At 54.7% G+C, this 57,671-nt stretch carries 48 protein-coding genes and 1 riboswitch (2 of these 49 cut by a window edge); of the genes, 39 read left to right on the forward strand and 9 right to left on the reverse strand.

Features of this window, described 5'->3' with window-relative positions; genetic code table 11:
* The 6 genes from whiA to BSR28_RS04030 form a co-directional block, all read left to right on the forward strand.
* Positions 1-865, forward strand: the 3' portion of a protein-coding gene (gene whiA / locus BSR28_RS04005) for a DNA-binding protein WhiA (protein ID WP_073713413.1). Its footprint begins 113 nt before the window's first position; only the last 865 of its 978 coding nucleotides appear in the window; its start codon lies off the left edge, out of view; its stop codon occupies positions 863-865.
* A 197-nt stretch (positions 866-1,062) separates the two neighbouring features.
* Positions 1,063-2,067 carry a type I glyceraldehyde-3-phosphate dehydrogenase gene (gene gap, locus BSR28_RS04010; protein WP_073709076.1) on the forward strand — a complete coding sequence of 335 codons (1,005 nt, stop codon included), beginning with the start codon at positions 1,063-1,065 and terminating at the stop codon, positions 2,065-2,067.
* A gap of 100 nt (positions 2,068-2,167) precedes the next feature.
* Positions 2,168-3,358: a phosphoglycerate kinase gene (locus BSR28_RS04015; RefSeq protein ID WP_073709077.1), complete on the forward strand. Its 1,191-nt coding sequence runs from the start codon at positions 2,168-2,170 to the stop codon at positions 3,356-3,358.
* 2 nt (positions 3,359-3,360) lie between these two features.
* A complete protein-coding gene (gene tpiA / locus BSR28_RS04020) occupies positions 3,361-4,137 on the forward strand; it encodes a triose-phosphate isomerase (RefSeq protein WP_073713414.1) in 777 nt (258 codons plus the stop codon).
* 124 nt (positions 4,138-4,261) lie between these two features.
* A complete protein-coding gene (gene secG / locus BSR28_RS04025) occupies positions 4,262-4,510 on the forward strand; it encodes a preprotein translocase subunit SecG (RefSeq protein WP_073709079.1) in 249 nt (82 codons plus the stop codon).
* A 1-nt stretch (position 4,511) separates the two neighbouring features.
* The gene (locus BSR28_RS04030; protein WP_073709080.1) at positions 4,512-4,871 is read left to right on the forward strand and encodes an RNA polymerase-binding protein RbpA; all 360 of its coding nucleotides are present in this window, start codon (positions 4,512-4,514) and stop codon (positions 4,869-4,871) included.
* Positions 4,872-5,014: 143 nt separating this feature from the next.
* Here BSR28_RS04030 and tkt read toward each other — a convergent pair whose 3' ends face one another.
* A complete protein-coding gene (gene tkt / locus BSR28_RS04035; protein WP_073713415.1) occupies positions 5,015-7,072 on the reverse strand; it encodes a transketolase in 2,058 nt (685 codons plus the stop codon).
* A 100-nt stretch (positions 7,073-7,172) separates the two neighbouring features.
* Between tkt and xerD the strand changes: the two genes are divergently transcribed.
* Positions 7,173-8,099: a site-specific tyrosine recombinase XerD gene (gene xerD, locus BSR28_RS04040; protein WP_073713416.1), complete on the forward strand. Its 927-nt coding sequence runs from the start codon at positions 7,173-7,175 to the stop codon at positions 8,097-8,099.
* Positions 8,100-8,274: 175 nt separating this feature from the next.
* Here xerD and BSR28_RS04045 read toward each other — a convergent pair whose 3' ends face one another.
* On the reverse strand, positions 8,275-10,077 hold the full coding sequence (locus BSR28_RS04045; RefSeq protein ID WP_331203659.1) for a DEAD/DEAH box helicase: 1,803 nt from the start codon (positions 10,075-10,077) through the stop codon (positions 8,275-8,277).
* A 312-nt stretch (positions 10,078-10,389) separates the two neighbouring features.
* Positions 10,390-11,748: an MFS transporter gene (locus tag BSR28_RS04050; RefSeq protein WP_073709083.1), complete on the reverse strand. Its 1,359-nt coding sequence runs from the start codon at positions 11,746-11,748 to the stop codon at positions 10,390-10,392.
* A gap of 181 nt (positions 11,749-11,929) precedes the next feature.
* Between BSR28_RS04050 and aspS the strand changes: the two genes are divergently transcribed.
* Positions 11,930-13,714 (forward strand): aspartate--tRNA ligase, encoded by a 1,785-nt coding sequence (aspS, locus tag BSR28_RS04055; protein WP_073709084.1) that lies wholly within the window; start codon positions 11,930-11,932, stop codon positions 13,712-13,714.
* A gap of 123 nt (positions 13,715-13,837) precedes the next feature.
* Here the strand turns inward: aspS and BSR28_RS04060 are convergent, their stop codons facing one another.
* On the reverse strand, positions 13,838-16,225 hold the full coding sequence (locus BSR28_RS04060; RefSeq protein WP_073713417.1) for an RND transporter family protein: 2,388 nt from the start codon (positions 16,223-16,225) through the stop codon (positions 13,838-13,840).
* Between the two features lie 199 nt (positions 16,226-16,424).
* Between BSR28_RS04060 and BSR28_RS04065 the strand changes: the two genes are divergently transcribed.
* From BSR28_RS04065 to lnt, 30 genes are all read left to right on the forward strand, one after another.
* Positions 16,425-17,738: a replication-associated recombination protein A gene (locus tag BSR28_RS04065; protein WP_073713418.1), complete on the forward strand. Its 1,314-nt coding sequence runs from the start codon at positions 16,425-16,427 to the stop codon at positions 17,736-17,738.
* A gap of 102 nt (positions 17,739-17,840) precedes the next feature.
* Positions 17,841-18,464 (forward strand): 30S ribosomal protein S4, encoded by a 624-nt coding sequence (gene rpsD, locus BSR28_RS04070; protein ID WP_073709087.1) that lies wholly within the window; start codon positions 17,841-17,843, stop codon positions 18,462-18,464.
* 115 nt (positions 18,465-18,579) lie between these two features.
* Entirely contained in the window at positions 18,580-21,252 is a 2,673-nt protein-coding gene (gene alaS / locus BSR28_RS04075) for an alanine--tRNA ligase (protein ID WP_073713419.1), read from the forward strand.
* Positions 21,253-21,254: 2 nt separating this feature from the next.
* Positions 21,255-21,734 (forward strand): Holliday junction resolvase RuvX, encoded by a 480-nt coding sequence (gene ruvX / locus BSR28_RS04080; protein ID WP_073709089.1) that lies wholly within the window; start codon positions 21,255-21,257, stop codon positions 21,732-21,734.
* A gap of 2 nt (positions 21,735-21,736) precedes the next feature.
* The gene (mltG, locus tag BSR28_RS04085; RefSeq protein ID WP_073713420.1) at positions 21,737-23,218 is read left to right on the forward strand and encodes an endolytic transglycosylase MltG; all 1,482 of its coding nucleotides are present in this window, start codon (positions 21,737-21,739) and stop codon (positions 23,216-23,218) included.
* A 25-nt stretch (positions 23,219-23,243) separates the two neighbouring features.
* Complete coding sequence (locus BSR28_RS04090) at positions 23,244-24,068, forward strand: shikimate dehydrogenase family protein (protein WP_073713421.1); 825 nt, start codon at positions 23,244-23,246, stop codon at positions 24,066-24,068.
* Between the two features lie 26 nt (positions 24,069-24,094).
* Complete coding sequence (locus BSR28_RS04095) at positions 24,095-24,709, forward strand: prepilin peptidase (protein ID WP_073713422.1); 615 nt, start codon at positions 24,095-24,097, stop codon at positions 24,707-24,709.
* A 24-nt stretch (positions 24,710-24,733) separates the two neighbouring features.
* Positions 24,734-25,939: a chorismate synthase gene (gene aroC, locus BSR28_RS04100; RefSeq protein WP_073709093.1), complete on the forward strand. Its 1,206-nt coding sequence runs from the start codon at positions 24,734-24,736 to the stop codon at positions 25,937-25,939.
* Positions 25,932-27,530: a 3-dehydroquinate synthase gene (aroB, locus tag BSR28_RS04105; RefSeq protein ID WP_158020320.1), complete on the forward strand. Its 1,599-nt coding sequence runs from the start codon at positions 25,932-25,934 to the stop codon at positions 27,528-27,530. The genes aroC and aroB overlap by 8 nt, the downstream gene beginning before the upstream one ends.
* 20 nt (positions 27,531-27,550) lie before the next feature.
* Positions 27,551-28,078: a hypothetical protein gene (locus BSR28_RS04110; protein ID WP_073713423.1), complete on the forward strand. Its 528-nt coding sequence runs from the start codon at positions 27,551-27,553 to the stop codon at positions 28,076-28,078.
* A 38-nt stretch (positions 28,079-28,116) separates the two neighbouring features.
* Entirely contained in the window at positions 28,117-28,680 is a 564-nt protein-coding gene (efp, locus tag BSR28_RS04115; protein ID WP_073709095.1) for an elongation factor P, read from the forward strand.
* Complete coding sequence (gene nusB / locus BSR28_RS04120) at positions 28,680-29,207, forward strand: transcription antitermination factor NusB (protein ID WP_073709096.1); 528 nt, start codon at positions 28,680-28,682, stop codon at positions 29,205-29,207. Before efp ends, nusB begins: the two co-directional genes overlap by 1 nt.
* 168 nt (positions 29,208-29,375) lie before the next feature.
* The gene (pyrR, locus tag BSR28_RS04125; RefSeq protein ID WP_073709097.1) at positions 29,376-29,921 is read left to right on the forward strand and encodes a bifunctional pyr operon transcriptional regulator/uracil phosphoribosyltransferase PyrR; all 546 of its coding nucleotides are present in this window, start codon (positions 29,376-29,378) and stop codon (positions 29,919-29,921) included.
* Positions 29,918-30,859 carry an aspartate carbamoyltransferase catalytic subunit gene (locus BSR28_RS04130; RefSeq protein WP_073713424.1) on the forward strand — a complete coding sequence of 314 codons (942 nt, stop codon included), beginning with the start codon at positions 29,918-29,920 and terminating at the stop codon, positions 30,857-30,859. Before pyrR ends, BSR28_RS04130 begins: the two co-directional genes overlap by 4 nt.
* 1 nt (position 30,860) lies before the next feature.
* Positions 30,861-32,171 carry a dihydroorotase gene (locus BSR28_RS04135; RefSeq protein ID WP_073713425.1) on the forward strand — a complete coding sequence of 437 codons (1,311 nt, stop codon included), beginning with the start codon at positions 30,861-30,863 and terminating at the stop codon, positions 32,169-32,171.
* Complete coding sequence (carA, locus tag BSR28_RS04140) at positions 32,171-33,367, forward strand: glutamine-hydrolyzing carbamoyl-phosphate synthase small subunit (protein WP_198928929.1); 1,197 nt, start codon at positions 32,171-32,173, stop codon at positions 33,365-33,367. Before BSR28_RS04135 ends, carA begins: the two co-directional genes overlap by 1 nt.
* Complete coding sequence (gene carB / locus BSR28_RS04145) at positions 33,360-36,665, forward strand: carbamoyl-phosphate synthase large subunit (protein WP_073713427.1); 3,306 nt, start codon at positions 33,360-33,362, stop codon at positions 36,663-36,665. The genes carA and carB overlap by 8 nt, the downstream gene beginning before the upstream one ends.
* Positions 36,662-37,519, forward strand: coding sequence for an orotidine-5'-phosphate decarboxylase (pyrF, locus tag BSR28_RS04150; RefSeq protein ID WP_073713428.1), 858 nt, complete (start codon positions 36,662-36,664; stop codon positions 37,517-37,519). The genes carB and pyrF overlap by 4 nt, the downstream gene beginning before the upstream one ends.
* Positions 37,520-37,529: 10 nt before the next feature.
* Complete coding sequence (gene gmk, locus BSR28_RS04155; RefSeq protein WP_073713429.1) at positions 37,530-38,087, forward strand: guanylate kinase; 558 nt, start codon at positions 37,530-37,532, stop codon at positions 38,085-38,087.
* A 49-nt stretch (positions 38,088-38,136) separates the two neighbouring features.
* On the forward strand, positions 38,137-38,412 hold the full coding sequence (rpoZ, locus tag BSR28_RS04160) for a DNA-directed RNA polymerase subunit omega (RefSeq protein ID WP_073709103.1): 276 nt from the start codon (positions 38,137-38,139) through the stop codon (positions 38,410-38,412).
* Between the two features lie 2 nt (positions 38,413-38,414).
* A complete protein-coding gene (gene coaBC / locus BSR28_RS04165; RefSeq protein ID WP_073713430.1) occupies positions 38,415-39,689 on the forward strand; it encodes a bifunctional phosphopantothenoylcysteine decarboxylase/phosphopantothenate--cysteine ligase CoaBC in 1,275 nt (424 codons plus the stop codon).
* 9 nt (positions 39,690-39,698) lie between these two features.
* A complete protein-coding gene (gene metK, locus BSR28_RS04170; protein WP_073709105.1) occupies positions 39,699-40,877 on the forward strand; it encodes a methionine adenosyltransferase in 1,179 nt (392 codons plus the stop codon).
* Entirely contained in the window at positions 40,864-42,978 is a 2,115-nt protein-coding gene (locus tag BSR28_RS04175) for a primosomal protein N' family DNA-binding protein (protein WP_073713431.1), read from the forward strand. The genes metK and BSR28_RS04175 overlap by 14 nt, the downstream gene beginning before the upstream one ends.
* 70 nt (positions 42,979-43,048) lie before the next feature.
* Positions 43,049-44,014: a methionyl-tRNA formyltransferase gene (gene fmt / locus BSR28_RS04180; protein ID WP_073713432.1), complete on the forward strand. Its 966-nt coding sequence runs from the start codon at positions 43,049-43,051 to the stop codon at positions 44,012-44,014.
* Positions 44,007-45,416 (forward strand): RsmB/NOP family class I SAM-dependent RNA methyltransferase, encoded by a 1,410-nt coding sequence (locus BSR28_RS04185; protein ID WP_073713433.1) that lies wholly within the window; start codon positions 44,007-44,009, stop codon positions 45,414-45,416. The genes fmt and BSR28_RS04185 overlap by 8 nt, the downstream gene beginning before the upstream one ends.
* Before the next feature lies 1 nt (position 45,417).
* A complete protein-coding gene (gene rpe / locus BSR28_RS04190) occupies positions 45,418-46,083 on the forward strand; it encodes a ribulose-phosphate 3-epimerase (protein WP_073713434.1) in 666 nt (221 codons plus the stop codon).
* A 53-nt stretch (positions 46,084-46,136) separates the two neighbouring features.
* Positions 46,137-46,260, forward strand: a riboswitch (FMN riboswitch).
* Between the two features lie 72 nt (positions 46,261-46,332).
* Positions 46,333-47,106: an ABC transporter permease gene (locus tag BSR28_RS04195; protein ID WP_073709110.1), complete on the forward strand. Its 774-nt coding sequence runs from the start codon at positions 46,333-46,335 to the stop codon at positions 47,104-47,106.
* A 4-nt stretch (positions 47,107-47,110) separates the two neighbouring features.
* The gene (locus tag BSR28_RS04200) at positions 47,111-48,163 is read left to right on the forward strand and encodes an ABC transporter substrate-binding protein (protein ID WP_073713435.1); all 1,053 of its coding nucleotides are present in this window, start codon (positions 47,111-47,113) and stop codon (positions 48,161-48,163) included.
* Positions 48,164-48,258: 95 nt separating this feature from the next.
* Positions 48,259-51,069 (forward strand): DEAD/DEAH box helicase, encoded by a 2,811-nt coding sequence (locus BSR28_RS04205; RefSeq protein ID WP_083563023.1) that lies wholly within the window; start codon positions 48,259-48,261, stop codon positions 51,067-51,069.
* Positions 51,070-51,161: 92 nt separating this feature from the next.
* Positions 51,162-52,655 carry an apolipoprotein N-acyltransferase gene (gene lnt / locus BSR28_RS04210; protein WP_143237571.1) on the forward strand — a complete coding sequence of 498 codons (1,494 nt, stop codon included), beginning with the start codon at positions 51,162-51,164 and terminating at the stop codon, positions 52,653-52,655.
* 24 nt (positions 52,656-52,679) lie between these two features.
* On the opposite strand, the gene BSR28_RS04215 is transcribed toward lnt, so the two are convergent.
* On the reverse strand, positions 52,680-53,048 hold the full coding sequence (locus BSR28_RS04215) for an RNA polymerase-binding protein RbpA (RefSeq protein WP_073713437.1): 369 nt from the start codon (positions 53,046-53,048) through the stop codon (positions 52,680-52,682).
* Between the two features lie 328 nt (positions 53,049-53,376).
* Here BSR28_RS04215 and BSR28_RS04220 point away from each other — a divergent pair, with 328 nt between their 5' ends.
* On the forward strand, positions 53,377-55,272 hold the full coding sequence (locus tag BSR28_RS04220; protein WP_073709114.1) for a solute carrier family 23 protein: 1,896 nt from the start codon (positions 53,377-53,379) through the stop codon (positions 55,270-55,272).
* 9 nt (positions 55,273-55,281) lie between these two features.
* Here BSR28_RS04220 and BSR28_RS04225 read toward each other — a convergent pair whose 3' ends face one another.
* The 4 genes from BSR28_RS04225 to BSR28_RS04240 all read right to left on the reverse strand — a co-directional run.
* Positions 55,282-55,833: a MerR family transcriptional regulator gene (locus BSR28_RS04225; RefSeq protein ID WP_073709115.1), complete on the reverse strand. Its 552-nt coding sequence runs from the start codon at positions 55,831-55,833 to the stop codon at positions 55,282-55,284.
* Positions 55,834-55,956: 123 nt separating this feature from the next.
* A complete protein-coding gene (ftsR, locus tag BSR28_RS04230; RefSeq protein WP_073713438.1) occupies positions 55,957-56,718 on the reverse strand; it encodes a transcriptional regulator FtsR in 762 nt (253 codons plus the stop codon).
* Positions 56,715-57,164 (reverse strand): FHA domain-containing protein, encoded by a 450-nt coding sequence (locus BSR28_RS04235; RefSeq protein WP_073709117.1) that lies wholly within the window; start codon positions 57,162-57,164, stop codon positions 56,715-56,717. Before BSR28_RS04235 ends, ftsR begins: the two co-directional genes overlap by 4 nt.
* Before the next feature lie 102 nt (positions 57,165-57,266).
* A protein-coding gene (locus BSR28_RS04240; RefSeq protein WP_073713439.1) for a DUF881 domain-containing protein crosses the window boundary here: on the reverse strand, positions 57,267-57,671 show its 3' portion. Its footprint extends 390 nt past the window's final position; only the last 405 of its 795 coding nucleotides appear in the window; the start codon falls outside the window, past its right edge; it ends in the stop codon at positions 57,267-57,269.

The following is a 57,671-nucleotide window of genomic DNA, read 5'->3' on the forward strand; positions in this document are numbered from 1 at the left end:
AGTTGCTAACCACCTAATCATCGAGGCTGAACTAGACTCCCTAGCAGGCGCCAACCGACTACAAAAAGAGCTACTTGACCTATACCGGGCAAAGTCAGAGCTGGTCGTAGTTAACTCTTCCTCGCGAAAAAACGAACGCTACGTAGTCAGAGTGGTACACCAAACTGAACAACTAGCTAGGATTACTGGTCTCATCGACCCCAAGGGACGGCCGATTCGTGGCCTACCACCTCAGATCGTTAGCGGTCGCCAAAGTGCCGCGGTAGCTGCCTGGCGCGGTGCCTTTATGGCCCGCGGTTCGCTAATGGAACCCGGACGATCAGCAGCCATGGAAATCAGTTGTCCCGGGGCTGAAACTGCCCTAGCCCTAGTGGGAACGGCAAGGCGCTTGGGGGCCTTGGCGAAATCTCGCGAAGTCCGGGGAGTGGATCGCGTATTGGTACGCGATGGTGACCATATCTCCCTGCTGCTCGAAGTGATGGAGTGCCCGAAAACTAAAGCCCTCTGGGAAGAACGCCGTAAGGAACGTGAAATGCGGGGGAGCGTAAACCGCCTTGCCAACTTTGACGATGCTAATATCCGTCGTTCTGCTCGCGCTGCCGTGGCAGCTGGCGCTAGGGTTGCCCGGGCTTTTGAAATCTTGGGGTCGGATATTCCGGAACACCTGAAGAGCGCTGGCGAACTCCGCTTGGCTTATAAAGAGGCTTCGCTGGAAGAACTGGGGCAGAAGTCGACGCCGCAGTTAACCAAGGACGCGGTGGCCGGTCGAATTCGTCGTTTGCTAGCGATGGCAGACAAACAGGCCCAAGAACAGGGGATTCCGGATACCTCCTCCGTCTTGACTCCGGACATGCTCGACGAGTAGATTTGTGGGTCTTTTAGCCCCAGACAGAAGAATTATTCGTCAAGCGAAAACTATGTGCTGGCTCTCTAGGTAGTAACCCGCTTCATGCTAGATTAGGGGGTGCATTACCGCGGGAAATCCGCGGGCCTGGAGTCAATCTGGCTCCAGCCACTTATTAGACGAATAACGTGCAGAAACCTGCACTTTAGGAGGACACAGTGACCATCCGCGTCGGCATTAATGGCTTCGGTCGTATCGGCCGTAACTTCTTCCGCGCCATCCTATCTCAGGGCGCAGACATCGAGGTCGTAGCCGTAAACGACCTAACCGACAACAAGACCCTCTCCCACCTGCTCAAGTACGACTCCATCTTGGGTCGTCTAGACGCTGAGGTGACCTACGATGATGAATCCATCACCGTTGACGGACACCGCATCGTTGCCCTAGCAGAACGCGATCCCGCAAACCTACCTTGGGGCGAGCTCGGCGCCGACATCGTCATCGAATCCACCGGTTTCTTCACCGACGCTGAAAAGGCCCGCGCACACGTTGAAGGTGGCGCCAAGAAGGTCATCATCTCCGCTCCTGCCAAGAACGAAGACGGCACCTTCGTCGTCGGTGTAAACCACACCGATTACGATCCGGAGAACGACACCATCATCTCCAACGCTTCCTGCACCACCAACTGCCTAGCCCCGATGGCCAAGGTCCTAGACGAAAAGTTCGGCATCGAACGCGGTCTAATGACCACCATCCACGCTTACACTGGTGACCAGCGCCTACACGACGCTCCCCACAAGGATCTACGTCGCGCCCGTGCAGCTGCTCTAAACATCGTTCCCACCTCCACCGGTGCTGCTAAGGCCGTTTCCCTAGTTCTACCCCAGCTAAAGGGCAAGCTAGACGGCTACGCACTACGCGTTCCGGTTCCCACCGGCTCCGTAACCGACCTAACCTTCACCGCGAAGCAGCCGGTCACCGTGGAATCCGTCAACGCAGCCATCAAGGAAGCTGCTGAAGGCGAACTAAAGGGCATCCTCGCTTACTCCGAAGAAGCTCTAGTCTCCACCGACATCGTTACCGATCCTCACTCCTCGATCTTCGATGCACCTCTAACCAAGGTTATCGATGACCAGGTCAAGGTTGTTTCTTGGTACGACAACGAATGGGGCTACTCCAACCGTCTAGTCGACCTCACCGTCTACGTCGGCGAGCGTCTCTGATCAGACCGTTAGAGTCTAGACTCTTAAAGTGATGACGCCCGCGCATGAATCTTAGTGCGCGGGCGTCGTCCCAATTTCAAGTATTACAACAGGAGTATCTGTGAAAACTATCGAATCTTTGGGCGACCTACGCGGCAAGCGCGTCCTCGTCCGTTCTGACTTCAACGTGCCGCTAGACGGCGACCGCATCACCGACGATGGTCGTATCCGCGCCGCACTACCCACCCTCAAGCACCTAGTGGATGCCGGCGCCAAGGTCATCGTTATGGCCCACCTCGGTCGTCCCAAGGGCGAAGTAAAGCCCGAATTCTCTCTAGCTCCCGTTGCGAAGCGCCTAGGCGAACTACTTGACGCTCCCGTCAAGCTAGCCAAGGACGTCGTCGGCGAATCCGCTAAGGAAACCGTTGCTTCCCTACAGGACGGCGAAGTAGCCCTACTAGAAAACATCCGTTTCGATCCTCGCGAAACCTCCAAGGATGACGCCGAGCGCGAAGCCCTAGCCAAGGAACTAGCCGAACTAGCCGACGCATACGTCTCCGACGGCTTCGGCGTCGTACACCGTAAGCAGGCTTCCGTCTACGACATCGCCAAGCTACTACCCAGCGCAGCTGGCTACCTAGTCTTCAAGGAAATCGACTCCCTCTCGAAGGTCACCGGCGATCCCGAGCGTCCCTACGCAGTGGTCCTGGGCGGATCCAAGGTTTCGGACAAGCTAGGCGTTATTGCCAACCTACTGACCAAGGCTGACATGCTGCTAATCGGTGGCGGCATGGCCTACACCTTCCTAGCTGCTAAGGGCTACGGAGTAGGCAAGTCCCTACTAGAAGAAGATCAGATCCCGACCGTTAAGGGCTACCTCGAAGAAGCCGAAAAGAACGGCGTCGAAATTGTTCTTCCCGTTGACGTAATCGCGGCTGACCGTTTCGCTGCCGACGCCACCGCAATCGTGGTTGACGCTGACGCGATCCCCGAAGACCAGATGGGTCTAGACATTGGCCCCAAGAGCCAGGAACTATTCTCGCAGAAGATTCTCTCTGCCAAGACCGTAGCTTGGAACGGCCCCATGGGCGTATTCGAATTCGATGCCTTCGCCGGTGGCACCCGCGCCGTTGCACGCGCGCTATCCGAAGGCAACGCCTTCTCTGTCGTCGGTGGCGGTGACTCCGCAGCTGCGGTTCGCCAGCTTGGCTTCGACGAAGAAACTTTCTCACACATTTCCACCGGTGGTGGCGCCTCTCTAGAACTACTAGAAGGCAAGACCCTACCCGGCATTGCAGTTTTGGAGGACTGAAAATGGCACGTAAACCCCTACTAGCAGGCAACTGGAAGATGAACCTCAACCACCTTGAGGCCATCACCCTAGTTGAAGGCCTAGCCGCAGAACTACGCGACGCAAACTTCGACTACGACACCGCTGATGTCGTTGTGATCCCCCCGTTCACCGACATTCGTTCCGTTCAGACCGTCGTGGAATCAGAAGACCTACGCATCGCCTACGGCGCTCAGGACATTTCCGTACACGAATCCGGTGCCTACACCGGTGAAGTCTCTGCCGAAATGCTCTCTAAGCTAGGCGTAACCTACGTCGTCGTCGGACACTCAGAACGCCGCGAATACCACCAGGAAAGCGACGCCCTAGTTGGCGAAAAGGCACGCGTAGCCCTCAAGGCTGGCATGACCCCGATTATCTGCTGTGGTGAAGGCCTAGACGTTCGTAAAGCTGGAGAACATGTCTCCCATGTACTCAAGCAGATCGAAGGTGCTCTAGAAGGCATCCCGGCCTCTGACGTAGTTAAGTCCGTCATCGCCTACGAACCCATCTGGGCCATTGGCACCGGCGAAGTAGCTACCCCGGAAGACGCTCAGGAAGTTTGCGAAGCTATTCGCAAGCGCGTTGCTGAACTATACGATCAAGCAACCGCAGACGCCCTACGCGTTCTATACGGTGGCTCCGTGAAGTCTTCTAACGCTGCTCAGATCATGAGCAAGCCCGATGTTGATGGTGCTCTAGTTGGTGGCGCCTCACTAAAGGCTGACGAGTTCGCCAAGATCGTCAACTTCGAAGGCTGAACAAAACCTTAAAAACTAAACCGGACCTAGCACTCTTTCGCTAGGTCCGGTTTAGTTTGTGACAAAACGCTCTAGGCACTATGCTTATAGGAGCAGAAATTCGCACTATCGATAGGAAACGCCATTGCACGCGCTCACTCTTACCCTACAGGTACTAGTAGTCATCACCTCTCTACTACTTATGCTGCTAGTCCTCTTACACAAAGGTAAAGGCGGGGGAGTCTCCGACATGTTCGGCGGCGGCATGTCAGCATCCGCAGCCTCCTCTGGCGTCGCAGCCCGTAACCTACACCGAATTACCGTAGCCACTTCGATCACCTGGGTCACCTTGATCATTGTCCTAGGTGTCTTTATCAGATTGGGAATTAGCTAAAATGTCTGCCAACTCTCCAGGTCCTATACGAGGAAGCAAGATTGGCGCCAGTGCGCCCCGTCCTGACTCTCAAGTTTCGGATGCTCCCCGTTTTTCAGTTAACTACTACTGCGAGAACGGGCATGTCACTAAGGCAGTTTTCTCTGCCAATATCAAGGGTGACTATCCCGAAGAATGGTCCTGTGAGAAATGCGGTCAACCCGCTGGACTAGACGCGGAAAATCCGCCCGTAGAACCAAAGACGGTTCCCTTTAAAACTCACCTTGACTACGTTAAAGAACGACGCAGTGATGAAGATGGTGAACGAATTCTTGATGAAGCACTTGATAAGCTCAGGAACCGATTCGGTCGAGCACGCTAAGCTTGCTTAAACTTTTCAATGAGCCCGGATGTTTTAGCATCCGGGCTCAAACTATTCATGCACAATAAAAAACGCAAATAGAATCGGCGGGTAGGAATCCAAAGTGGAGAGCCGACCCGCCGATCTTAGCTAGCTAGTAAATCTCAGAGTAGTTCCTGAGCCTTGGCCACGACGTTATCAACGGTGAAACCAAACTTCTCAAAGAGAACATTCGCGGCACCAGGAGCGCCGAAGGAAGACATGGTGACCGTAGTGCCGTTGCCTTCTAGGTACTTGTACCAAGACTGATCAACACCGGCCTCAATCGCTACCTTCGGAAGATCCTTAGGCAGGACGGATAGGCGGTAGTCTTCGGACTGCTCATCGAACCATTCGAGACAGGGAGCAGAAACCACGCGGGAACCGATGCCGGCTTCCTGCAGCTTCTCCTGTGCACCAAGTGCGAGCTGAACTTCCGAACCAGTCGCCATTAGGACCACCTGGGGTTCACCAAGGTCACGCAAAACGTAGGCGCCCTTGGCCAACTCGCTGGCCGGAGCCAAGCCCTCGGCCTTACGGTCGGGGCAAGGCAGGTTCTGGCGAGTCAATGCTAGAACCGCCGGCTTACGGCGCTCTAGGGCAGAAGCCCAAGCTTCAGCAGTCTCATTAGCATCTGCTGGGCGAACTACGCTCAGACCAGGGATCGCACGTAGCGCGGAAAGGTGCTCTACCGGTTGGTGGGTCGGGCCATCTTCGCCCACCCCAATGGAATCGTGGGTGAAGACATAAGTGACTGGTAGCTCCATTAGGGCCGCCAGACGGACCGCTCCACGCATGTAATCAGAGAAGACTAGGAAGGTACCACCATAGGGCAGGAACAGGTTAGAAAGGGCGATACCGTTAAGAATCATGCCCATGCCGTGTTCACGGATGCCTAGGTGCAGGTTACGACCCTTAATCGAACCTTGGAAATCCTTCGTTGAACGAGACTCCGGGAAGAAGGAAGCTTCACCCTTCATAATGGTGTTATTGGATCCAGCTAGGTCAGCGGAACCACCCCAGAGTTCGGGCACTACCGGAGCCAATGCATTGATTACCGCACCAGAAGCAGCGCGGGTAGCCAAGGCCTTGGTATCAAAGGTGGGAAGTGCTTCGCGGAAACCTTCCGGAAGCTGCTTAGCCAAGAGACGCTCAAGAAGCTTAGCTTCCTCCGGGTTCTCTGCCTGCCAAGTTGCAAAACGCTCATCCCAAGCGGCGCGAAGTTCGCGACCACGAGCAGCGGAATCTTCACGAACTGACGCTAGCACTTCCTCGTCAACAAAGAAGTGCTCTTCCGGATTAAGGCCAAGGGCTTCCTTAAGGCCAGCAAGTTCTTCCGCACCCAGCTTAGAACCGTGAATCCCACCAGTATTCTGCTTATTGGGGGAGGGATGTCCAATAATGGTACGAACGCGGATTAGCGAAGGACGATCCTGCACTTCCTCAGCGGCGGCAATCGCACGATGAAGGGCTTCTACGTCCTCGAAATAGCCATCCGGGCTGGCGGTGAAGTCAACAAACTGTGTGTGCCAACCATAAGCCTCGAAGCGAGCCTGAACGTCCTCGGTGAAGGCAATCGAAGTACCACCCTCGATGGAGATCTGATTGTCGTCATAAATGGCAATTAGATTACCCAGCTGCTGGGTGCCGGCTAGTGCACAAGCCTCGTGGGTAACGCCTTCCTGCATATCGCCGTCGCCCATCATCACGTACACGCGATGGTTAAACAAGGATTCATCATTTGGGGTGTTTGGATCCAGCAGTGCCGATGAACGGCGGGCCGCCATCGCCATACCCACTGCAGAAGCAATACCAGAGCCCAGCGGACCGGTGCTAATCTCAACAAAGTCAGTGTGTCCAACTTCCGGGTGACCCGGAGTTAGTGAACCAGCTTGACGGAAATGCTTTAGGTCATCAATCTCTAGACCCAGACCGTGCAGGAACAACTGCGAGTACTGAATCAAAGAAGCGTGACCAATGGACAGAACGAAACGGTCGCGTCCTAGCCAGTGCGGGTCCTTAGGGTCGTAGCGCAAATGGTCACGGTAAACGACATAGGCTACGGCAGCCAAGGAAATCGCAGTACCGGGGTGGCCATTGCCGACTTCTTCGACGGCATCAGCAGCTAGAGCTTTCAACATTGTGACGGCGCGGTCATCGCGCTCATTCCACGCAAAGGGCATGGATTCCTCCTTTAATACGAAGCGTGACAATATTCTAACGTATGAAAGCCCGAATGAATCAAACTAGAGAGCGAAAAACAAAAAGGCTTACACTGTGGTTATGGACCTTGAACGCGTAACCGCACTATATCTAGGACATTTGGCTGCCGAAAAAGGTGTTTCTGCCAATACTCTGGCGGCTTATAGACGTGACCTAAATCGGTACTTAGAATACCTAAAAACTGAGAAAATCAAGTCCATTGGGAAAGTCAAAGAGCAAACCGTCCAGCAGTATCTGCAATCTTTAGCGCAGGGAGATAAGCCCCTGGCGGCTTCCTCTAGAGCCCGACACCTAGCAGCCATCCGAGGCCTGCATCGCTTCGCCCTGCACGAAGGCATAATTGCTAAAGACGTAACCGAAACAATCGGGGCCCCAAAGTTACCTAACCGCCTACCAAAAGCCCTTAGCCGTGAGCAGATCGCGCGACTCCTAGCCGGAGCCGGGCCAGAGAAAAGCGATAATCCCGTGGTTTTACGCGACCGGGCCTTCCTAGAACTCGCTTATGCCTCCGGTGCGCGCGTCTCTGAACTGGTTTCCCTAAGCGTTGATGACCTAGAGTTCGGGGCCGAACTGACCTTCCTGACAGTTACCGGTAAAGGTAATAAACAGCGTTTGATTCCGATTGGCTCCTACGCGCAAGCAGCCTTAGAAGCATATTTAGTCCGAGGTCGTCCCAACCTAGCTGCAAAGGGGAGCGGTTTCCCGCAGCTATTTTTGAACCTGCGTGGACGCCCGTTATCACGTCAAAGCGCCTGGGAACTAATCCAGAATGCGGCCAAACAGGCCGAACTCGAGGCGCATATTTCACCCCACACCCTGCGTCATTCCTTTGCCACTCACCTGATTGAAGGTGGCGCCGACGTTCGGGTAGTGGGAGAACTACTGGGGCATGCTTCGGTGAACACTACTCAGATCTACACTAAGTTGTCTTCAAATGTGTTGAAAGAGATCTATCAAGAGACCCACCCGCGGGCCCTACACGAATAGTGGGCAGTCGTAGCGGTTTGTGCCTGTAGAAGCCTTAAAACAGGCGGCTTAGAATCGTGTAAATAAGTAATCGTGAAAATAAGTTATGGGCGGCGGGATAGAAAATCTCTATCCCGCCGCCCATCTATGAGATTGGGTAATCCGGTTACTTAAAAGTTGGATTTACCGGTTTAGCTCAGAACTTTTTCTTGAACTTTCCGCCCTTGGAACCACCGAACTTGCCGCCCCCAAAAGGACGCTTGCCGCGACGCATACCGCCGTCGGAAGGGGCTCCGTGATCTTCGCTGATACGCAGTTTACGGCCAGAAACAGTAGCATGCGCGATGCGTGAGTGAGCCTCGGGATTAAGCTCACCAGAGATCTCAACTAGGGAGAAGCTGGGGAAGATATCAATCTTGCCTAGATCGCGACCGTCAACACCGCCCTCGTTGGTAATTGCCCCAACAATGGCACCGGGACGGACCCCATCACGGTGGCCGACCTCAACGCGGTAACGACGCATAGCCCCAGTCGGAGCACCATTCGAGAAGCGACCTTCACGTCCTTCACGACGGCCCGCACGGGCAGCCTTACGAGGCTCATCGCGACCCGGTTCAAAGGTAGCAGCGACGAAGTTTCCTTCTTCATCAACTAGTTCTTCACGACGCACTCGGCCCTTGCCACGAACGTCAGGCTCCTGCACGGGGCCCTCATCGCCAACCGACTTAGCTAGTAGCGCGGCAGCCACATCGTAGATATCAAGATCCGGTGATGAAGTAAGTTCATGTAGCAGATCGAAGTACATTTCTAGGCGACCTGCATCGATACGCTCACCAAGGGTTTCGATCATGTGACGGGCACGGAACTCAGAGACCTCACGAGGAGTCGGAATCGCAACCTCTTCGAGCTTAGTGCCGGTGAGTTTTTCAATCTTCTTTTTACGAGCAGATTCACGAGGCGTGAAGAAGGTCAGTGCCGTACCTTCACGGCCGGCGCGACCGGTACGACCAATACGGTGCACGTAGGCTTCATCTTCACGCGGCACGTCGAAGTTCACCACTAGGCCGATACGTTCTACGTCTAGGCCACGCGCAGCCACGTCAGTGGCGACGAGGACGTCGAGCGAACCATCACGCAGGCGACCCACGATGCGTTCGCGATCGCGCTGCGGCACGTCACCGGAAATACCGGCGGTACGGAAGCCACGAGCGGTTAGGTCAATGCTGATATCTTCAGCGTCCTGACGAGTACGTACGAAGACGATGGCCGCATCTGCGGTGCGGGTTGCGAGGACGCGCGAAAGTGCGCCCATCTTGTGCTTGAAAGGTACGACAGCGTAGGTCTGACGGACGGTAGCGGTAGTAGAAGCCTGTCGGGAAACGGTGACGTTTACCGGATCGGTGAGGTGCTCTTTGGCGACCTTCGCGATGGCCGGAGGCATAGTGGCCGAGAAAAGCGCGGTAACGCGTTCACGGGGAACTGAGGAAGCAATGGTTTCTACATCCTCGGCGAAACCCATACGAAGCATTTCATCAGCTTCGTCAAGGACCAGCATACGGACGTGTGAAAGGTCAAGGGCTTCGCGCTTGATCAAGTCGATAATACGACCGGGGGTGCCAACTACCACCTGGACACCACGACGCAGAGCGCCGAGCTGCGGACCGTAGGGGGAGCCACCATAAACCGAAAGGACCTCGACACCATTGGTGCGCTTGGCGAACTGGTCGATCGCATCAGCAGTCTGCATGGCCAATTCGCGGGTGGGGGCTAGGACTAGTGCCTGTACCGGGCCACCAGCCTCAGTCATGGCAATAAGCGGAAGACCAAAGGCAGCGGTCTTGCCGGTACCGGTCTGGGCGACGCCCACAATATCGCGTCCCTCTAGAAGATAGGGGATAGCTTGCGCTTGAATGGGGGTGGGATTCACAAAGCCCATATCAGAGATAGCTTCCAAAATGTCAGAGGGAAGCGAAAGTTCAGAGAATAATACTTCAGTCAAGAAAATACCGATCTTGTTATAAATCAAATGCCCACTTCTTGGGCCTAGACCAGGGGCAAGTCGCCCGATAGCCTACTGGGTCGGAAAACTACTACCGACCTGATCGCCCGGGGCAGTAGCTGAAGTGCTCTGAATTGCCGATAGGCGCTAGTTACACACTACAGGGCTGGGGAACTTAAATATAGTGCGGCGCAGGTGGTATCCCTCACCGGAGGTTTTGGGAATAAAACCGAAAACCCTCACCCTTGAGTGAAAACAGCAGCCCAAAGGATGACTGCGCAGCCTCGATGGTGCGCTTTCTATGGGTGGGGACTATTTAACTCCGATGGTACCGATTCGGCGGCCAGCAATCGCTGCGAGGACGCTCAAGCCCAAGGCTAGGAGCAGTGCCGGAAGCATGGGACCAGGAGCTGGAAGATTGGCAAGGTAAGTGAAGGCCGTCGTAATAATCGTCAGTGCCGCCGCACCGCCCAGTGAGTCAGCTAACTGTAGGGAAGAAGAAATGTAACCGTGCTTTTCTTCAGGTGCGGACTCCAAGGCCAAAACTGAAAGCGCCGGGTAGGAAAGACCCACGCCAAAGGCGGAAATGCACCAGCCGACGGTCGCGAAGTGACCAGTCACGGAGGGGAAAGCCGCAACTGCGGTTGCGATGCCGCCTAGGGCCGCCAAGATTCCGCCCGCCACAGGTAGATGACGGCGCAGCTTCTCGCCCGCAATCTTCGACTGGATACCAGCCGCAGCTGCCCAGGTGATAGCCCCGGCAGAGATTACCTTCGCACTATCGTTTAGGCTCCAGTGGTGGATAGTAACCAGGAGTTGAGGGATAAAGGTTTCAGTGGCCACATAGGCGGCATTAATGAAGCCGCGGGAAGCGACCATGGCAGGAATGCCACGCTTTAGGCGAATCGTTCCCGGTGGGAAGATCGCGCTCAAGGAAAGCACCAAGAAGACTAGGGCGATAATCGCGGCCAGCTTAGCGCCAGGGAAGGTGAGGGTAAACCCGAACTGGGCGACCATCAGTGCGACGAAAGCAACGGTGGCACCGCGAACGGTCTTCCTCGCCCTCGGATGAAGCGGATTACGATGTTTCGGTACGTGCCGAAGTAGCGGGAAGATAACTGCAGCTGCCGCTAAAATCGCGGGAACCAACACGTGGAAGATTGCGCGCCAGCCAAAAAACTCCGCTAGACGGGAGGCAATGTACGGGCCGGCAAGTGCCGGGACCACCCACGCGCCGGCGAAAACGCCAAAGAAGAAAGGACGTCGCACCGGGGAAACCAAGGCCCCCACCAAGACGTACATTGAGACCATCAGTAGGCCTCCGCCTAGACCTTGGAACATACGTCCAATCACGAAGATCAACATGGTCGGCGCTAGACCGCAGGTAACTAGACCAGCGATGAAGAAGAAGAGACCGGAGAGGAGTGGCTTTAGCGCACCCCTTGAATCACACCAGGCACCGGCCACGGCTGTCGCCAGAAGCTGTCCTGCTAGCGCGGTACCGTTAGCCAGCGGGTACATCGCCTCACCATCGAGCTGGTGGGCAATTTCTGGCAGGACCGTGGTCACGCCCAGGGTTGCAAATCCAGCAAAGCAGATGGAAATGCTGGCGCCAATTAGTAGCAACCAGCCCAGGCGGGGCGAATAATAAGTCTCAGTTTCTTCAGACATCACGCCTATTCTTCCCTGTTAAGTGGATTCTTTGCACTTCCAACACACTATCTTGTCTAGGTGGTACCTGCCACAGTTACCGCCATAGAAGAAACTCAACCGGTCACCGACCTACGAATGAAAGTAGTATTGGACATGCACCCGCTCGTTTCGCGGGCCGCTACCTAGAAAGGAATAACAAGTGCTTCGTACACACCAGGTTGGCGAACTATCGCCGGCACTAGAAGGACAAAAAGTCACCCTCACCGGTTGGGTTGACCGTCGTCGTGACCACGGAGGCATTGCCTTCATCGACCTACGTGATGCCTCGGGTATCGCCCAGGTAGTTATCCGAGATGAAGAGGTTGCCCACGATCTTCGTGCCGAGTACGTCCTCAAAATCACCGGTGAAGTTACCCTTCGTCCCGAAGGTAATGAAAACACCAATCTTTCCACCGGCGCCATTGAAGTTATCGCCGATGAAGTTGAGGTCCTAAATACCGCCGCACCGCTACCTTTCCAGGTTTCTGATCACGCTGAAGACTCCGGCAAGGTAGGCGAGGAAGCTCGCCTCCGTTACCGTTACCTAGACCTCCGTCGTAGCCCCATGCAGAAGGCCCTTCGCCTACGCGCGGCGATCGCTCGCGCTGCTCGTCGCGTGCTAGACAACGATGGTTTCGTCGAGGTGGAAACCCCGACCCTAACCCGCTCTACCCCGGAAGGCGCCCGCGACTTCTTGGTCCCGGCTCGTCTAAACCCCGGCACCTGGTACGCTCTACCGCAGTCCCCGCAGCTGTTCAAGCAGTTGCTCATGGTGGGCGGTATGGAGCGTTACTACCAGATCGCTCGCTGCTACCGTGACGAAGACTTCCGTGCAGACCGTCAGCCCGAGTTCACCCAGCTAGACGTCGAAATGTCCTTCGTAGACCAGGAAGACGTCATCAAGGTGGGCGAGCAGGTCATTAGCGAAATCTGGAAGGAAATCGGCTACGAGATTCCGCTTCCGATCCCGCGCATGACTTACAAGGACGCGATGGAACAGTACGGTTCCGACAAGCCTGACCTGCGCTTCGGCCTCAAGCTAGTCGACCTAACCGAATACTTCAAAGACACCCCCTTCCGCGTTTTCCAGGCTCCCTACGTGGGTGCTGTGGTGATGCCCGGTGGTGGTTCACAGCCGCGCCGTACTTTCGACAAGTGGCAGGAATGGGCTAAGGCGCGCGGCGCTAAGGGCCTCGCTTACGTTACCTTGGACGAAGAGGGCAACCTTGGCGGCCCGGTCGCCAAGAATATTTCCGAGGAAGAGAAAGCTGGCTTGGCTGCCGCTACCGGCGCCAACCCCGGCGACTGCATCTTCTTCGCCGCTGGCCAGCCGACCCCGTCCCGTGAACTATTGGGTGCTGCTCGTCTAGAGATCGGTAAGCGCACCAACCTGATTGACGAGGACGCTTGGGCCTTTACCTGGGTGGTTGACGCCCCGCTATTCCAGCCTTCTGGCCAGGCCGAAGCTGATGGTGACGTGGCTCTAGGCAACTCCGCTTGGACTGCCGTGCACCACGCCTTCACTTCGCCCACTCCCGAATGGATTGACCGTTTTGAAGAGGATCCGGGCAATGCGCTAGCTTACGCCTACGACATCGTTTGTAACGGTAACGAACTGGGTGGCGGCTCGATCCGTATTCACCGTCGTGACGTTCAGGAACGTGTCTTTAAGGTCATGGGGATTGGCGAGGAAGAAGCCCAAGAAAAGTTCGGCTTCTTGCTTGACGCCTTCAAGTTCGGCGCTCCGCCTCACGGTGGTTTCGCCCTTGGCTGGGACCGTATCGTTTGGTTGCTCACCAAGTCCGGTTCGATCCGCGACGTGATCGCCTTCCCGAAGATTGGTGCTGGCTGGGATCCGCTAACCGATGCTCCCGCTCCGATTACCGATCAGCAGCGTGAAGAAGCTGGCGTTGACTACGTCCCTGAAGAAGAGGACGAAGACTGATCAGCTAGTCGTTTGAATTTGGGCCCCTATCCGAAAGCTCGGATAGGGGCCCAAAGAATTTGACCTTATAAGTTCGCAGATACTTTGAGATAGGATCGACGAACCGGGTTGGTTGGCAGCGACTTATTGTTCGGTGTCTTCAGGGTCCGCTGTATTCGGAGTCGAACTTGCTAACTCGGCCGTTTCAGCTTCTGAAACTTCATCGGTCTTAGCCTCTGCAGTCTGGGGCTCAACATCGGTTTGGTCAGCGGGTTCCCAATCAGACTTATTAGTCTTTTTGACGTCCTTTAGGCGGGGGCCTTTTTCAAGCGCCTGGTGCAAACGATCATGAAGCTTTTGAATCCGGGGGTGCTTACCCTGAAGCTTAGAGTCCTGTTGGTTACGTAGCTCGAGTAACTGGGGATTTACCAAGACTGAAATCAGCATGCCCATAGCCACTGAGGCCAGCATAATCGCCCCGGTGGTGGCTAACTGGATAAATCCAGAGAAGATAGCCGCTAATGCGGTTAAACCACTAATTAGCCAGGTAGCGCGGGTGGCAGTAGGGCGACGGTTAGAAAGTGGCTCAAGCAGGGTTACGGCGGTAATCATGATTGCTAGGACGCCACCAAGATAGAGGCCACCTAAATCTACGCGGTTCTCAACTAGGGTGCCGGGCAGAATCTTAAATAGACCCAGTTTGAAAGCTCCAGCAGCCAAGCCCACTGATGCGGTAACCGTCAAGCCACCCATAATGGTTTGAATAATTGACCACCAGATATTTCCAGACAACAGGAACAGGCAACCGAGGGAAAGGATTACTGTCAGGGTAATTGCTAAGGGGACGTTGGAAACCCCGGAATCTACGGCTTCAATATTTCTTGCCGTGTCGGAGTAAACCCCATGCTCGAATCCCTGAGCGGGGGTAGAAACCTGGGCTAGTGCCGTGCGCATTTCCTTAAACGTAGGATCAGGCTGGCGGAAGTTAAAGGAAACGGTCGCGAAGCGTTCGCCCAGAGTGGTGGCTTCATTCTTTGCCACCACCAGTTGACTCTTCGAATTGATCGAATCAGCCCATTTTTGCAGGTTGGTGGGGGAGGTCTGAGCAATGACCACAAAGTCCGGATCGACCATCTGGGGGAAGGCCTGGCGGGCGGTCTGCTGGAAGTGGACTGTCTGCGAAGCGTCCATTAGTTCGGCCGCTGACATGGCCCGCGGTGAAATCACGATGCAGGGAAGACTGGCCAGAATCAGTAGTAGGGCGGCAATACCCGGGGCTGCTTGGTTCTTACTGAAGGGGGTCTGGGCATAGGGGAGGGCTAGGCGTTGACGCAGCCAGTTTTGGGCCCTGACGATGGGAGAGGTTTCTGGCAGCGTCACCTTCGAATGATTCCAACGCTGGCTAAAACGTTCAGCTAGTAGCAACACGCTGGGGGTAGCAATAAGCTCAATCGCCCAGACCGCGATCACGGTGGGGAGCAAGATGATGGCTAGCTTCACCAAGTGATTCAAACTGGCAGCAAACAGAATCAAGATACTGGCAAAGGTAATGCCAATGGCGGTAATAATTAAGTTCCGCTTATCCTTCATGCGCTGCGCTAGATATTCGATGCGCGCCCGACGGCGAGTCCGCGGACCATGATCTCCCGCTAACTCAATATTTTCGCGGTACTCCAAAGAATAAGCGTCAACGGCATTGAAGACGGCGCTGGAAATGCCGGAAAGGACGGTAGTGGCAAGTGCTACTAGGGGTACTAGCGAGGTAGGAATCGTGATGAAGAAGCTTAACAACCAAGTAATGGTTAATGCCGCTAGTTGTGAGCCTAGGATGCTGCTAAAGGAAGCAAATGCGCGAGTAGCCTTACCCGTGGCCACATAGAAGGCAATTAGCGATGCCAAAAGGGTGACTAGGATGATGATCAAAGTACCTTTGGAGGCATTATTCTGAGCCTGTTCTTGAGCGAAGGCAGGGGAGGAAACCGACACGGTGCTATTCGGATATGCCTTCTCGATTTCCTGCTCAATCCTAGGTAGGTTTTCAGAAATACGAGCTTGGAATTCAGCCTGTTTGGCGGGAGTATCCGTGCTGGGCGCAAATAGCAGGGCCACGAATGCTTTTCGGTTAGATGAAAGTAGCGGGTTTGCTAGCTCTTCATTTGCTTTGGGGAAACCGAGGGTAAAGGGATCAAGGAAATTCTCACCGGTGGTGACTTTCAGTGATTTTTCGATGTCCGCCCGTGCGGCTGTAAATTTTTGCGAGGCAGCATCGAATGCGGCCTCATTGCTCAAGTCCACACCTTCAACCAAAATGGCCGTAGTTTGTTCGGTTTGTCCTTCGCTTAAAAGCTGTTGCCTAGTTTCGGCGATCACCGAGTTTACTGCGGTGTCTGCCACTGGTACGGTGCGCGCGATGACTGACCCCTGTCCAAAACCGGTCGAAACGGTTAAGGTCATGGCAATTATTGCGGCCAGAAAGACCGCACAGATCAGTTCGTAGCTGGCATAAAGCCGGCTGGCAATAGCTTTAATCACCCTCCTATTTTGCCCTAATGCTCCCTAGATTGCTAAAAAAGGGACTTTAGTACTTATTACACTTAACTTATTTAGCTCTCTAACCGTTCTACTTTAGGTGCTTATCGGTCCGCTCTTGGCATTCGAATTATCATTTTATGGACCCTGGTTGTGATTAGTGTGTTTGCTAGTTTGGAACCAATCAAGGTAGGGTTTTCTAGTGGACCTTTTTACTCCGGCTTCCAGTAGTGAAGCAGCAGCTCAGAGCGCACCCTTGGCGGTCAGAATGCGACCTCGTGATATTTCCGAGGTCGTTGGGCAAGCACACCTTTTAAAGGCACAGTCACCCCTTCAAAACCTATTCGCCCGGGCTGAAGCCGGAAAACGTCCCGCCTCCTCGGTAATCCTATGGGGTCCAGCAGGGACGGGTAAAACTACCATCGCCTATCTACTGGCACGAAAGAGTAACTGGAACTTTGTGGAGCTTTCGGCCGTAAGCGACGGAGTGGCTCAAGTTCGTCAAGTAATCAAGCAGGCTAAATCGGAACTCTCGCTGTCGGGGAAACCTACGATTCTTTTTGTTGACGAGGTGCATCGCTTCTCCAAGTCTCAGCAGGATGCACTGTTGCCGGCGGTTGAAAACGCCTTCGTGACACTGATCGCGGCTACCACCGAAAATCCCGTCTTTTCGGTGATTAATCCCTTGCTTTCACGATCCCTCATGGTTACTTTGGAGCCCCTGACCGAGGATGACCTTAAAGAGGTTATCTCCCGTGCACTAAGTTCTGAACGCGGGTTGGGTGGTAGATTCGAACTAGAGTCTGAAGCGATTGACATCATTTTGGGTGCTGCCGGTGGTGATGCAAGAAAATCATTAACGATTCTGGAAGCCGCCGCAGACGCAGCGGGGGAGAGCCCCGTAATCTCTGTTGAACATGTCCGGGCCGTCGCTGACTCAGCGGGCCTAGAATACGGTATCGATCAGCATTATGACGTTATCAGTGCCTTTATTAAATCAATGCGTGGTTCAGATCCGGACGCGGCCCTGTACTACTTGGCTAGGATGCTTCACGCCGGCGAAGACCCGCGGTTTATTGCCCGCCGAATCATGATCGCCGCTTCCGAAGACGTCGGGATGGCAGACCCAACCGTTCTACCGTTAACCGCAGCAGCGTTGACTGCAGTACAACACGTGGGTATGCCCGAAGCGCGGATTATCCTGGCGCAGGCGGCTGTGGCCGTAGCGGTAGCACCCAAATCTAACGCTGTTTATAAAGGAATTAATGCTGCGCTTGAACTAGTACAAAACGGTCAGGGGAATGATATTCCACCTTATTTACGGGATGCGCGATCGCCGCTTCAAAAGGGCGCTTCCTATCGCTACCCGCACGATTACGAGCATGGGGTGGCACCTCAGCGTTACCTACCCGAATCACTGGGTGATCTAAAACTGTACGAGCCCACCACACACGGCTTTGAGAGTCGTATCACAAGTCGCCTGTCGAAGGTAGAAGAGCTACGTAATATGCCGTAAACTAGGGCAGTTGCCAATCGTGGCAATCCTGGGGTCTTGGCCTTGTGTCGACCCCACCGCGCAAGCGGTTGAACGAAAAATCGTACAGGAAGGTACAAAATTATGGCTATTAGCCGCACTCGTCGCCAGGTGCGCCTCTCTCGCGCCCTAGGTATCCCGTTGACCCCCAAGGCTGTTCGCTACTTCGAAAAGCGTCCCTACGGCCCCGGTGAACACGGCCGCGCCCGCAAGCGCAGCGAATCTGACTACGCTATCCGTCTAAAGGAAAAGCAGCGTCTACGCGCCCAGTACAACATCCGCGAAGCTCAGCTAGTTCGCGTCTTCGAAGAAGCACGCCGCGCTGAAGGCCTAACCGGTGAAAACCTAGTCGAACTTCTAGAAATGCGTCTAGACGCCCTAGTGCTACGTTCCGGCTTTGCCCGCACCGCAGCCCAGGCTCGTCAGATCATCGTGCACCGTCACATCCTAGTTGACGGTCAGCTAGTTGACCGCCCGTCCTACCGCGTGAAGCCCGGACAGGTCATCATGGTTAAGCCCAAGAGCCAGACCATGGTTCCCTTCCAGATTGCTGCCGCTGGTGAACACCGCGACGTGCTACCTGCAGTCCCCGCTTACCTAGACGTCCAGCTAGAAAAGCTAACCTCCACCTTGGTCCGTCGCCCCAAGCGTGACGAAGTTCCCGTCACCTGTGACGTCCAGATGGTTGTTGAATACTACTCACGCTGATATTTAACAGCGCCATTTACTGGCCCCGTAGTGAAAACTGCGGGGCCAGCAATGTATTATTAGGTGATTACCGTTCAGAAAGAATCCCGGGTCTATGCCCGGTTTAAGGAAGAAAATGCGTACCTCTGAAATTCGCTCCCGCTGGCTTGATTTCTTCGCCTCGAAGGACCACCACATCGCGCCCTCCGTACCGTTGATCTCTCCGGATCCCTCGATCCTCTTCACCATCGCCGGCATGGTTCCCTTTATTCCCTACATTATTGGAACCGAAAAGGCTCCCTGGCCTCGCGTAGCTTCAGTACAGAAATGTATCCGAACCAACGATATTGACAACGTTGGCAAGACTACCCGTCACGGCACCTTCTTCCAGATGAATGGTAACTTCTCATTCGGTGACTACTTCAAAGAAGGTGCCATCGATTTTGCCTTTGAGCTACTCACCGGCAGCGTCGATAAGGGCAACTACGGTCTAGATGCCGACCGTCTCTGGGTAACCCTCTGGGAAGAAGACCACGAATCCTTTGACGTCCTGACCAAAAAGATCGGCATCGATCCCAAGCACATCGTGCGTCTTCCTCGAAACGAAAACTTCTGGGACACCGGCCAGCCCGGTCCCGCCGGTCCCTGTGCGGAATGGCACTATGACCGTGGTCCCGCTTACGGTCCGGAAGCTGTCGGGGGCAATGTCGATCCCGGTGGCGACCGCTACCTCGAAGTTTGGAACCTAGTTTTCGACCAGTTCCTACGCGGCGAAGGCAAGGGCAAAGACTACCCGCTACTTGGCGAACTCGATGCCAAGGCAATCGATACCGGTGCTGGCTTGGAGCGCCTCGCTGTGCTACTTCAAGACAAAGCCAATATGTACGAGATCGACGAAGTCTACCCCGTCATCCAGGCAACCGAACAACTAACCGGCCTGAAGTACGGTCAGAACCAAGATCCAAGCGTTGATATCCGGATGCGTGTCATCGCAGACCACGTCCGTTCGTCGCTAATGCTGATTGGCGATGGGGTCCAGCCCGGTAATGATGGTCGCGGGTACGTGCTACGCCGACTAGTCCGCCGTGCTGTCCGGGCAATGCGCTTGCTAGGTGTAGACCGAGCAGTCTTGCCCGATCTATTGCCGGTCTCCAAGGACGTAATGAAGCTTTCCTACCCAGAACTAGAGCAGCGCTGGGGACAGATCTCAGATATTGCCTACGCGGAAGAAGAAGCGTTCCTCCGTACGCTTTCATCCGGAACTACCATCTTCGACAACATGGTGAAGAGCGCACAGAACAAGACCATCTCTGGTGCTGATGCCTTCGCTCTTCACGATACTTACGGTTTCCCCATCGACCTAACCTTGGAAATGGCCTCTGAAGCGGGGCTACAGGTTGATCAGGATTCCTTCCGTGCCCTCATGCAGGAGCAGAAGGACCGTGCTCGTGCGGATGCCGTTAATAAGAAGACAGGACACGTGGACTCCCGTATCTACCATGAACTAGCGGAAAAGGTTGGTGGCAAGGTCGACTTCCTGGGCTACACCGAAAGCACTGCTACCGCTAAGGTTATGGGTCTACTAGTTAAGGGACAGCCCCAGCCGGTGGTAACCGCACCTGCTGAAGTTGATGTCATCCTTGACCAGACTCCTTTCTGGGCTGAAATGGGTGGTCAGCTAGCCGACCAAGGTACCATCACTGCCCCGGGAATGACCTTGGAGGTTACCGACGTGCAGGCCCCGATTAAGGGCCTAAGCGTACACCGCTGCCGCTTGGTAGAAGGCGAAGTAGCACTAGGCGAGGAAGTTACCGCTAGCATCGATACGGAACGTCGTCTTCACATTGCTCGGGCCCACACCGCCACTCACATGGTGCACAAGGCTCTACACGAAACCCTAGGCGAACAGGCCACCCAGGCCGGCTCTGAAAACAGCCCGTCCCGGATGCGCTTCGACTTCCGTCACAACCAAGCACTAAGCTCTGATGCCCTCGGGACAATCGAAGGCCGCGTTAACGAACAGCTAGCCAAAAACCTAGCCGTCACCGACCAAGTCATGGATCTAGACGATGCTCGTGCACTAGGAGCCATGGCGCTCTTCGGTGAAAAGTATGGTCGCGAAGTACGCGTTGTTACCATTGGCGATGGTTGGTCTCGCGAACTCTGCGCCGGTACCCACGTTCCGATGACCGGTAACATCGGCCGCATCACCCTCTTGGGCGAATCCTCTATTGGCTCCGGTGTACGTCGTATGGACGCACTTGTCGGTGATGGTGCCTACCAGCACCAATCCCAGGAGCACAGCCTACTAGCGAACCTGTCCACTCTAGTAGGTCGTCCTACCGAAGAGCTTCCGGGCGCCATTGAAAACCTCATGAGCCGCTTGAAGGAAACTCAGAAGGAACTTACCCAGCTGCGTACCCAAAGCGTCTTGAACCAAGCTAAGGAATTAGTCAACAAGGCACAGGAGATCAACGGCGTTCGGGTTATTAACGAAGATCTAGGCTCGCTTGGTGCAGCCGACGCCCTACGTACCGCGGTACTACAGCTACGTGACCAACTTGGAAACGAACGTCCGGTTGTGGTGGCCCTAACTGCGGAAGTCGCTGGCAAGGGCTCACTTGTGGTAGCTACCAACGCCACGGCTCGCGAAGCTGGAATTAATGCTGGACAACTGGTCAAGGCTGCTGCTACTCGTGCCGGCGGTGGCGGCGGCGGTAAGCCCGATATGGCGCAGGCTGGTCTAAAGGATCCTGCCAAGTTGAGCGTTGCTCGAGAAGCTCTAACCGAGGCACTTAGCGAAGCCTGATAATGACAGTTACACGCTGGGCCTTTGACGTTGGGCGGGCACGAATCGGTGCCGCACGGACCCCAGCCGGAACCACGGTGGTGCTTCCGGCTGGGACCTTCCAAGTCGATAAAAACGGCGCCTACTGGCATCGAATCGTCGACGCCCTGCACGAAAGTCCTGCCTCCGTCATATATGTCGGGTTACCATTACACCTAAACGGAAATCAGGGAGCTTCGGTAAAGCTAGCTCGCAACTTTGCGAAACAGTTACATCGACGCTATCCCACAGCTGAGATCAGAATGATTGACGAACGTCTTACGACCTCGACAGCACATCTGAGATTAGCTGACGCAGGAATTTCCGGTCGCAACCGCACACAGATCATCGATCAAGCGGCCGCGGCGGTAATTCTTGAATATGCCATTGCCTCAGAAGGCCCAGATGGACAGTTCAGCGGCGAACTATTTGCTGCGGCAACGGAAGAAAGGAACAACGGTTGAGTATGGACAACCAAGGCGAACCGACCCGTCGGATTCCCTCTCGTAGGGAACTACGCGCACAACGGGAACAGGCCCTTGCTGCTCAGCAGAATGAAACTGAACCCAAGATTGAAGAGCCTCGTGAGACTCCTTCAGAACTGGCTTCAGCCAATCCTTCTTCCGAAGCACAAAGTGAAGCGAACGTCGCGCCCGTGGTGGAAGAGACCCCAATCACCGCGCCCGTGGCGGAAAACCCGGTTACCACGCCTGAACCGACAGATGAAACCACTGTCAAGTTTGCGCCTACCACTCCCGTTTCCGCGGAGGCCCAAGCCCAAACCATTACCCGTCAAGCAATCGAAAATAAAGCCCGACGTATTGAGCAAGAGGGTGGCCCAAGGGAGGAATTCTTGAACACTTCACGTAAGCAACCCAAGAAACAAAAGCGTGGGCGGATCATTTCGACCCTGATTATTCTGCTGTTAATGGCGGCCTTGGTGTTCGGTGGTATCTATCTAGCCAAAATGCTTCTAGGCCAGACCGAAGAAGCTCCCGCTGATTACTCCGGTGGCGGTAGTGGGGTAGTGACTGTAGAAATTCCCCAGGGTGCCACTGGTAGTCAGATTGCCAGCATGCTAAAGGAACAGGACGTCGTGGCCTCTACAGATGCCTTTGTCTCTGCATTTAAAGCAAATCCAGAAGCGAAGAACATCCAGCCCGGCACCTACACCTTGGCTAATAAAATGAGCTCGGCAGCCGCGGTGGCCGCACTATTGGATTCGGCTAACCGCGTGGATAACGATCTCACTATCCCCGAAGGCTTCACACTAAAACAAATCAAACAGCGTCTTATCAAACGTGCTGGCTACACAGAAGAACAACTAAACGCCGCACTTAAAGATACGAACGCCATTGGTCTACCAGCGGAAGCAAAGGGCAATGTAGAAGGCTGGATTGCCCCGGCAACCTACACTCAGAAGAAGGGCGAAGACGCTAAGGCCCTCTTCAAGACGATGATTGAAACCAATACCAAGCGACTTGAAAAACTTGGGATCCCGCGCGATCAGTGGCAGGTAGCCTTAACTAAGGGGTCGATTCTAGAGCGCGAAGTTGCCAAGAAGGAATATCTTCCCATGGTGGCTCGCGTGATCGATAACCGCCTTGATGCAGAAAAGGGCAAAGAGGTACTGAACCGTCTGCAGATGGACTCTACGGTAGCTTATGCTTCAGGACGTACTAGCGGTCTACCTACCCAGCAGGAACTACAGGCTGACTCTCCCTACAACACCTACAAGAACGCCGGCTTACCGCCCACCCCGATTGGCGTTGTCGGTGACGCTGCTCTGGAAGCCGTCATGCACCCCGCCGACGGTAACTGGTTGTACTTCGTAACCACCAATCTAGATACCGGTGAAACCAAGTTCTACGACACCTACGACGAGTTCGTCAAGGGTAAGGCGGAACTAGCGGAGTACTGCAAGACTCACGAAAAGTCCTGCTACTGAGATAAGTAATTATCGAGATAATACGATGCGTTTTGCTTTAATTGGCTCGCCGGTGGCTCATTCGCTATCACCTCTGATGCATAATGCTGGCTACCGGGCGCTAGGAATCGAAGCGACTTACGAAGCGGTCGAGTTATCGGAGATCGAATCTGAAGGGCCCTGGAGTCAATTTGATGGGCTCTCAGTAACGATGCCACTCAAACAGAAGATCATTCCCTTCCTTGATTCTCTAGAGCCGTCCGCGGCCGCCACCGGAGTGGTCAACACGGTAGTAAACTCGGCCGGCTTAAAGGTTGGTTTCAACACCGATATTTACGGCATTTCTCAGGCGATTCAACATGCTGCCCGGCAGTACCAGCTTGAACCACAGTTTAAAAAGGCCGTCATAATCGGTGGACGTGCCTCCGCGTGCTCGGCTCTAGCCGCCCTCGGCGAACTGGGAAGACCAGAAACCTTTATCACCGCACGAACCTTAACGGGCCCGGGCACAGTGACTGCCGCACGTCGGGAACTGAGGACCGACTTCTTACCTGTTGCGTGGCGACTGACCGACATGATCAAACGTGTCCTAACCGAAGCTGACCTAGTCATTTCGACTGTCCCAGCGAAGGTCCTAGAAGGTTGGGATGAAAGCTTCCAGCTCAAGGCAGAGGCGCTAGTCCTTGAAGCCTCTTACGCAAATGCCGGCACTTGGCTACAAGCTGCCTGCCAACGCAGCGACGCACACTATATCCCAGGTGTCGAGATGCTCTTCCATCAAGCTATCCAGCAGTTTGCTTTACACACTGGTAAAGCTGCTCCGGTCGAAGCCATGCGCGACGCACTTGATCAGCACTTAGCACAGGCCTAGTAATACCTAGACGCAGAGAGCTAAGAATGAATCCGCTAATCATTCTGTCCCTAAGCCTGGGCGTGCTAACGTTCCTGTACACACTTTTCTGGATTAAGAAATATTCGCCTAAATATGCTAGTTTCACGATTCGAGATCAGCTGGTCTATGTCTTTATCGTGTTAATACTTTTGGGCTTTTTCCTCTGGCATTTTAGAGTTGGAGCGTTCTTGATTCCAGCACTGCCGCCCACTGCCTTAGCTATAACTATCGATCAGCGCGTTCATCTACTGCCTAACCGCTTGGTCTTAGCTAGTGTGGTACTTCATCTTGGGGCCCTTGCGGTCTTTCAAGCCGGAATTCCAAATCCACAACAAAAAACCCATTCTTGGACCTTTTTAGCATTAGTACTAGCTATCACCCTCGTCGTTTTAGGAATATTGCTATTCGTTGGAATCGGTATGGGAGACCTCAAATTTGCGCCTGCTTTAGTGCTCTGGGCAGCGGCCACAGACACACTACCGCAGTACCTGTTCATACTAGCCATTCTTCCCGCTCTCTACTTAATATTTAGGCGAATTGCAGGTCATAAAGATAAATATGTGGCTTATGGTCCATGGTTATATATTTCTCTCCCCTTGGCGCTGAGCCTGAGTATTTAAAAAAGCTATGCAATAATTCGTGTCATGCTTAGATGGTTAACTGCTGGAGAATCACACGGTCCAGCGCTCGTAGGAATGATCGATGGAGTCCCCGCAGGTCTCAAGCTGCAAAGTAAAGATTTTGAGGCCGAACTTCACCGGCGTCGTCAAGGAGCTGGCCGAGGAGCGCGCCAAGCCTTTGAAAAGGATCGTCTGGAAATCCTCGGGGGAATCCGTCATGGCGTCACCACCGGTGCGCCCATCGCGCTGCTAATTCATAACTCTGAGTGGCCAAAATGGACCGACGTTATGAGTGCCGATCCAGTAGACCCGCAAGCGCTAAAAATCGACGCTGGTACCGGCGATGAACGGGAAATTGCCCGAAACCGTCCGCTTACACGTCCTCGCCCGGGCCATGCTGACTTGCCCGGAGCTATTAAATACCAGCAGCAGGATGCTAGAAATATCCTCGAACGTGCCTCCGCCCGGGAAACCGCTGCGCGAGTAGCGCTTGGTACCGTAGCCAAAGCCATCCTAGAACAAAGCTGTGGGATTAAACTTGTCTCGCATTTGCGCTCACTGGGCGCGGTCACCTCCCAGGCAGCAGAACCAATCCCAGCAGACGCACCGGCACTTGATGCGAGTCCCGTTCGCTGTCTCGACCCTCAAACCGAAGCTGAAATGCTCGCACACCTTGACGAGCTTAAAAAGGCTGGCGATACCTGTGGGGGAGTAGTAGAAACCCTAGCCTACGGAGTCCCAATCGGTCTGGGCTCACACGTTCAACATGACCGTCGTCTAGATGCGGCCATCGCCGCCGAGATCATGTCCATCCAAGCAGTAAAAGCCGTCGAAATCGGCGACGGTATGGAAGCCGCCCGCCGCCCTGGATCACAGGCCCAGGATGAGATTGTCCGGGATGCCGATGGTAACTGGCAGCGAGTTTCGAACCATGCCGGTGGTATTGAAGGGGGCATTTCCAACGGCCAACCAATCGTCGTTCGCGCAGCCGTGAAACCTATTTCCACCGTTCCCAAAGCCTTACGCTCAATCGACTGGGCCACCGGTGAAGAATCCCGTGCAAACCACCAGCGTTCTGATGTCTGCGCTGCCGTACCCGCGGCAGTAATCTGCGAATCGGTGTTGGCTCTGGTGTTAGCCGGATTCCTACTAGAGCGTGCCGGGGGCGACACCATTTCACAGATTAAAGCAAATCTTGAACGTTTGAATGCCGGTGATGATCGTGCCTGAGAACGCTGTTTTGCCGACGCGGATTTTCTTGTGTGGACTTCCCGCTGCTGGAAAAACCACCGTCGGGCAGATTCTGGCCCGTGCTCTGGGATGGGAGTTCCTTGACCTTGATCACCTCATTGAAAAAACTGCCGGAAAGTCAATTCCCGAAGTATTTTCTGAATCAGGGGAAGAACACTTTCGCGATCTTGAAACCGCAGCCTTGCAGGAAGTGCTCCAGGCGGAAAATCCGTGCATTATCGCCCTTGGCGGCGGTGCTTTAGATCGCCCCGCTAATCAGGCACTGCTTGCGGAACAGGCTGTTGTCCATCTAAAAGTCGACCCAAAAACCGCTTTTGAACGTGCTCGACACGAGGGCAATCGGCCACTACTGAACGGTACTGACCCTGAGGCTAAGCTCCAAGAGCTTGCGCAACGACGCAATCCTATCTATCAGAAGGTAGCGACGATTCAGGTTCCAGCCGAACAAGCTCCCGAACAGGTCGCGCGGCAAATCTGTCGAGAACTTGGAAAAAACCTCGGGATTTCCCTTGTTAGGGGCCAGCGGGACTATCTAGTCTTGGTAGGCACAGACCTGCAAGCCGCGATTCTTCGAAGTTTGCTCGACGCAGGTGACGACCACCTGATTGTCCACCCAGAAGCCTTAAAACCAGCCGCACTCGAACTATCGGAGCTGCTAGAGCAGCAGGGTAAGCGGGTACGGTGTTTTCAACACGCTGATGGTGAGGCTGGAAAATCTCTGTCGCAACTAGCCGCTGCCTGGGATCTGCTAGGCGCTGAAGCATACGGTCGAGATTGTGTAATCACCGGTCTAGGCGGGGGAGCTACCACTGACCTTGCTGGTTTCATTGGTGCTACTTGGATGCGCGGTGTCAAAACTGTCATGCTACCCACCAGCCTGCTGGGAATGGTAGATGCTGCTGTCGGCGGGAAGACCGGAATTAATACTGAGGCCGGAAAGAACCTTGTTGGCGCTTTCTATCCACCCACCGCAGTCTTCTGTGATTTAAAGTTCCTGCAGACCCTACCGGAGGCTGAACTACGCAATGGCATGGCCGAGGTCATCAAATGCGGATTTATTCGGGATCCATATATCCTGCAGCTCTGCCAGGGGATCGCTCCCGGCACCTTACCCACGGGCGAGGTACTACAGGCCCTAATTGAGGCTGCAGTTCGGGTAAAAGCACAAGTAGTTAGCACCGATTTATTCGAATCTGGTCTCCGTGAGATTTTGAATTACGGCCATACCTTGGGGCACGCTATTGAAAAAGCGGAAAAATACCAGTTACCTCACGGTCACGGGGTCAGCATCGGCATGGTCTTCGCGGCCCATCTGGCGGCTGAATTGGGGATTGCCACCAAGGAATATGCGCGAGACTTGACGGATCGGATTGCAGCACTAGGCTTGCCCACAAACTATGCGGGTTCTTGGCCTGATTTACGCGATACGATGGCTCGTGATAAGAAGAACCGTCAGGGGCAGCTGCGTTTTGTGCTGTGTTCCAGTCCCGGTCAGGTCCAAACGTACCGAGTTAATGACGAGGACGCGCTTAAGCGTGCTGCTCAAGCCACCGGAATTACGGTTTTCTAGTTTTTAGGGGAGGAGGCTTGATGTCTGAGTTGATGATTCTAACGGCCCTAGATGGGGCCCTGATCGAGGGAGTCCCGGCACTAGTGGCAGACTCTCTCAACCGGGAACTAAACTTTGCCTTCAGCGACTCGGAGCTTCCTGATGAGTCTGCCTTTCGTGGTGCCGCTACCGATCCCGGTGATGCTCACACTTGGCTTGAGCGCCTGAAAGCTGTCTTGCAGGCAGAGGAAAGCCAGAATCAACTCGTAGTGTTGCCTTCCTTCTTGGTGCTTTTACCTAAAGCGGCTCAAGAACTAAGAAAGTCGCCGGCCCGCATCGTGTTCGCCCGTGCCTCGCTAACCGAATGCTGGTCACGGTTGGGTTTGTTGGCGCCGGGACAACCAGTCGGTTTAGGCCCTGTGCGTGCCACCTGGCTACAGTTGGCGCAGAGCCGTAAAGAAGCTTGGCTAGCTGTAGGGGCAATCGAACAAGATCTTTCAGGATATGCAACTCACACCGCTGCCCAAGCGCTTTTTGACGTATTTAGCAGTAGGATAGACCAGTCATAGTGGGATCACCCCACACGTTATTATTGGAAGGAAATACCTTGGCAACTACCAACGATTTGAAAAACGGCATGGTTCTAAAGATCGACAACGGACTCTGGTCTGTCGTCGAATTCCAGCACGTTAAGCCGGGCAAGGGCCCTGCCTTCGTTCGTACCAAGCTCAAGAATGTACTTTCTGGCAAGATCGTTGATAAGACCTTCAACGCTGGCCTAAAGGTTGAAACTGCAACTGTTGACCGTCGTGACATGACCTACCTGTACCAGGATGGTCAGGACTTCGTATTCATGGATGACTCCACCTACGAACAGATCATGGTTCCCAAGGAAACCGTAGGCGACGCTGCTAACTTCATGCTAGAAAACCAGTCTGCAATCGTCTCTATGCACGAGGGCTCGGTTCTATTCATCGAACTACCGGCTTCTGTCGTGCTAGAAATTACCTACACCGAACCGGGCCTACAGGGCGACCGTTCCTCCGCTGGCACCAAGCCCGCTACCTTGGAAACCGGTTACGAAATCCAGGTCCCGCTATTCCTAGAAACCGGCACCAAGGTTAAGGTTGATACCCGTAACGGTTCCTACATTTCCCGCGTTAACGACTGATGAGTGTACGCAAAGGCTCACGCACCAAAGCGCGTATTCGCGCGATTGACGTCCTCTTCGAAGGGGATGAACGCTGTGGAACGCTAACCAGCGGTGACCTTTTGCGCCTCCTCGAAGAACGCAAGCAGGTAACCGCGGCACAGACTCCGCTACCCGCCTATGCGGTAGAAATCGTCTCTGGGGTAGCTGCCAATCTGGATAGCATTGACCGAGCAATTGCGACCTATTCCAATCGTGACTGGAACCGGATGCCCTCTGTGGATCGTTCGATCTTGCGGGTGGCCGTTTGGGAAATCCTCTTCAATGAGGATGTCGATGGGGTAGTAGCAATTACCCAGGCTGTCGGCATTGCCGATTCACTCTGTGCTCCTGATGCGCCCGCGTTCATTAACGCAGTCTTGGATAAGGTCCAAAAGTCCGCCGGTAAGCTTGAAGGAGTTTACTTGGACGAACTCGACGAGGAAGACGAACCCGACCTAGAAAAGTCGGTTTCGGCTTTCTACGAGGGCGAGTACCTAGACGAGTAATCTGACACTTTAGAGTGGGGTTCCAACTATTGAAGTTGGGGCCCCACTTTTGTGTTTTCTCACATACTTTAAACCCCTAAATTCACTCACGAATTCACCCCTGCTGCGCTAAACTAAACAGGAAGTTTCCTTTAAGCCCGTCCAGAGAGACGGGGAAGGCAGGTGAAGATGCGTACGCATCCGCAAACGCGTCCGGTTTTAGGGCCGGATGATATACGTCGTTCTCTGGCGCGAATCGCTTTTCAAATTATTGAAAAGAACAAAGGTGTTGACGAGGTCGTGCTGATGGGAATCCGCACGCGCGGCCAAGTTCTGGCCGAACGAATCGCCCAAAATATTGCTAAACATGCAACTCCAGTTCCCACCGGAAGCATTGATATCTCCGGTTTCCGCGATGATCGCACGAATGCCGACCGAGATCTAGGCCTAACCGAAATCCCAGAGGGCGGCCTCGACAATAAACGCGTCATCCTAGTAGATGACGTGCTCTATACCGGCCGCACCGTTCGTGCCGCTTTAGATGTGATCTCTGAACTCGGTCGCCCGCAGAGCGTACAACTAGCCGTGCTAGTCGACCGCGGGCACCGTGAGCTACCAATCCGAGCCGATTACGTAGGAAAGAACCTACCCACGGCCCGTGATGAACAAGTCCTAATCCACGTCGAAGATCTCGACACCCTAGAAGGTGTCTTTATTACCGGGGGAGACCGATGAAAAACCTACTAACCCTTTCCGGAATCTCTAATTCCGAAGCAATTACGCTTTTGGACCGAGTCCAGAATATGAAGACCAAATTCGGGACCCCCGATTTCGAACCAACCTTGGCAGGCGCGACGGTTGCGAATCTATTCTTTGAAGATTCCACCCGTACGCGCCTTTCTTTTTCCTTAGCTGCAGAACGGCTTGGGGCTCGGGTAGTTAACTTCTCTGCCGCTGGTTCCTCACTCTCAAAGGGCGAATCCCTCCGGGATACCGTAGCCACCATTACCTCCATGGGGATCGACGCCGTAGTCATCCGCCACCAGGCGGTCGGGGCCGGGCAACTGGTCGCCAAATGGACCGGACTGCCGGTCCTAAACGGTGGCGATGGTGCCCACCAGCATCCCACCCAGGCACTACTAGATGCTGTCAGCCTACGCGAATACCTACACGAATCCCCGCTAGGTAAAGACCTAGCCGGCACTAAACTCCTAATCGTTGGCGACCTACTGCACTCCCGAGTAGTGCGTTCGAACGTGGATTTAATGGTCGCCCTCGGCGCTGAAGTAACCCTAGTTGGCCCCAGCACCCTACTCCCACCAGGAGTACATACTTGGCCCGTGAAGGTAACCACCGATTTCGATGCGGCCATCGCCACCCAGCCTGATGCGGTGATGATGCTCCGTGTTCAAAAAGAACGTATGAGCTCAGCCGGTGGAGGCTACTTCCCTTCGGTCGGCGACTACATCCGCCAGTACTGCCTAAACCCAGAACGCTACGAACGCCTAGGCGAAAAGTGCGCCATCCTGCATCCAGGACCCCTGAACCGCGGACTAGAAATCTGTGACCAAGCGGCAGATGGCCCCGGTTCACTAATCCTGAAGCAGGTAAACAATGGCGTATTCGTCCGGATGGCCATGCTCGATCTACTAATCAACGGAGATGAAAACTAAGATGACTCAATACCTAATCAAAAACGTCTCCATCGAAGGCGCCGAACCAACTGACCTAGCCTTCAAGGACGGTCAGATTGTAGGACGTGGCCCCCAGGCTGCGGAAACTGTCGAGGATCCCCAAGTAATCGATGGAACCAACCTAGTCGCTCTACGCGGCCTCGTCGACCTACATACCCACCTGCGTGAACCCGGTGGCAGCGCGGCAGAAACCGTCTACACCGGAACCCGTTCTGCAGCGGTTGGTGGTTATACCTGCGTTCACGCCATGGCGAACACCTCCCCGGTAGCCGATAACGCCCTCGTCGTGGAAAAGGTCCTCGAACTAGGAGAGCGTGCCGGATTCGTCCAGGTCTGTCCGGTCGGGGCCGTCTCAAAGAACCTCGAGGGACACGCTCTAGCTGAACTAGGCGCCATGAATAAATCTAAAGCGCAAGTGAAAGTCTTCTCTGACGACGGCAAGTGTGTCTGGGATTCGGCCCTGATGCGCCGCGCCCTCGAATACGTTTCCACCTTCGATGGGGTAATCGCCCAGCATGCTCAGGAACCGACCCTTACCGCCGGGTCCCAGATGAACGAGGGCGTCGTCAGCGGACAACTTGGTCTGCGCGGCTGGCCCGCAGCGGCAGAAGAGATCATCGTCGCCCGCGATATCATCCTGGCTGAACACCTCAACGCTCGCGTCCACGTCTGCCACCTCTCTACCGCTGGTTCTGTTCGCCTAGTCCGTGATGCGAAAGCGCGCGGCGTCAAGATTACGGCCGAAGCTACCCCGCACCACCTCTACTTAACCGACGAACAAGCGCACACCCTAGATGCGCGCTTCAAAGTCAACCCGCCACTACGGACCGAGAACGATCGCCTCGCCGTCCTTGAAGGCCTACGTGACGGAACTATCGACATTGTCGGCACCGACCACGCCCCGCACCCGGCCCAAACCAAGGATTGCCCCTGGGATGAGGCAGCCTTCGGTATGACCGGTCTGGAAACTGCGTTACCAATCATTATCAAAACCATGGTGCAGCCCGGACACTTTACCTGGGAACAGGTCGTGCAGGTACTTTCGGTAAACCCCGCCCGCATCGGTGGTGTCTCCGACCAGCAGGGACGCCCCCTAGAAGTAGGGGAGCCCGCCAACCTCTGTCTAGTCGATCCTAGCGTCACCCGCGTGGTAGACCCGGATCGTCAATACTCCAAGTCCAAAAATACGCCCTACGCCGGGATGGAATTGCCCGGCCAGGTACTCTACACGTTCTACCAAGGCAAGATGACCGTTAAGGAAGGTCGCCCAGTTGAAGAAGGGATTCAGTGATGACTGAAGAAATGGCATTACTGGTACTAGAAGACGGTCAAGTCTTCCAAGGTACCGCCTACGGCTACCGCGGCAAGACGGTCGGTGAGATTGTGTTCTCAACCGGCATGACCGGATACCAAGAAACCCTAACGGACCCCTCCTACCACAAGCAGATCGTGGTCCAGACCGCACCCCACATCGGTAACACCGGCGTCAATCAGCAGGATCCCGAGTCCGCCCAAATCTGGGTAGCCGGCTACGTGGTCCGCGACGCGGCCCGACGCGCTTCCAACTGGCGTGCCGACGGCGAACTAGAAGATTACTTGCGCGACCAGCAGGTAGTCGGTATTAGCGGGGTTGATACTCGCGCCCTCACCCGTCATATTCGTGAACGCGGCGCCATGCGCGCCGGCATCTTCTCTGGTTCAGCACTGCCCGCAGGTGCCGAATACCTAACCACGCCCGTGGTGGAAGCACTGGTGGCAATCGTACAAGCCAGCCCCCAGATGGAAGGTGCCAACCTAACCGACGAAGTGTCGACCACCGAAATGTACGTCGTGGAACCAGCAGGCGACTTTGCCGGCAAGGAACCGCTAGCCCGGGTGGCCGCGCTCGACCTCGGCCTGAAGAACCGCACCCCGTACCACATGAGCCACCTTGGCATGCAGGTTTACGTGTTCCCGGCTAACGCCACCTTCGAAGACCTAAAATCAGTAAATCCCGATGGTGTCTTCTTCTCTAATGGCCCCGGTGACCCGGCCACAGCCGATAGCCAAGTAAACCTACTACGTGCCGTCCTAGATGCCAAGATTCCCTACTTTGGTATCTGCTTCGGTAACCAGCTGCTGGGACGCGCGCTAGGGTATGGCACCTACAAGCTCGGTTATGGTCACCGTGGCGTTAACCAACCGGTGCTAGACCGTACCACCGGCAAGGTCGAAATCACTGCTCACAACCACGGTTTCGCGGTTGATGCCCCAACTACCGGCGCCTCGGTCGCCCCCTTCGAAAATGGTCGCTACGGAAATGTTGAAGTCTCCCACGTCTCCCTCAACGATGGGGTAGTGGAAGGGCTCCGCTGCCTAGACTTGCCGGCCTTCTCCGTGCAGTACCACCCCGAGGCCGCAGCTGGCCCTCACGACGCTGCCTACCTCTTCCCCCGATTCCTAGAACTAATGCAAAAGACTGCCGCCCAGGAGGCCAAGAATGCCTAAGCGTAACGATATTAACTCCGTGCTGGTTATCGGCTCCGGTCCGATCGTGATCGGCCAGGCCTGCGAGTTTGACTATTCTGGCACCCAGGCCTGCCGCGTCCTACGAAATGAAGGTATCCGGGTCATCCTCGTGAACTCGAACCCGGCAACTATCATGACCGACCCGGGCGTTGCGGATGCTACCTACATTGAGCCTATTACCGTTCCGGTACTAGAAAAGATTATCGCGAAGGAAAAGCCGGACGCACTACTCCCGACCCTTGGTGGCCAGACCGCTTTGAATGCGGCAATGGCACTGTCCGAAGCGGGCATTCTAGACCGCTACGGCGTAGAGATGATCGGTGCGAATGCGGCCGCCATCGACGCCGGTGAAGACCGTGACCAGTTCAAGGCCATCGTCGAAAAGTGCGGCGCAGAGGTTTGTCGCTCAGAGATCGCCCACACCATGGATGAGGTCCTAGCTGCCGCTGATACACTGGGCTACCCAATCGTGATTCGCCCGTCCTTCACCATGGGCGGTCTGGGTTCTGGCATTGCCTTCAATGAGACCGAACTACGCCAGATTGCCGGCCTTGGCTTGCAGCAGTCGCGTACTACTGAGGTCCTGCTGGAAGAATCCATCCTGGGCTGGAAGGAATACGAACTCGAGCTTATGCGCGATAAGGCAGACAACGTGGTGGTTGTCTGCTCGATTGAGAACGTTGATCCCGTTGGTGTACACACGGGTGACTCGATTACCGTGGCGCCAGCCTTGACGCTGACAGACCGCGAACTGCAGAAGCTGCGCGATATCGGTATTGCCGTTATCCGTGAGGTCGGCGTTGATACCGGTGGCTGTAATATCCAGTTCGCTGTACACCCGGAAACCGGCCGCGTGATTGTCATCGAAATGAACCCGCGTGTTTCACGTTCGTCCGCGCTAGCCTCTAAGGCTACCGGCTTCCCGATCGCGAAGATTGCGGCCCGCTTGGCGGTCGGCTACACCCTAGATGAGATCCGCAATGACATTACCGGTTCCACCCCGGCCTCCTTCGAGCCGGCCCTAGACTACGTGGTCGTCAAGGTTCCGCGTTTTGCCTTCGAAAAGTTCCCGGCTTCTGACCCGACCCTGACCACCACGATGAAGTCCGTTGGTGAAGCGATGGCCTTGGGCCGCTGCTTTACGGAAGCTTTGAATAAGGCGGTTCGTTCCATCGACAAGAAGGGCGTGGGCTTGCACTGGTCGGGCCCAGTCCCAACCCCGGAGCAGGTCGCGGAACTCCTTGAGGCCGCTAAGACTCCTACCGAGGGCCGTTTGGTTCAGATCCAGCAGGCTATTCGAGGCGGCGCCACCCTAGAACAGGTTGTGGAAGCCACCAAGATTGACCCCTGGTTCGTTGACCAGCTCTTCCTTCTGCAGGAAGTTGCCGACGAGGTCGCCCAGGCCGACGGCTTGCGTCCTGAGGTACTTCGTAAGGCTAAGCGTCACGGCTTCTCTGACGTCCAGATCGGTCAGATCCGAGGCCGCAGCGAGGCTACCATTCGCGAAATGCGCCATGCCTTTGGTTTGCGTCCCGTTTACAAGACCGTGGATACCTGCGCGGCCGAGTTCGCGGCCAATACGCCCTACCACTATTCCTCCTATGATCAGGAAACGGAAGTTCAGCCGCGCGAACGTCCGGCCGTGATTATTTTGGGTTCGGGCCCGAACCGTATTGGTCAGGGTATTGAGTTTGACTACTCTTGTGTCCACGCGGCTATCACCCTGCGAGATGACTATGAGACCGTCATGGTTAACTGCAACCCCGAAACGGTTTCTACTGACTACGACATCTCTGATCGTCTGTACTTCGAACCGCTGACCCTTGAAGACGTACTAGAGGTTATTCATGCGGAATCCCAGGCGGGCCCGATCGCGGGCGTCCTCGTCCAACTCGGCGGTCAGACTCCGCTGGGTCTAGCAAAGGCTTTGGAAGCCGAGGGCGTCACCATCCTTGGCACCAGCCCGGATGCGATCGACGCCGCAGAAGACCGCGAGCTGTTCGGGGCGGTACTGGACCGCGCAAAGTTGGCGGCACCCGCCCACGGCACTGCTACTACCGCCTCGCGCGCCCTTGAAGTGGCCAGCGAAATCGGTTACCCCGTACTGGCTCGACCCTCATTCGTCCTCGGCGGTCGCGGCATGGAAATCATCTATGACGAGGCTGGTTTCGAAGATTACCTACGACGCGTGGGCGTTGGTCAGGTCTCTGAAAATGCTGGCCCCTTGTTGATTGACCGCTTCCTTGATGACGCGATCGAAATCGACGTCGATGCCCTATATGACGGTACGGAGCTGTTCCTCGGTGGCGTTATGGAGCACATTCAGGAATGCGGGATTCACTCTGGTGACTCCGCCTGCGTGTTGCCGCCCATGACCCTTTCGGCGAAGCAGCTAAAGCAGATTCGCCGCGCCACCGAAGCGATTGCCGCCGGGGTGGGCGTGCGCGGCCTGATTAACATCCAGTTCGCGCTACTCTCTGACGTGCTGTACGTGATTGAAGCTAACCCGCGTGCCTCCCGCACGGTACCGTTTGTGGCCAAATCAACCGGCGTGCCCTTGGCGGCCGCGGCAGCACGCATTATGACCGGGGCAACCATTGCCCAGCTGAAGGAACAGGGCATCCTACCTGACACCGAACTGAACACGGAAGAATACGGCGGTGCCATTGCCGTTAAGGAAGCAGTCCTACCGTTCCGTCGCTTCCGCACTAAAGAGGGCGCCATTGTAGATACCGTCCTAGGCCCGGAAATGCGCTCTACCGGTGAAGTAATGGGCTTTGACCGCGACTTCCCGCGCGCCTTCGCTAAGGCAGAAGCCGGTGCTTCGATTACGCTCCCGACCTCCGGTAAGCTCTTCGTGTCCATTGCCGACCGCGATAAGCGCAACCTAGTGCTCCCCATCGCGCGCCTCGTCCAGATGGGCTTCGAAGTCCTCGCTACCAAGGGTACGGCCACGGTGCTACGCCGTAATGGTATTGAGGCGACCGTGGTTCGCAAGGCCTCTGATGGTCGCGGCCCCAATGGCGAACCCACCATTATTGATCTGATTGCCGAAGGCCAGGTTGACCTAGTGATTAACACGCCTTCCGGCCAGGGTGCCCGCGCCGATGGTTACGAAATCCGAACCACCACAACGGCTGCCGAAAAGCCGATCATCACCACCATCCAGCAGCTTTCTGCCGCGGTTCGAGCTATCGAAGTACTACGTAAGGAAAGCTTCGAAGTTTGTTCCCTCCAGGAGCACTACGCACTAAGGAAAGCAGGTAAGGAAGCATGAGCAAGACTAACTTTGGCGAACGCCTAGCCGCAAAGGTCGAAGAGTTCGGCCCGGTTTGCGTGGGAGTGGACCCGCATCCGGCCTCCCTCGCTTCTTGGCAGCTTTCTGATAGCGCTGAAGGCGTACGAAACTTTGCCTTCGAAATGCTCAGTGCGCTAGGGGACCGAGTGGCGATCTTCAAGCCCCAGGCAGCCCTTTTTGAACGTCATGGGGTAGCTGGTATGACCGCCTTGGCGGACTTCTTGGGTGCCTGCCGCGAGCAGGGAGTCCTGACCATCCTTGATGCTAAGCGTGGTGATATTGGCTCTACCATGACCGCCTATGCGCAGGCTTTTATGACGCCCGGTGCTGATTTCGAGGCCGACGCAGTCACCCTTTCTCCCTTCTTAGGCGTGGGCTCACTGCAGCCGGCTTTTGAACTGGCAGCTGAGAACAATAAAGGCGCCTTCATTTTGGCTTTGACTTCGAACCCCGAGGGCGCCTCGATCCAGCACTGTGTCTCGGCAGTGGATTCGGTCAGCGTTGCCGCCCGGGTGGCGCAGGAGGTCCAGGACCGAAACAACCTGCTTTCCGAGGGCGCTCATGGTTCCTTTGGCCTAGTAGTTGGTGCCACGGTGGGGGATGCTGCCCGTCGAGTGGGGCTAGACTTCTCGGACTTTACCGGCCCGCTGTTGGCCCCCGGAGTCGGAGCGCAGGGAGCTGGCGGAAAGGAAATCCGTGAGGTTTTCGGGACTCCGGCGCCCTTCGTCCTCGCCTCTGCCTCTCGTTCTGTGGCTGCCGGTGGTCCCCAGGCTACCGGTCTACAGGAAGCCTTCTCAAAGACCGTACTTGAAGCAAAGGGAGCCCTGAGCTAGGATTCTGCCCATGAGTTTAGGTCAGGTAACAGTAGTAGCAGGTCCCACAGCAGTCGGTAAAGGCACGGTTCTTACGCGTTTGCGTGAACTGTATCCAGAACTCGTCTATTCGGTTTCTGCAACTACTCGTAATCCTCGTCCCGGAGAAGAAGATGGGGTTCACTACCACTTCGTCACCCGGGAAGATTTCGAAAAAATGATTGCCGCCGGGCAGATGCTCGAATGGGCAGAAGTTCATGGCTTGAACCTTTACGGCACCATGCGTCAGCCGGTTGCGGACGCGGTCGCCAAGGGGCAGCAGGTGATCGTGGAGGTGGATCTAGCCGGCGCTAGGCAAATCCGTCAGTCGATGCCGGAAGCCAAGCAGGTTTTTATCGCCCCGCCTTCCTTCGAAGTCCTACGCGAACGCCTAGTAGGGCGAGGGACGGAATCTCCCGAGGAACAGGAACGACGCCTGCAAACAGCTCGTGAGGAACTGGCCGCACAGTGCGAATTTGATGTGGTTATCACCAATGACACAGTGGAAAAGTGCGTGGCTGACCTAGCCCAGGTTACGGGATTAGCGTAGAATAGCACGGTAACCGATAGCTTTAACCGCTCTCAGATTAAGGAAATTCATGACAACCGGTATTGTGGCACACCCCGAAGGTATTACCTCTCCTCCTATCGATGATCTATTGGAGCAGGTCGATTCCAAGTACGCCCTAGTCGTTTACTCGGCACGTCGTGCACGCGAAATTAACACCTACTTGCGTCAGCGTTCCGCTGGCATGATCCAGGGCGTCCCGCCGCTAGTAGAGACCGAACCCGATCAGAAGCCGCTTTCCATCTCCATGCATGAGATCGCTGAAGGCAAGCTGAACTTCTACACTGATACGGCTATTAGCGAGTAACAGTGTCGCAATCCGCTTCGGCTTCCGTACTGGTAGGCGTTAGTGGTGGAATCGCCGCATTCAAAGCGGTCACAGTCGTTCGGCTCCTCAAAAAAGCCGGCTACGATGTGCACGTGGTTCCTACCGCTAACGCCTTGCGTATGGTTGGGGCTGCCACTTGGGAAGCAGTCTCTGGTCACCCCGTAACCGTGGACCCATTCACTGGGGCCGCGGATTCTTTGCATGTCAACCTAGGCAAACAGGCAGATGCCGTCATCCTAGTGCCAGCTACCGCTAACCTGATCGGAAAGATCAGCAACGGTATTGCTGACGACATGCTCACCACCACCTTCCTGACCGCTACCTGCCCGGTTTTCATCTGCCCCGCCATGCACACCCAAATGTGGCAGGCACCCGCAGTCAAAGAAAACGTAGCGAAACTTCGCGCCCGTGGCTATCACTTTATTGGCCCGGTTTCTGGTGATCTAACCTCTGGCGATAGCGGGGAAGGGCGCCTAGCTGAACCCGAAGAAATCTTCGCTCGCTTTGAATCCCAATTCCGTTCCCACACCCATAGCGAAACTGAAGCTACCAACGCTGATCAGCTAGCCGACTCACCCTTGCGGGACAAGCATGTGGTAGTTACCGCGGGTGGAACCCGGGAGCCAATCGATCCAGTACGATTCCTTTCGAACCGTTCTTCTGGACGCCAAGGGGCCGCCCTAGCTGAAGCAGCACTAAAAGCCGGGGCACAAAAAGTTACGCTAGTTAACGTCAATATGGAGGTTCCCCTTCCAGAGGGCGTTGAAGAGGTCAAGGTTTCTTCCACGCTCGAACTGGAGAAAGCCCTCGATGAGCTTTTTGACTCGCTAGACGTTCTAATCATGTGCGCGGCGGTCAGCGATTACCGTCCGGCCGTGGTGAGCGAAGAAAAACTTAAGAAAACCGCCTCAGATACCTTCTCCCTTGAGCTGGTAAAAAACCCAGACCTGCTAGCCCAGTTGGGGGCGCGTCCTCGGGAAGGCAAAGTGTTGGTAGGCTTCGCCGCGGAAACCGCCGGGGGACAGGCTGGCCTGGACTTCGCCAAACGGAAAATCCAAGCCAAGCAGGCGGATTTATTGGTTTATAACCAGGTCGGAAACGAACAGGGCTTCGGGGACCGTCCCAACCAGGTCCAGGTCATTAACCGACAGGGCGAAATCCTTGGACAAGCTGCCGGATCCAAGCAGCTTGTCGCCGAAAAAATTATTGAAATTATCATCAACCAGAGCATCCTCAAGGATGCGGCTTCATCCTAGGAGTTTTAAATGCAGCTATTTACTTCCGAATCCGTCACTGAGGGACACCCCGATAAAGTCTGTGACCGGATTTCTGACTCCATCCTTGACGCCCTGCTAGAGCAGGATCCCAAGTCACGCGTTGCAGTAGAAACCCTAGCCACCAAGGGCCTCATCCACGTCGTCGGTGAAGTTACCACCGAAGCCTACGTGGAAATCCCCGAAATCGTCCGTCGGGAACTAGAAATCATCGGCTACACCTCTTCAGAGGTTGGTTTTGATGCGCGCTCCTGCGGTGTTTGTGTATCCATTGGTCAGCAGTCCAGCGATATTGAAGCTGCCGTTAACTCTTCTCTTGAGCAGCGTCTAGGACAGAATACCGACGAACTTGATCTTCAGGGTGCCGGCGACCAAGGCCTCATGTTCGGCTACGCCTGTGATGAGACCCCTGACCTGATGCCTGCTCCGATTTGGCTTTCTCACCGCCTTGCCCAGCGTCTCACCCAGGTGCGTAAAGATGGCATTGTGGAAGGCTTCTACCCGGACGGCAAGACCCAGGTAACCCTCGCTTACGACGGGGATCGCCCGGTTGCAGTCCGCAACGTCCTAGTCTCCACTCAGCACAGCGCTGACCTGCAGCTAGAGCAGATCCAGGAACTGGTGGCAAAGGAAGTGATTGATCCGGTACTTCAGGAATCTGGTCTGGACCTAGACCTCAGCGAAGTAACCTACCAGGTCAACCCCTCCGGCAAGTTCGTCATCGGTGGTCCTGCTGGTGACGCTGGCCTAACCGGACGCAAGATCATTGTTGACACCTACGGTGGTATGGCCCGTCACGGTGGCGGCGCCTTCTCTGGTAAGGACCCGTCGAAGGTTGACCGCTCTGCCTCGTACGCCATGCGTTGGATCGCTAAGAACTTGGTGGCTGCCGGCATTGCTAAGCGCGTAGAGCTCCAGGTTTCATACGCGATCGGTTCCTCCCACCCCGTTTCCCTCTGGGTCAACTCTTATGGCACCGGTGTCATCCCAGACGCTCAGATCGCGGAACTGGTCCGTCAGAACTTCGACCTGCGTCCCGCTGCAATCGTCCGCGACCTTGACCTACTGCGTCCGATCTACGCCCAAACCGCAGCTTATGGCCACTTTGGCCGTCCGGGGCTGCCCTGGGAAGAAACCAACCGGGTGGAAGCCCTTCGTGCCGGAATCTAGCCTCTTTTCACCACTGATTGATCACCCCGGGGTGGTTGCTTCGGTGGTGTTAACCGGGGTGCCCGCGCATCTGAGCTCCGCATTTGACTACCTCGTCCCAGAGGAACTAGTTAAAGACGTTCAGATCGGGGTCCCCGTAGAGGTAAAACTGGCCGGCTCAAAACGTATTGGTTGGGTTGTAGAGCTAACCGATCACTCTGATTTTCAGGGGCAACTACAACCTATCCTGCGGGTTCTTTCGCCCTTCCCGCTGCTTACCGCACCAGTTTGGCAAGCGATTAAACAGGTTGCCCATTGGCGAGTCGGCACGGCCAGTCAGCTTCTACGCGCGGCTATTCCGGCGCGCCACGTCAGCGCTGAGAAAGCTTTCCTTAAGTCGCTATCAGCAGGGGACGGGAAGCAGGCTGTTCAGGAAACTTCGGCGTCCGGTAGTTCGGTTGCATCCCCAGAAGTGCCCAGTGAAGACGAACCGGCTGCCCTACCGGAACCCGCGGGTGCATTCACGGCCTACCAGCTGGGGGAACCCTTTCTAAAGCACCTGCTAAGCGGCGATCAGCCACAGGCCATCTGGCAGTATCAGCCGGCAACGCATACCTCGGATTTCGATGCTCCCGCGCTTACTGAGCTACTCTCGCCACTCCTAGTAAGGAACGCTGGCGTACTAATAGTGGTTCCCACGGCCCGGGAAGCTCAAGCGCTAGCAGACGAATTATCCGGCCAACTGCCCGTCGAAGCTGCGGTAATGCACCATGAGCTTAGTGCCGCCGAAAGATATCGCATGTTCCTTGAGGTTAAATCAGGGATCAGCAAGTTCGTGATTGGTACCCGTAGTGCGATTTGGGCTCCGGTAGCAGACCTAGAATTGATCCTAGTTTTGGGTAGTGGTGATGATTCGCTACAAAGCCCCAAAGCGCCCTATGCGGCCACCTGGGAGATTGCAAAAATCCGTGCGCGAATCGAAAACACGGCACTTATTTTGGGTTCCCTAGCCCCAAGTCTCTGGGACTGCTGGCAACTTCAAAACGCGGGTATGCATCTAATTGCCCCCACTAGGCAACAGTGGCAAAAGCGCGGTTTGCAACTGATATATCAAGATGAAGTACAGGCAGAGCGGGCCGGTGCCTCGGCGTGGTCAAGGCTGCCCCAGTTCGCCCATCACCAGTTAAAGAAGGCGCTCGATCAGGGCCTGCCAGTACTGGTCAGTGTTCGTTCAGGCGGCTATATCCCCACGATTACCTGTCGTAGCTGTGGGACCCGCGCCGCCTGTAAACGGTGCGGCGGCCCCCTAAGTTCCACTAGCAGTGCTAACACCACCAGCCCCTTTGAGACCATGGCTTGCGCCTGGTGCGGTACGAAGCCCACCCAATATCGCTGCAGTGAATGCCAAGGAACTAACTTCCGAGCCGGTCGGATTGGGGCTGACCGGACGGCAGAAGAACTGGGTCGGGCCTTTCCCCAGATTCCGGTTCTGGTTTCTTCTGCGGCTCGTGGCATCATTAAGGAAGTGCGGGAACGAGCTCAGATCGTGGTGGCTACTCCCGGAAGTGAACCTTTCGCCCCACAGGGTTTCGGCGCCGCGCTGGTGCTAGACACCAGTATGGCCTTGCGCCTACCAGATTTTGAAGCTGAATCAAAGGCCATCACTGATTGGCTGCGCCTGCGCTCACGCTTGGCAGATAATGGGTCACTGATTCTTTCTGGCCTCCTTCCGGTTCCTATTCGCCAGGCTCTGTTAACTGGTCGTTGCCTGCCATTTTTAGAGGAGGAGTTAGCCGAACGCCGCCAGATTCCGCTGCCCCCAGCAGTATGGTTGGCGCAGGTTTCTGGATCCCAAGCGGCCCTTCAAGAGCTCTATGAGCGACTTTCAGAGCGGTTTAGTAGCGACGCTGTAACTATTTATCCGCCCATTCTAACTAGGGGAGAGGTCGCCCAAGAGGCCCGCACTGAAACCTCGATTTTTGAGCCCTACCGACTGGTGGTGGTAGCGCCTTGGGATCAGGCTTCCGAGGTTGCTGGAGCACTAGGGGAGTACCGTTCGCAGATTGGTGCGCTCAGAAATGAGCGTTTCTTGGTGAAGGTTCAGCCCCAGTCTTTAACCTGAGAAAGCTCTTGCCGTCCGGGCCGCCGCTTCGTCCGTCATTTGCCGGTGGCTTGGCATTACAATATGACTGATGCGTGTTTTATTTGTTGGTACCCCAGATGTTGCCGTTGCACCCCTGCGTGCGCTTCTTGAATCCGAACACCAAGTTGTTGGTGTTCTAACCCGAACCGATGCCCGGGCTGGGCGCGGACGGAAACTGGTTTCCTCACCTGTTGCCCAGGTTGCCGAGGAAGCAGGCTTGCCCGTTATTAAAGCTGATTCTTTGAAACAGCCAGAGGTGCTTGCACAGATTTTGGACCTGGGCCCTCAGGTAGCCATTGTGGTTGCCTACGGTGCTTTGATTCCGCTTAAAGCCCTGGAAGCACTTCCTATGGGTTGGCTAAATCTGCATTTTTCGGCCCTGCCTAGGTGGCGTGGTGCGGCTCCCGTGCAGCGGGCGATTCAGGCTGGTGATGAAGAGATCGGCCTGAGCGTTTTCATGCTCGATGAAGGGCTGGATACGGGTCCGCTTTATGCACGACGTAAGTACCCCTTGGATCCTGATGCGACCACCGGCCAGGTGCTCTCTGAACTCTCTGAGACAGGTGCGCGCGTGATCTTGAATGTGCTCGAACAGATCAAGGATGGCAGTGTTATGCCGATGCGCCAAAAAGAGGCTGGTATGACCTTGGCACCCAAGTTGGATAGTAGCGACACCGGGATTAGTTTCGAGGTTCCCGCGGTGACCGTTAAGCGCCGTATTAATGCGGTTACACCGGCACCGGGAGCTTGGACTTTGCGTCACCAACCAGACTCTGAGCCCCAACGTTTAAAGCTTGAGCCCGTGATGGTCCTTGACGAGGCGGCGCCTTCTGATCTACTTCCCGGTTCCCTAGTGGTTTCTAAGCGTTCGGTGAGCGTGGTGTGCGCTGATAACACGATGGTGGAGCTTTCCCGGGTTGCTCCAGCCGGTAAGGGCTGGATGAATGCCGCTGACTGGGCCCGAGGTGCTCACTTGGGTGAGCAGGACCGTTTAGGGGTGACTTTAGATGCCTGAGAAGAAGTACCGTGACGGCTACCGGAAGAAGCGAGCCGCGGATCCGGCTAGGTTAGCCGCTTTGGATATTATGGCTCAGGTTCGAGAAGAGGGTGCCTACGCCAATTTGGTTGCTTCAGCAACGCTCTCAGATTATGGCTTGAGCGGCCGGGACGCGGCTTTCTCCCTGGAATTGGCCTATGGGGCTTTGCGTATGCAGGGCTACTATGACGCAATCTTAAGCAACTGCGCTACTATGCCACTTTCGGATCTGGATCCGCTGATTTTGGACGTCCTGCGACTGGGCACTCACCAGCTCATCAATATGCGAGTCCCCGCCCATGCGGCCTTGGCTGCGACGGTAGACGTGGCCCGTCAGGTGGCCTCTGATGGCCCCTCTCGCTTGGTTAATGCGGTTCTGCGCCGAGTTTCAGAAAAGACCCCAGAAGAATGGTTCAACCTAGTTGGCCAGGACGAACCTGAACTGGACCGCCTCTCTCTACAGTACTCGCATCCTCGTTGGATTACGAAGGCCTTTTTTGAGGCGCTAAAGGAACAGGGGCGTTCAGAGGAACTGGAAGCTCTTTTAGCCGCCGATAACGAGGCCGCTAAGGTGGTTCTGGCTGCCCGCCCGGCACTTATTTCACAGTCCGAACTTCTTGACGAGGTGGGCGCGCGCGGTTCTGCTGGAGAGCTGGCAGATAACGCCGTGGTCATGGCTTCCGGGGTTCCGGCTAAGGTTCCTGCCGTGGTCGATGGTCTAGCTGGGGTACAGGATCAGGGCTCTCAGTTAGTAACCGAGATTTTTGCTAAGGTTCCTTTGGAAGGCAAGGATGATTTTTGGCTCGATATGTGTGCGGGCCCGGGTGGTAAGGCGGCGCTATTGTGCGGTTACGCCCAAGAATCTGGTGCGCAGCTGATCGCCAATGAGGTTCATCCGCATCGCGCGAAGCTGGTCCAAAAGTCTTTGCGGGCGTTCGATCGTCAAAGCTACCGGATCCGCTTGGGGGATGGGCGTCGGCTCCCGAAAGAAGATGACTTGATTGAGGCATTTGACCGGATCCTGCTGGATGCTCCCTGTACTGGTTTGGGTTCGTTACGTCGTCGTCCTGAGGCACGCTGGACTAAGAAACCTAAGGATCTAAAGGATCTATTGGTACTCCAAAGCGAACTTATCGATGCCGCGCTGGAAGTGCTACGTCCAGGCGGGCTATTGGGGTATATCACGTGCTCCCCGCAGGTTGATGAGACGACTGGGCAAGTTAACCGCCTACTCGCTGAAAAGCGGGTTGAACTAGTCGATATTTCAGAGTTTGTGCCTCAGCCCTTGCAAGAATTACTTTCAGAGCAAGGTACTCTTCAGTTGTGGCCCCACCACGGTGGTACCGACGCCATGTTCTTGAGTGTGTTGCGAAAGGTCTAGGATGAAGCGTTTCTGGGTGGCACCCTCAATTTTGAGTGCTGATCCGTTGAATTTAGCCGCCGAGCTGGATCGGATCTCCGCGGCAGACGCGGTTCACGTCGATATTATGGATAATCATTTTGTCCCTAACTTAACTTGGGGATTGCCTACTGTGGAGGCGCTAGCACGCTCGCAAAAGCTACCGCTGGATGTGCACCTGATGATTTCCGATCAGGACCGCTTAGCGCCCGCTTATGCGGAGGCGGGAAGCGAGTCGGTGACGGTCCATTTTGAGGCTTGCCAAGACCCGGTGAAGGTCGCAAGAGAAATTCGACGGCTTGGTGCGCGCCCGGCTATTGCTCTGAAGCCTTCGACTCCGGTTTCGGTCTTAGATCAGATTTTAACCGAGTTTGACATGGTGCTGGTGATGACTGTGGAGCCTGGGTTTGGTGGGCAGTCGTTCATGCCGGAGATGTTGGCCAAGGTGCGCCAGATTCGGTCTCGTTTAGCTCGGGAAAATCTGGATATTCGCCTCCAGGTTGATGGGGGAGTGAAGGCCGATAATATTGCCTTGGCAGCAGAAGCTGGTGCTGATTTCTTCGTGGCCGGTTCGGCTGTTTTCGGCTCGGATAGTCCCGGTTTAGAGATTTCTAGACTGCGGGAGGCAGCTCGCGCCCATATTCACTAAGAGCATGTCGCACTTGCTTCATTTACCTTAGTGGGGTTATGGTTTTCTTATTAAACGTGCACCGGGGTCAGTGAAAGTCTGAACCGGCGGTTATAGTCCGCGACCCGTTACTTGTTAACGGTTGAGCTGGTGGAACTCCAGCACCGACGGTTAAAGTCCGGATGGGAGGCGCACGATTTCCCGACAGGGGTGTAATTTTTGCACCTCTGTTTTACCCCGGTGTCTTCATAGAGACCGGGAGTTTTTATTTTGAACAAACGCCACTTTAGGCCAGGGGTGGCCACCCTTATCGGGGTGGTTTTCCTACTGCTACTTTGGCTAGTCTTAGCAATTTTGATTGCTCAAGACGCGATTCTTCCTGGCCCTTTGAGTGTCGCTCAGCGCCTCTTACGTGATGTTCAAAGTCCGCTATTCTGGTCTGCGGTGGGGGATACCGCCACAGAGGCGGTCCTCGGCTCACTCTGTGCGGCTGCGGTGGCCTTGCCCTTAGCTTACGTAATGTACCGCTCCCGGTTTATTTCTGCCGCCTCCGAACCGCTCTTAGCGCTTTCCCAATCCATCCCGGCAGTAGCTCTAGCACCGCTCCTAGTAATTTGGGTGGGTTATGGGCTCCGGGCTATAGTCCTGCTCTGTGCGCTGATCGTGTTTTTCCCTATCTTGGTTAATACGGTTTTGGGTTTCCGTTCGCTGCCTCGGGAAGTATTAGAGGCGGCCCGTTTGGATGGAGCCAATTCCTTCCAGCTACTGTTCCATATTGAAGGGCCGATGGCACTGCCCGCGGTCTTAGCTGGTTTCCGAACCGGTTTTACGCTTTCTATCACCGGCGCTGTGGTCGGTGAATTTGTGATGGGGGGCCAGGGCTTAGGGGCTCGACTTTCCGCACAATCTGCTGCTGCTGATATGACCGGCCTTTTTGCGACAACACTGGTGTTGATCTCTTTGGCGGCAGTTATTTTCTCTGGAATTTCCATTCTGGAGCGTCAATCAAGGACCTTAAGGGCCCTTCGGGATACCAAGGAGTAATGTCATGCGACTACTTTCCACCAACTCTGGCCCTTATCGGTCATTTCTGCGAGTTTCCGGACTCGTTTTAGCTTCCGCTTTGGTCTTGCCACTGGGGGCATGTGCTAATAGTGATTCTTCGGCCGCGCCTCAGGCTGTGTCCTCGCCCGAGGTAGCAACTGCTCTGCCAGCAGTTACCGTGGGTCTTACCTATATCCCTAATATTCAGTTTGCGCCTGCTTACGCTGCCGTTTCGGAAAAGAATTTCGGTGCGCAGCAGGTCGAGCTTCGTCACCATGGGCAGAATGAGGGACTCTTTAACGCCTTGCGTTCCGGCCAGGAAAATTTCGTGATCGCAGGTGCTGATGAAGCGGCCGTCGCGGCAGAGCAAGCTGATGATCTCTTGGTTGTTTCTCCCTATTATGAGCAGCATCCGGTAGAGGTCTTGGCGACGAAGGATTCGGGCATCAAGAGCCTTTCAGATCTGAAGGGTAAGCGTGTGGGTGTGCCGGGTCGTTTCGGTGAGAACTGGTTTGGTCTCTTGTTGGCATTGAAATCGGTTGGTTTAGCTCCCGAGGATGTACAGATCGTAGAGATTGGCTATACCCAGCGGGCGGCTTTTTCTTCTGGTCGCGTTGATGCTCTGGTGGGCTTCAAGAATAATGACGCGGTCCAGTTCCAGACTTTGGATTTGGGGGCCACGGCCATTGAGATTCCTACCCAGGGTAAACTGCTGGGCGCTAGTATCATCACCACGAAGAAGTATGCTCAGGCCAATCCGGCTTCGGTAAAGAACGTGGTCAAGGGCTTTTTTAAGACCTATGGGGACTTGGCTCAGGATCCGAATTTGGCGATGCAAGCTTCTGGCGCGTATATCCCGGATCTAAATGAGAAGGCAATTTCCGAGGCCGCGAAGGCCACTTGGCAGGCCACCTTACCGCTGTTACCGCAGTCGGCGACTTGCCAGAATTTTGGTCCGACCCAGGGCACGCAGATGGTTGAGTTTTTGAAGTCTTCGGGACTTATCACGAAGCCGGTTGATGGGGCTTCCCTAGTAACCTCTGAGTTCTGCCAATAGCGTTTGTAGGGGTGTCCGCTCCCGGGTGGGCACCCCGCTAATGCTAATCTAGCCATGCCTCCTGTTGGTAGTTCGATTAGCCAGAAAGTGTGCCTATGCCGAAACGTAAACGACACCGGAAGCGTAGTGAAAACGAAGCTTCAGATCTGGTTAATCAGGCTGGCCCGGCTGGTGATTATGCTCGGTTTAAGGCCCGTCAACAGATTGAAAAGACCGAGGTCGGTCGTTTCGCCGCGGGTTTCGATTTTCCTTTAGACGATTTTCAGCTTCAGGGTGCGAAAGCGCTAGAAGCGGGGGAGTCGGTCTTGGTGGCCGCCCCTACGGGTGCCGGTAAAACCATTGTGGGCGAGTTTGCTCTGCAGCTTGCCCTTTCTCGAGGACAGCGAGTTTTCTATACAACCCCGATTAAGGCGCTTTCTAACCAGAAGTTCAAAGAGTTTACGCATAAGCATGGGGCCGATCAGGTTGGGCTTTTAACGGGTGATGTCAGCATTAATGGGCAGGCGCCGATCGTGGTTATGACTACTGAGGTCCTGCGTAATATGCTCTATACCCAAAAGCCTTTGGATGATCTGGCTTTTGTGGTTCTAGATGAGGTTCACTATTTAGCTGATCGCTTCCGTGGTCCCGTTTGGGAAGAGGTGATTTTGCATCTTCCCGCAAGTGTGCAGCTGGTATGTCTTTCAGCCACAGTTTCTAATGCGGAAGAGTTTGGCTCGTGGTTGGGGCAGGTTCGCGGCGATACCCGGGTGATTGTCTCTGAAGAACGCCCAGTTCCGCTCTGGCAGCAGATGATGGTGGGTAAGCGTCTTTTTGATCTCTATCCTACTGGTCGGGTGGATTCTTCTATCGGTCCGGAACGTTCGAATTTCCGGCGGATTAACCCAGAGCTTGAGGCCTCCTTTAAAGAGGCGGCGCTGGGACAGGGGCGCGATTCACGCCCTCGTGGTCGTAGAGGTGATTTTGGCCGAGGGCGCTACCATCAGAATCGTTTACGTCCTGCGCCCCGTCCGGTAGTAATTGAGAAGCTTCGGAAGGCGCACCTACTTCCGGCCATTTATTTTATTTTTTCGCGTGCGGCCTGTGATGATGCTCTTTTTGATGCGCTCCGCTCGGGGATTTGTTTAACTACTGCCGCACAGGCAGAAGAGATTGATCAGTATTTAGATCAGGCCTTTGAGTCATTACCTGCTTCTGACTATGCGGCTTTGAATCTGGATGCGTTCCGAGCTGCCGTTACCCGCGGTTTCGCCGCCCACCATGCGGGTCTATTGCCGCTTTTGAAAGAAGTTGTGGAGCATTTGTTCCAGGCCGGCTTAGTTCAGGTCGTATTTGCTACCGAAACCTTAGCTTTGGGAATCAACATGCCTGCGCGCACGGTCGTGTTAGAAAACCTAGTTAAGTGGGACGGGGCAGAACACGTCTTACTTACTCCTGGTCAATATACACAGTTGACCGGGCGGGCGGGCCGCCGAGGTATTGACGTTGAGGGACACGCGGTCGTCTTAGCTCGGGAGGGCATTACCCCGAAACAGGTCGGGGCCTTGGCCTCAAGGCGTTCATATCCGCTTAGAAGTGCCTTCGTGCCCACCTACAACATGGTTGCAAATCTGCTGGCCCGTTATAGTCCGCAGGATGCAAAGAAGATTTTGGAGCAGTCTTTCGCTCAGTATCAAGCTGACCGAAATGTGGTTGGCTACGTTAAAGAGATTCGTACCTTGGAACATCGCTTGGCGAAGTTCAAAAAGAAATCGCAGTGCGAACTTGGTGATGTGGGGGAGTTTATGGCGCTCCGCCAACGCCTTTCTGAGCAGGAAAAACTGGTGGCGAAGAAGGCCCGCCAAGGAGCCCAAGCCTATGCCCGTCAGTCACTTGCAGCCTTGGAGAGGGGCGATTTAATCGCGTATGAGGCCGGGCGTCGGCTTCACTTCGGTGTGGTGGTCACGCCGGCGGCACCTCTGCAGGCTGATCCTACGGTTGAGGTGGTTACGAACTCGGCGCGGCAAAAGTTTTTGAACGCCCAAACTGCACCTCAAGGCGTCCAGAAGATCGGTCGTAAGCGTCTGGGACCTGATTTCTCTGCACGATCGGCTAAAGACCGTGCTCAGGTTCAGTCAGCTCTTAAAGCGGCGGGGAAGAATTTTGTTAAATCCGGCGTTGATCATCGTGCCTCTGCTGATGTCCTGACACTAAATGAGCTCCGCGCCGAGCTACGGAACCATCCGGTAGGCAAGTGTCCTAAACTCGAGTCGCATATTGCGGCTTTACGTGAACCTTTTGCTTGGCAGCGACAGATTGATAAGCTGCAGGAAAAGATCGCCAGTTCGCAATCCTCCCTAGGGGCGGATTTTGAACGTATTACTTCGCTACTTAAAGATTTGGGCTATTTATCCGATGATTATGAGCTCAATTCTTGGGGGCAGATGTTGGCACGTTTGCATGCTGAACGTGATCTGTTGGTCGCCCAAGTACTTAGACATCGACTTTTAGCGGAGCTAAATCCGATTGAAGCGGCTGGGTTTATCGCAGCTTGTGTTTATGAACCCCGAGGGGATTCCGTGGGGGTGGCGCCACCACTAGTGTCTCTACCACTATCAAAAGCCTTGAATCGCGCCCAAGAGTTGGCAGCTGAACTTGCGCATCTTGAGGCCCACTATCAACTTGACCCCTCCTTGCCGATTGATCCATCGTTGATCGCTTCTGTAATTGCTTGGGCTCAAGGAGAGGATTTATCCACTTGCCTAGAGCTTTCGCAGTTACCATCCGGGGATTTCGTTCGTTGGATGAAACGCACGATCGATCTGGCCCAGCATATTGAAGAAGCCTTAGGTCCTGAGCTTGCCACTCAAATCAAGTCGGTGAACGGGCTACTGAATAGGGGAGTAGTGGCGTGGTCCGGAATCTAAAGCAGAGTAAGGCTAAAGGGAAAAAGCAGCGTGATGCTAATTGGAGTCTTGGACTCATTTCTACGTTAGTTAGCATCCTCGCCGGGCTTATTATGTGGGGTGCTCAGTCGCCTTGGGGTTTTGAACCACTGTTTTTAATTGGCTTAACCTTGCTGGTCGGGGTTTTCTATAGTGCTAGTCTCAAGCGTGCCACGCTAATGGGTTTTGTTGCGGGCGTAAGTTATTTTGCTCCGCTCATTTACTGGTCTTCGGTTTCTATTGGCTCGCTGATTCCTTGGTTTGTCTTAGTGGCTATTCAGAGTGCCTGGTGGGCGCTTCTGGGTTTCCTGACGGCCTCCTCGGCTCGCCTACCGCGTAGTGTGAGACCATTACTCTTCGCAAGCCTCTGGACCGGGATTGAATTGATTAGGGGCCTGTGGCCACTTTCTGGCTTCCCGTGGGGGACTACTGCACAAGCTAGCGTGGGTGGAATCTTTGGTGGCTTACTTCCTTATGGTGGGGAAGTGCTACTGAGCTTCTCGGTGGCCCTAGTTGCGGCCTATTGTCTATCAGGCCTAGCCGTCCTACCTAGACTGCATCTTTCGCCCTTACCTACTGCTGCAGCATTTGCGGTGCTACTTCTAATTGGTGTCTCTAGTTTCCTTTTTGCTCCGCATCAGCGTTTTCCTCTTGGAAACGATCAGCAGCTGACGCTAGGTTTAGTTCAGGGCGGAGTCCCGCTGCCGCCAGAAGAAAGCTATGCTGAGCCAGGCAAAATCAGCGGTAATCATATTAGGACTCTTGAATCGGGCCGGGCCGCACAAGGTGAAGTGCAAGTATTTTTAGCGGGGGAGACCGCCCTTGATCGTGACCCGCGAAAGCATTTTGAGATTGCTCAACCGCTTTCGGCGCTTAATCTTAAGGTGCCCTTTATTTACGGTGTCAATCAGTATTTTGTGGCTCCCGATTCCAAACTGTGGCGGCACAATCAGGTAACTGGTTGGCAGGGGGAGTATCCCCTAAAGTTGAGCTACGATAAGCAGATTCCCGTACCCTTTGGAGAATATATTCCGTTTAAGAAGTTCCTCAACTACTTTGTGGAGACGGATAAACTTTTGCCCACTGAAGTGGTTCCTGGGGCTGGACCAGCCGTCTTGACGATTCCTCTTGCTAAGGATCCGGTTACTGCCGGGATTGGTATCTGTTTTGAAGTGGCTTTCGAACAGCATATGATGCGTGGCATCAGGGAGGGCGGCACATTTATTTACGTGCCCACTAATAACTCTTCCTTTGGTAAGACCTATGAGGCCTACCAGCAGTTCCAACTTTTAAGGGTTCGTGCTCGGGAGTCAGATCGTTGGGCGGTGGGAGTTTCTACGAACGGGATCTCCGGGGTGGTAACTCCACAAGGAGCAGTGTCTCAAGTCACAAAACTTAATGAGTCTGCCTACCTAAAGGCCACCATTGGCCTTAGAAAGACCCTTACACCCGCCGTAAAATATGCCCCTGAAATCCAGGTTATTGGCTTAATTCTGGGCTCAATTGCCGCAATTGTGGCACTTGGTTTAGACGTTTTTGGGTATAAAAAACGTCCTCGTCGACCCTGAGGGTTAACGAGGACGCTAGGTTATTTAGGCAGATTGACGGTAACGTGTATCTGCCCGCAGCTTACCGGAACGTAATAGCTTTAGCTGTTCTTCCAGAAGAGCTTCAAGTTCTTCTTCAGTACGGCGCTCGCAGAGCATATCCCAGTGGGTTCGCTGAGGCTTGGCAATCGATTCGGACTCAGGTTCGCTGGCTCCGACAAGAATTGCGGCCTCACCACAACGTGCACATTCCCAGGTCGCTGGCGGTTCTGCGTCAGTGGCCATAGGAACGGTAAATACGTTCTGACAAATGCATTCGTATTTGACTTGCATACGCTCAACAAAGACGACGCCTTGCTCCGATTCGAGGCTGTTCGCCCCGATTGACATTCCGCGTAGTACGCGATCAGCCATAATGCATCTCCTTGCTGAAAAAGGTTTGTACCTTTAAATACCTGACATTCCACCTTAGCAGTCTTAAAGACGGCCTGGTCGCAAAAACTAACCTTTTTCCGATAATGTACATTATGTCAGATTTAAGATTACCTGGAGATTTTGGCTCAATCACGCGATCTTACTACCCCTACCCTCTGACAGGCAACCATTACTGAGATTAAACACACGCTCAAAAGTCCCATTTCGAAGTGTAATCCTCATCAGTTTTTAGGTACTTTTTTCCTGTTGATGCACATAACACCTGCTTCAACTCAATAAGTCAATCCTTCAAACCTAAGGGCTAGTCGTGACTAAAAAGCATCCTGTAGATGTCGTCCCTCCCGCCGGTCAACTTGCGGTCCTCTCGATCCAGCATGTTTTGGCCTTCTATGCCGGAGCTGTTATTGTCCCGCTGGTGATTTCCCAAGCATTAAAGCTTGATGAGGCCACCACCATCCATCTGATTAACGCCGATCTCTTTACCTGCGGTATTGCCACCATTATTCAATCCGTAGGTATTTGGAAGATCGGCGTTCGTTTACCCCTTATTCAGGGCGTAACCTTCACCGCAGTATCACCCATTATTGCCATTGGGCTATCTGCCCCTGAAGGGCACGGTTTGCCCCAGATTTATGGGTCTATCATTATTTCTGGCATCTTCACCTTCTTGGCGGCTCCATATTTCGCCAAGTTGATCCGTTTCTTCCCTCCGGTGGTCACCGGTACCGTCTTGACGATCATGGGCGTTACCCTCATTTCGGTTTCGGCAGGCGATATCGCCGGCCAGGATCCGACCGCGACTCCCCTAGGCAAAAACCTTGCCTACGCCCTAGGTACACTAGCGTTAATTGTTTTGGTTCAGCGCGTATTTAAAGGCTTCATGGCCACCATTTCGGTGCTCATTGGTCTTGTAGTTGGAACCGGCGTTGCCCTCGTATTGGGCGACGCCTCTTTTTCTAATGTCGCTAATTCGCCCTACCTTGGGGTCACTACCCCGTTCTATTTTGGCTGGCCAGAGTTCTCCCTCATGGGTGCTATCTCTATGATTATCGTGATGGCAATCACTATGGTGGAAACTACCGGTGACGTTTTTGCTGCCGGCGAGGTCGTCGACAAACGAATCACCGCGAACGACATCACCGCCGCCCTACGCGCTGACGGTGTCTCCACTCTACTTGGTGGCGTCCTAAACTCTTTCCCCTACACCTGCTTTGCACAGAACGTTGGCCTTGTTCGCCTTACCCGCGTCTCTTCCCGTTGGGTAGTTGCTGCAGCCGGTGGCATTATGATCGTCCTTGGTCTGATCCCCAAAGCCGGCGCAGTGGTAGCCGCTATCCCCCATTCCGTCCTTGGCGGGGCTTCCATTGCAATGTTCGCCAATGTGGCAATTGTTGGTATTCAGACGCTTTCTCGCGTCAATATGCGCGACGATAAGAATGCCGTCATTGTTTCTACTTCTTTGGGTCTCGCAATGTTGGTTACGCTACGTCCTGGCATTGCCAATACCCTACCTTCATGGGCTACGATCCTATTCGCCTCTGGCATTACCCTAGGCTCGCTTTCCGCTATCTTCCTAAACCTAATTTTCAACCACCTTCCGCCCACCTTCCGTTCGAAGGTTACGCGCACCAGCAAGGATGGACGTGGTTACACCCTAGAAGAGTTGAATCAATCTAGCGTGCCCGAGTTCGTGGGTGCTCTTTCTGATCTCTTCAATACGGTTACTTGGCCGTTGGAACGGGTTGCTGCCAGTGGTCCTTTCGAGAGTACCGAGTCTCTAGCAACCGCACTACAGGCGACGATTTCATCCGCCAGTGCCTCTGAGAAGGTGGAACTGATTAAGGATTATCCAGATATGGAACAGCTCTTGTTCGGCAGCCCTGAGGAAGGTGTCCTAACTAAGGATCGTGGTTCGCTAGCACTTGGTGATCTAACCAGCGCAGAGCAGGAAATCCTCCATTCTCTCTGCCAGGGATACCAAGAAAAGTTTGGCTATCCCTTTGTGGCTAGATTGACCCCCTCGATGAGTTTCAAGGATATTTTGGCTCAGGGAGCGGTACGCATGGACCATGAACCTAGCATCGAAGCTAATCGTGCAATCATGGAAATCTGCGAGATTACGCTTGATCGCTATGGAGAACTTCTAGCCGATGCGAACCCGGTGGGTTCCTCATGGGCCCGAAAGTTTGAAGCCCTAGACTAGTAGCAAGTATCAGCTGGCGTCGCGCTTAGCGCGGCGCCGTGCTGCTAGTTCATCAGCTCCCGTTTGAACGCCTTCAGTGGCATGTTCAAGCGGGAGTTCTGCTAGGGTACCTTCTACTTCGGACCAGACACGGCCGATAGCGATTCCAAAAACGCCCTGACCACCCTGTACCAAGTCAATAACTTCATCGGCTGAGGTGCACAGATAAACCGAAGCGCCATCACTCATTAGGGTAACGCCGGTAAGGTCGTCAACACCCAAGTTCGCTAGCTCTTCAATGGCAATGCGGATCTGCTGTAGTGAGACACCGGAGTCTAATAGTCGCTTGACAATCTTGAGGACTAGGATGTCGCGGAAAGAATAGAGTCGCTGGGAACCCGAACCGCGGGCGTCACGAATGGAGGGTTCAACCAAGCCGGAGCGGGACCAGTAATCAAGCTGCCGGTAGGTAATCCCCACTGCTCGACAGGCTACTGGACCACGAAATCCAGTGGTGTCATCAAGCCCTTCGAGGACGTTACCAAAAAGCATCCCCTGGGTTCCATGTGCTTGTGCGACCATCGCGCTTTCCCTTACCTGTTTATAAAAACTAACAAGGATAAAGCTATTGCACTCTTAGCGGTACGTCAACTACCAACACCCTAAATCTAACCCTAAAGTTGAGGTTGAGACCTAATTGTTATCCTAGCCGCGTCGTTCCACTTCGTCGCAGATCATAATCTCTAGAGCACGACTAGCAATTTTCGCAATATCATGCGCTTTTGCTCGTTGTCGTTCGCCTTCGATCCCCTGTTTGCGCTGACCTTCCGAGGCTAGGCTAAGGGTGGCTAGCTTACTAGCTTGGTTAACTAGAGAGCGTAGGTTACGGGGAGCGATTTGCGCACTTTGAAGCTGTCGCACCAGACGCACTAGGTTCACCGAGGAAGCTGGGAACCGTCCACGCGCATCAGCTACTACTAGACCAACCTCGATTAGTTCGTCTAGGAAGGTTTCAGTTACGCCGGTGAAATCTAGTAGATCACGTCGACGGATATAGGAGCCGGTTACCGGTTCAACGGCGATGCCTTCATCAGAGACAATCCTAGCTACGGGCTGAACCTGTACCTCTTCTCCGTTGTCTAGTGCCTCTAGTTCTTCGCGAATGGTTTGGATTGGTTTAAAGCAATCACGCTGAGAGGCCAGACAGTAGCGAAGTCTTTCGATATCGGCGGTCGAAAACTTCCGGTATCCGGAAGCTGTCCTTGCCGGCGATACAATCCCCTGTTCTTCTAGGAAGCGAACCTTTGAAATAGAAAGGGAAGGAAATTCTTTTTTTAAACGCTCGACGACATTGCCAATCGAAAACTGAGCCTTTCGACTAACTCCACGTGGCCAAGGGCCTTCTTCGACGTTGGTAGTTTCTTCGACTAGGTTGTTGGTTAGAGCGCTGGATTCAGCTCTCCTCATGCCTTAACCTGCCGAGACGGGTAGTAGGTCATCCGGAACTTACCGATCTGAACTTCATCACCGTCATGGAGGTCAATCTGTTCGACCCGTTCACGGTTTACATAAGTGCCATTGAGAGAACCAGCATCGCGTACCAAATAGCCACCGGCGGCGGTTTGGACAAACTCCGCGTGACGACGTGAGACGGTGACGTCATCAAGGAAGATATCAGAGCGAGTATGGCGACCCACGGAAGTGGAGGGCGTATCTAGCAAGAAGCGCGCACCAATGTTAGGTCCTTTAACTACGATTAGTAGAGCCGAACCAGGCGGTAGCGCAGCTACTGCTGCTGCGTTGTCATCGCTTAGGGAATAGCCACCAAGAGGAGTATCGGTCTCCACATTCGGGTTTAGACCGGTTCCAAATAGCGAAGTGGACGTCGGATCAAATCCATTATTTTCGCTCATTTTTACCCCTTTAATCGATGGTATTGCGATAGCAACCTCTTACTTCGGTCAATCTTACCCCGAAATGCTAAAAAACCTCTAGCCAAAAGGTGTGCGAAATCTCTATTTGGCTGGATGTGCGTATTTAGGTTCGGGGATCTCTCGAATCGAATCGATGGTCAAGTTCGGGCTTTCCGTGATTGTAACCTCAGCATCCTCGGTTTTTAGATATGAAACTGCACCACCAGGAATCCCCAAGGCCACCGAAAGCGTATGTGGTGCGCCTAGGGCGGTGATCCGGTAGGGAGGCATGATTTTTTGACCGTCAGCGTAGAGATCATCTCCTCGCTTCACGATGGACGTCGAGGCAACCACACGGACACCAGAAAGATCAATCGCATAGGCACGGGCATTTCTTAGTTCACCCAATACGTTGACGATTGCTAGTGCGGTAACTTTCCGGTCTGGGTCAGTAATGTTTATGGTTACGCCGGGGCCTGCGAGCTTTTCAGTGCCAGCTAGGATGCG

Source organism: Boudabousia liubingyangii, assembly GCF_001907245.1.
Taxonomy (GTDB): Bacteria; Actinomycetota; Actinomycetes; order Actinomycetales; family Actinomycetaceae; genus Boudabousia; species Boudabousia liubingyangii.

Excerpts from the sequence above, each read along its gene's own strand:
- BSR28_RS04130 (WP_073713424.1), top strand. The coding sequence starts at position 29,918 with ATGAAAAACCTACTAACCCTTTCCGGAATCTCTAATTCCGAAGCAATT.
- BSR28_RS04050 (WP_073709083.1), bottom strand. The coding sequence starts at position 11,748 with ATGTCTGAAGAAACTGAGACTTATTATTCGCCCCGCCTGGGCTGGTTG.
- aroC (WP_073709093.1), top strand. The coding sequence starts at position 24,734 with ATGCTTAGATGGTTAACTGCTGGAGAATCACACGGTCCAGCGCTCGTA.
- ruvX (WP_073709089.1), top strand. The coding sequence starts at position 21,255 with ATGACAGTTACACGCTGGGCCTTTGACGTTGGGCGGGCACGAATCGGT.
- carB (WP_073713427.1), top strand. The coding sequence starts at position 33,360 with ATGCCTAAGCGTAACGATATTAACTCCGTGCTGGTTATCGGCTCCGGT.
- rpsD (WP_073709087.1), top strand. The coding sequence starts at position 17,841 with ATGGCTATTAGCCGCACTCGTCGCCAGGTGCGCCTCTCTCGCGCCCTA.
- BSR28_RS04135 (WP_073713425.1), top strand. The coding sequence starts at position 30,861 with ATGACTCAATACCTAATCAAAAACGTCTCCATCGAAGGCGCCGAACCA.
- metK (WP_073709105.1), top strand. The coding sequence starts at position 39,699 with ATGCAGCTATTTACTTCCGAATCCGTCACTGAGGGACACCCCGATAAA.
- BSR28_RS04030 (WP_073709080.1), top strand. The coding sequence starts at position 4,512 with ATGTCTGCCAACTCTCCAGGTCCTATACGAGGAAGCAAGATTGGCGCC.
- BSR28_RS04095 (WP_073713422.1), top strand. The coding sequence starts at position 24,095 with ATGAATCCGCTAATCATTCTGTCCCTAAGCCTGGGCGTGCTAACGTTC.
- fmt (WP_073713432.1), top strand. The coding sequence starts at position 43,049 with ATGCGTGTTTTATTTGTTGGTACCCCAGATGTTGCCGTTGCACCCCTG.
- lnt (WP_143237571.1), top strand. The coding sequence starts at position 51,162 with ATGTGGGGTGCTCAGTCGCCTTGGGGTTTTGAACCACTGTTTTTAATT.
- pyrR (WP_073709097.1), top strand. The coding sequence starts at position 29,376 with ATGCGTACGCATCCGCAAACGCGTCCGGTTTTAGGGCCGGATGATATA.
- gmk (WP_073713429.1), top strand. The coding sequence starts at position 37,530 with ATGAGTTTAGGTCAGGTAACAGTAGTAGCAGGTCCCACAGCAGTCGGT.
- tpiA (WP_073713414.1), top strand. The coding sequence starts at position 3,361 with ATGGCACGTAAACCCCTACTAGCAGGCAACTGGAAGATGAACCTCAAC.
- BSR28_RS04215 (WP_073713437.1), bottom strand. The coding sequence starts at position 53,048 with ATGGCTGATCGCGTACTACGCGGAATGTCAATCGGGGCGAACAGCCTC.
- BSR28_RS04110 (WP_073713423.1), top strand. The coding sequence starts at position 27,551 with ATGTCTGAGTTGATGATTCTAACGGCCCTAGATGGGGCCCTGATCGAG.
- BSR28_RS04205 (WP_083563023.1), top strand. The coding sequence starts at position 48,259 with ATGCCGAAACGTAAACGACACCGGAAGCGTAGTGAAAACGAAGCTTCA.
- rpoZ (WP_073709103.1), top strand. The coding sequence starts at position 38,137 with ATGACAACCGGTATTGTGGCACACCCCGAAGGTATTACCTCTCCTCCT.
- alaS (WP_073713419.1), top strand. The coding sequence starts at position 18,580 with ATGCGTACCTCTGAAATTCGCTCCCGCTGGCTTGATTTCTTCGCCTCG.
- xerD (WP_073713416.1), top strand. The coding sequence starts at position 7,173 with ATGGACCTTGAACGCGTAACCGCACTATATCTAGGACATTTGGCTGCC.
- BSR28_RS04090 (WP_073713421.1), top strand. The coding sequence starts at position 23,244 with ATGCGTTTTGCTTTAATTGGCTCGCCGGTGGCTCATTCGCTATCACCT.
- rpe (WP_073713434.1), top strand. The coding sequence starts at position 45,418 with ATGAAGCGTTTCTGGGTGGCACCCTCAATTTTGAGTGCTGATCCGTTG.
- tkt (WP_073713415.1), bottom strand. The coding sequence starts at position 7,072 with ATGCCCTTTGCGTGGAATGAGCGCGATGACCGCGCCGTCACAATGTTG.
- pyrF (WP_073713428.1), top strand. The coding sequence starts at position 36,662 with ATGAGCAAGACTAACTTTGGCGAACGCCTAGCCGCAAAGGTCGAAGAG.
- carA (WP_198928929.1), top strand. The coding sequence starts at position 32,171 with ATGACTGAAGAAATGGCATTACTGGTACTAGAAGACGGTCAAGTCTTC.
- BSR28_RS04235 (WP_073709117.1), bottom strand. The coding sequence starts at position 57,164 with ATGAGCGAAAATAATGGATTTGATCCGACGTCCACTTCGCTATTTGGA.
- nusB (WP_073709096.1), top strand. The coding sequence starts at position 28,680 with ATGAGTGTACGCAAAGGCTCACGCACCAAAGCGCGTATTCGCGCGATT.
- mltG (WP_073713420.1), top strand. The coding sequence starts at position 21,737 with ATGGACAACCAAGGCGAACCGACCCGTCGGATTCCCTCTCGTAGGGAA.
- BSR28_RS04185 (WP_073713433.1), top strand. The coding sequence starts at position 44,007 with ATGCCTGAGAAGAAGTACCGTGACGGCTACCGGAAGAAGCGAGCCGCG.
- BSR28_RS04225 (WP_073709115.1), bottom strand. The coding sequence starts at position 55,833 with ATGGTCGCACAAGCACATGGAACCCAGGGGATGCTTTTTGGTAACGTC.
- ftsR (WP_073713438.1), bottom strand. The coding sequence starts at position 56,718 with ATGAGGAGAGCTGAATCCAGCGCTCTAACCAACAACCTAGTCGAAGAA.
- BSR28_RS04200 (WP_073713435.1), top strand. The coding sequence starts at position 47,111 with ATGCGACTACTTTCCACCAACTCTGGCCCTTATCGGTCATTTCTGCGA.